At 44.6% G+C, this 56,669-nt stretch carries 62 protein-coding genes and 1 pseudogene (1 of these 63 running past the window's edge); 20 read left to right on the top strand and 43 right to left on the bottom strand.

The features are described from left to right. A protein-coding gene (locus C6H00_RS08080; RefSeq protein WP_104750474.1) for a tetratricopeptide repeat protein crosses the window boundary here: on the top strand, positions 1-193 show its end. The gene continues 1,097 nt to the left of window position 1, outside the view; only the last 193 of its 1,290 coding nucleotides appear in the window; its start codon lies off the left edge, out of view; its stop codon occupies positions 191-193. After that, positions 165-836, top strand: coding sequence for a beta/alpha barrel domain-containing protein (locus C6H00_RS08075; protein ID WP_199769222.1), 672 nt, complete (start codon positions 165-167; stop codon positions 834-836). The genes C6H00_RS08080 and C6H00_RS08075 overlap by 29 nt, the downstream gene beginning before the upstream one ends. On the opposite strand, the gene mqnE is transcribed toward C6H00_RS08075, so the two are convergent. Both mqnE and moaA read right to left on the bottom strand, forming a co-directional pair. Then, positions 823-1,899, bottom strand: a complete 1,077-nt coding sequence (mqnE, locus tag C6H00_RS08070; protein WP_104750473.1) for an aminofutalosine synthase MqnE — start codon at positions 1,897-1,899, stop codon at positions 823-825. The two genes, C6H00_RS08075 and mqnE, sit on opposite strands and share 14 nt — an antisense overlap. Then, the gene (gene moaA, locus C6H00_RS08065; protein WP_104750472.1) at positions 1,900-2,862 is read right to left on the bottom strand and encodes a GTP 3',8-cyclase MoaA; all 963 of its coding nucleotides are present in this window, start codon (positions 2,860-2,862) and stop codon (positions 1,900-1,902) included. A gap of 89 nt (positions 2,863-2,951) precedes the next feature. Between moaA and C6H00_RS08060 the strand changes: the two genes are divergently transcribed. From C6H00_RS08060 to flhB, 3 genes are read left to right on the top strand one after another with little or no spacing between them, the layout of a single operon-like run. After that, positions 2,952-4,121, top strand: a complete 1,170-nt coding sequence (locus C6H00_RS08060) for a glycosyltransferase family 4 protein (protein WP_104750471.1) — start codon at positions 2,952-2,954, stop codon at positions 4,119-4,121. A 3-nt stretch (positions 4,122-4,124) separates the two neighbouring features. Continuing rightward, entirely contained in the window at positions 4,125-4,703 is a 579-nt protein-coding gene (locus C6H00_RS08055; protein ID WP_233704499.1) for an NTP transferase domain-containing protein, read from the top strand. Next, the gene (gene flhB, locus C6H00_RS08050) at positions 4,696-5,754 is read left to right on the top strand and encodes a flagellar biosynthesis protein FlhB (protein ID WP_104750470.1); all 1,059 of its coding nucleotides are present in this window, start codon (positions 4,696-4,698) and stop codon (positions 5,752-5,754) included. Before C6H00_RS08055 ends, flhB begins: the two co-directional genes overlap by 8 nt. Before the next feature lie 74 nt (positions 5,755-5,828). Here flhB and C6H00_RS08045 read toward each other — a convergent pair whose 3' ends face one another. Then, positions 5,829-6,740 (bottom strand): alpha/beta fold hydrolase, encoded by a 912-nt coding sequence (locus C6H00_RS08045; protein WP_104750469.1) that lies wholly within the window; start codon positions 6,738-6,740, stop codon positions 5,829-5,831. Beyond that, positions 6,740-7,588 carry a menaquinone biosynthesis family protein gene (locus C6H00_RS08040; RefSeq protein WP_104750468.1) on the bottom strand — a complete coding sequence of 283 codons (849 nt, stop codon included), beginning with the start codon at positions 7,586-7,588 and terminating at the stop codon, positions 6,740-6,742. The genes C6H00_RS08045 and C6H00_RS08040 overlap by 1 nt, the downstream gene beginning before the upstream one ends. A gap of 172 nt (positions 7,589-7,760) precedes the next feature. On the opposite strand from C6H00_RS08040, the gene C6H00_RS08035 reads away from it, so the two are divergent. The 7 genes and pseudogenes from C6H00_RS08035 to C6H00_RS08015 all read left to right on the top strand — a co-directional run bounded on the left by C6H00_RS08035 (position 7,761) and on the right by C6H00_RS08015 (position 13,207). Next, on the top strand, positions 7,761-8,954 hold the full coding sequence (locus C6H00_RS08035; RefSeq protein WP_104750467.1) for a protein kinase: 1,194 nt from the start codon (positions 7,761-7,763) through the stop codon (positions 8,952-8,954). Positions 8,955-8,978: 24 nt separating this feature from the next. Next, positions 8,979-9,113, top strand: coding sequence for a hypothetical protein (locus C6H00_RS09025; RefSeq protein ID WP_267892014.1), 135 nt, complete (start codon positions 8,979-8,981; stop codon positions 9,111-9,113). Between the two features lie 25 nt (positions 9,114-9,138). After that, complete coding sequence (locus C6H00_RS08030; RefSeq protein ID WP_104750466.1) at positions 9,139-10,317, top strand: DNA-methyltransferase; 1,179 nt, start codon at positions 9,139-9,141, stop codon at positions 10,315-10,317. Further along, positions 10,304-11,169: pseudogene (locus tag C6H00_RS08025) on the top strand (CfrBI family restriction endonuclease). Before C6H00_RS08030 ends, C6H00_RS08025 begins: the two are co-directional and overlap by 14 nt. Before the next feature lie 109 nt (positions 11,170-11,278). After that, positions 11,279-11,983: a protein phosphatase 2C domain-containing protein gene (locus tag C6H00_RS08020; protein WP_233704498.1), complete on the top strand. Its 705-nt coding sequence runs from the start codon at positions 11,279-11,281 to the stop codon at positions 11,981-11,983. Beyond that, entirely contained in the window at positions 11,952-12,197 is a 246-nt protein-coding gene (locus tag C6H00_RS08905) for a hypothetical protein (protein ID WP_233704497.1), read from the top strand. Before C6H00_RS08020 ends, C6H00_RS08905 begins: the two co-directional genes overlap by 32 nt. A gap of 77 nt (positions 12,198-12,274) precedes the next feature. Further along, a complete protein-coding gene (locus C6H00_RS08015) occupies positions 12,275-13,207 on the top strand; it encodes an aliphatic amidase (protein ID WP_104750465.1) in 933 nt (310 codons plus the stop codon). 10 nt (positions 13,208-13,217) lie between these two features. On the opposite strand, the gene C6H00_RS08010 is transcribed toward C6H00_RS08015, so the two are convergent. Beyond that, a complete protein-coding gene (locus C6H00_RS08010) occupies positions 13,218-14,093 on the bottom strand; it encodes a pirin family protein (protein ID WP_104750464.1) in 876 nt (291 codons plus the stop codon). 60 nt (positions 14,094-14,153) lie between these two features. Then, positions 14,154-15,497, bottom strand: a complete 1,344-nt coding sequence (locus C6H00_RS08005) for a short-chain fatty acid transporter (protein WP_104750544.1) — start codon at positions 15,495-15,497, stop codon at positions 14,154-14,156. A gap of 186 nt (positions 15,498-15,683) precedes the next feature. Between C6H00_RS08005 and C6H00_RS08900 the strand changes: the two genes are divergently transcribed. Both C6H00_RS08900 and C6H00_RS08000 read left to right on the top strand, forming a co-directional pair. Continuing rightward, entirely contained in the window at positions 15,684-15,833 is a 150-nt protein-coding gene (locus tag C6H00_RS08900) for a hypothetical protein (RefSeq protein ID WP_233704496.1), read from the top strand. Next, entirely contained in the window at positions 15,797-16,579 is a 783-nt protein-coding gene (locus C6H00_RS08000; protein ID WP_324728795.1) for a glycosyltransferase family 25 protein, read from the top strand. Before C6H00_RS08900 ends, C6H00_RS08000 begins: the two co-directional genes overlap by 37 nt. Here C6H00_RS08000 and C6H00_RS07995 read toward each other — a convergent pair. Further along, positions 16,572-17,837, bottom strand: coding sequence for a glycosyltransferase family protein (locus C6H00_RS07995; protein ID WP_104750463.1), 1,266 nt, complete (start codon positions 17,835-17,837; stop codon positions 16,572-16,574). The two genes, C6H00_RS08000 and C6H00_RS07995, sit on opposite strands and share 8 nt — an antisense overlap. 165 nt (positions 17,838-18,002) lie before the next feature. On the opposite strand from C6H00_RS07995, the gene prmC reads away from it, so the two are divergent. Continuing rightward, the gene (prmC, locus tag C6H00_RS07990) at positions 18,003-18,836 is read left to right on the top strand and encodes a peptide chain release factor N(5)-glutamine methyltransferase (protein ID WP_104750462.1); all 834 of its coding nucleotides are present in this window, start codon (positions 18,003-18,005) and stop codon (positions 18,834-18,836) included. On the opposite strand, the gene nspC is transcribed toward prmC, so the two are convergent. Genes nspC through C6H00_RS07940 form a run of 10 tightly spaced genes read right to left on the bottom strand, consistent with a single transcriptional unit; the run spans position 18,833 to position 27,291 of the window. Further along, complete coding sequence (gene nspC, locus C6H00_RS07985) at positions 18,833-20,032, bottom strand: carboxynorspermidine decarboxylase (protein ID WP_104750461.1); 1,200 nt, start codon at positions 20,030-20,032, stop codon at positions 18,833-18,835. The genes prmC and nspC overlap by 4 nt on opposite strands. Next, complete coding sequence (locus tag C6H00_RS07980) at positions 20,032-21,003, bottom strand: chemotaxis protein (RefSeq protein WP_104750460.1); 972 nt, start codon at positions 21,001-21,003, stop codon at positions 20,032-20,034. The genes nspC and C6H00_RS07980 overlap by 1 nt, the downstream gene beginning before the upstream one ends. A gap of 37 nt (positions 21,004-21,040) precedes the next feature. Further along, entirely contained in the window at positions 21,041-22,141 is a 1,101-nt protein-coding gene (gene ychF, locus C6H00_RS07975; protein ID WP_104750459.1) for a redox-regulated ATPase YchF, read from the bottom strand. Beyond that, positions 22,141-23,619 carry a leucyl aminopeptidase gene (locus C6H00_RS07970; RefSeq protein ID WP_104750458.1) on the bottom strand — a complete coding sequence of 493 codons (1,479 nt, stop codon included), beginning with the start codon at positions 23,617-23,619 and terminating at the stop codon, positions 22,141-22,143. Before C6H00_RS07970 ends, ychF begins: the two co-directional genes overlap by 1 nt. After that, entirely contained in the window at positions 23,619-24,245 is a 627-nt protein-coding gene (locus tag C6H00_RS07965) for a DedA family protein (RefSeq protein ID WP_104750457.1), read from the bottom strand. Before C6H00_RS07965 ends, C6H00_RS07970 begins: the two co-directional genes overlap by 1 nt. Before the next feature lie 19 nt (positions 24,246-24,264). Beyond that, entirely contained in the window at positions 24,265-24,810 is a 546-nt protein-coding gene (apt, locus tag C6H00_RS07960) for an adenine phosphoribosyltransferase (protein ID WP_104750456.1), read from the bottom strand. A 9-nt stretch (positions 24,811-24,819) separates the two neighbouring features. After that, a complete protein-coding gene (locus C6H00_RS07955; protein WP_104750455.1) occupies positions 24,820-25,152 on the bottom strand; it encodes a coiled-coil domain-containing protein in 333 nt (110 codons plus the stop codon). Next, positions 25,146-25,598, bottom strand: a complete 453-nt coding sequence (rpiB, locus tag C6H00_RS07950; RefSeq protein ID WP_104750454.1) for a ribose 5-phosphate isomerase B — start codon at positions 25,596-25,598, stop codon at positions 25,146-25,148. Before rpiB ends, C6H00_RS07955 begins: the two co-directional genes overlap by 7 nt. Beyond that, a complete protein-coding gene (gene lepB / locus C6H00_RS07945) occupies positions 25,595-26,449 on the bottom strand; it encodes a signal peptidase I (protein WP_104750453.1) in 855 nt (284 codons plus the stop codon). The genes rpiB and lepB overlap by 4 nt, the downstream gene beginning before the upstream one ends. Beyond that, entirely contained in the window at positions 26,443-27,291 is an 849-nt protein-coding gene (locus C6H00_RS07940; RefSeq protein ID WP_104750452.1) for a bifunctional 5,10-methylenetetrahydrofolate dehydrogenase/5,10-methenyltetrahydrofolate cyclohydrolase, read from the bottom strand. The genes lepB and C6H00_RS07940 overlap by 7 nt, the downstream gene beginning before the upstream one ends. Positions 27,292-27,348: 57 nt before the next feature. Here C6H00_RS07940 and C6H00_RS07935 point away from each other — a divergent pair, with 57 nt between their 5' ends. Next, positions 27,349-27,720, top strand: coding sequence for a c-type cytochrome (locus C6H00_RS07935; protein ID WP_199769221.1), 372 nt, complete (start codon positions 27,349-27,351; stop codon positions 27,718-27,720). Here C6H00_RS07935 and thiC read toward each other — a convergent pair. After that, a complete protein-coding gene (gene thiC, locus C6H00_RS07930) occupies positions 27,717-29,054 on the bottom strand; it encodes a phosphomethylpyrimidine synthase ThiC (RefSeq protein WP_104750451.1) in 1,338 nt (445 codons plus the stop codon). The two genes, C6H00_RS07935 and thiC, sit on opposite strands and share 4 nt — an antisense overlap. A 204-nt stretch (positions 29,055-29,258) precedes the next feature. On the opposite strand from thiC, the gene ispF reads away from it, so the two are divergent. Next, complete coding sequence (ispF, locus tag C6H00_RS07925; RefSeq protein WP_104750542.1) at positions 29,259-30,428, top strand: 2-C-methyl-D-erythritol 2,4-cyclodiphosphate synthase; 1,170 nt, start codon at positions 29,259-29,261, stop codon at positions 30,426-30,428. Beyond that, positions 30,415-31,302 (top strand): response regulator, encoded by an 888-nt coding sequence (locus C6H00_RS07920; RefSeq protein WP_104750450.1) that lies wholly within the window; start codon positions 30,415-30,417, stop codon positions 31,300-31,302. The genes ispF and C6H00_RS07920 overlap by 14 nt, the downstream gene beginning before the upstream one ends. On the opposite strand, the gene C6H00_RS07915 is transcribed toward C6H00_RS07920, so the two are convergent. The 14 genes from C6H00_RS07915 to trpA are packed head-to-tail and all read right to left on the bottom strand — an operon-like array spanning position 31,289 to position 43,826. Next, positions 31,289-31,873, bottom strand: coding sequence for a ComF family protein (locus C6H00_RS07915; protein ID WP_104750449.1), 585 nt, complete (start codon positions 31,871-31,873; stop codon positions 31,289-31,291). The two genes, C6H00_RS07920 and C6H00_RS07915, sit on opposite strands and share 14 nt — an antisense overlap. Further along, positions 31,854-32,426 carry a dTMP kinase gene (gene tmk, locus C6H00_RS07910; protein WP_104750448.1) on the bottom strand — a complete coding sequence of 191 codons (573 nt, stop codon included), beginning with the start codon at positions 32,424-32,426 and terminating at the stop codon, positions 31,854-31,856. Before tmk ends, C6H00_RS07915 begins: the two co-directional genes overlap by 20 nt. After that, positions 32,410-32,916: a pantetheine-phosphate adenylyltransferase gene (gene coaD, locus C6H00_RS07905; protein ID WP_199769225.1), complete on the bottom strand. Its 507-nt coding sequence runs from the start codon at positions 32,914-32,916 to the stop codon at positions 32,410-32,412. The genes tmk and coaD overlap by 17 nt, the downstream gene beginning before the upstream one ends. After that, positions 32,898-33,464: a UbiX family flavin prenyltransferase gene (locus C6H00_RS07900; RefSeq protein ID WP_104750446.1), complete on the bottom strand. Its 567-nt coding sequence runs from the start codon at positions 33,462-33,464 to the stop codon at positions 32,898-32,900. Before C6H00_RS07900 ends, coaD begins: the two co-directional genes overlap by 19 nt. Then, entirely contained in the window at positions 33,461-34,132 is a 672-nt protein-coding gene (gene flgA / locus C6H00_RS07895) for a flagellar basal body P-ring formation chaperone FlgA (RefSeq protein ID WP_104750445.1), read from the bottom strand. Before flgA ends, C6H00_RS07900 begins: the two co-directional genes overlap by 4 nt. Next, positions 34,114-35,994 carry an ATP-dependent helicase gene (locus tag C6H00_RS07890; protein ID WP_104750444.1) on the bottom strand — a complete coding sequence of 627 codons (1,881 nt, stop codon included), beginning with the start codon at positions 35,992-35,994 and terminating at the stop codon, positions 34,114-34,116. The genes flgA and C6H00_RS07890 overlap by 19 nt, the downstream gene beginning before the upstream one ends. Then, positions 35,991-38,444 (bottom strand): tetratricopeptide repeat protein, encoded by a 2,454-nt coding sequence (locus C6H00_RS07885; RefSeq protein WP_104750443.1) that lies wholly within the window; start codon positions 38,442-38,444, stop codon positions 35,991-35,993. Before C6H00_RS07885 ends, C6H00_RS07890 begins: the two co-directional genes overlap by 4 nt. 1 nt (position 38,445) lies before the next feature. Beyond that, complete coding sequence (gene serS, locus C6H00_RS07880) at positions 38,446-39,705, bottom strand: serine--tRNA ligase (protein WP_104750442.1); 1,260 nt, start codon at positions 39,703-39,705, stop codon at positions 38,446-38,448. After that, positions 39,695-40,546 (bottom strand): carbon-nitrogen hydrolase family protein, encoded by an 852-nt coding sequence (locus C6H00_RS07875; protein WP_233704495.1) that lies wholly within the window; start codon positions 40,544-40,546, stop codon positions 39,695-39,697. The genes serS and C6H00_RS07875 overlap by 11 nt, the downstream gene beginning before the upstream one ends. Continuing rightward, complete coding sequence (ubiE, locus tag C6H00_RS07870; protein WP_199769219.1) at positions 40,501-41,277, bottom strand: bifunctional demethylmenaquinone methyltransferase/2-methoxy-6-polyprenyl-1,4-benzoquinol methylase UbiE; 777 nt, start codon at positions 41,275-41,277, stop codon at positions 40,501-40,503. Before ubiE ends, C6H00_RS07875 begins: the two co-directional genes overlap by 46 nt. Next, entirely contained in the window at positions 41,274-41,711 is a 438-nt protein-coding gene (hemJ, locus tag C6H00_RS07865) for a protoporphyrinogen oxidase HemJ (protein ID WP_104750439.1), read from the bottom strand. Before hemJ ends, ubiE begins: the two co-directional genes overlap by 4 nt. Next, complete coding sequence (locus C6H00_RS07860; protein WP_104750438.1) at positions 41,712-42,263, bottom strand: YigZ family protein; 552 nt, start codon at positions 42,261-42,263, stop codon at positions 41,712-41,714. After that, positions 42,263-43,009, bottom strand: coding sequence for an META domain-containing protein (locus tag C6H00_RS07855; RefSeq protein ID WP_104750437.1), 747 nt, complete (start codon positions 43,007-43,009; stop codon positions 42,263-42,265). Before C6H00_RS07855 ends, C6H00_RS07860 begins: the two co-directional genes overlap by 1 nt. Before the next feature lie 25 nt (positions 43,010-43,034). Beyond that, positions 43,035-43,826, bottom strand: a complete 792-nt coding sequence (gene trpA, locus C6H00_RS07850) for a tryptophan synthase subunit alpha (protein WP_104750436.1) — start codon at positions 43,824-43,826, stop codon at positions 43,035-43,037. A gap of 156 nt (positions 43,827-43,982) precedes the next feature. Here trpA and C6H00_RS09100 point away from each other — a divergent pair, with 156 nt between their 5' ends. Further along, complete coding sequence (locus C6H00_RS09100) at positions 43,983-44,081, top strand: hypothetical protein (RefSeq protein WP_324728790.1); 99 nt, start codon at positions 43,983-43,985, stop codon at positions 44,079-44,081. A 193-nt stretch (positions 44,082-44,274) separates the two neighbouring features. After that, on the top strand, positions 44,275-44,412 hold the full coding sequence (locus C6H00_RS08895; RefSeq protein ID WP_233704494.1) for a DNA cytosine methyltransferase: 138 nt from the start codon (positions 44,275-44,277) through the stop codon (positions 44,410-44,412). A 21-nt stretch (positions 44,413-44,433) separates the two neighbouring features. Here the strand turns inward: C6H00_RS08895 and C6H00_RS07840 are convergent, their stop codons facing one another. The 11 genes from C6H00_RS07840 to C6H00_RS07790 all read right to left on the bottom strand — a co-directional run. Then, a complete protein-coding gene (locus tag C6H00_RS07840; protein ID WP_104750435.1) occupies positions 44,434-44,883 on the bottom strand; it encodes a hypothetical protein in 450 nt (149 codons plus the stop codon). Between the two features lie 112 nt (positions 44,884-44,995). After that, the gene (locus C6H00_RS07835) at positions 44,996-45,997 is read right to left on the bottom strand and encodes a DNA adenine methylase (protein WP_104750434.1); all 1,002 of its coding nucleotides are present in this window, start codon (positions 45,995-45,997) and stop codon (positions 44,996-44,998) included. A gap of 27 nt (positions 45,998-46,024) precedes the next feature. Next, positions 46,025-47,407, bottom strand: a complete 1,383-nt coding sequence (locus C6H00_RS07830) for an outer membrane protein (RefSeq protein WP_233704493.1) — start codon at positions 47,405-47,407, stop codon at positions 46,025-46,027. A gap of 87 nt (positions 47,408-47,494) precedes the next feature. Then, positions 47,495-49,975: an FtsK/SpoIIIE domain-containing protein gene (locus C6H00_RS07825; protein ID WP_233704492.1), complete on the bottom strand. Its 2,481-nt coding sequence runs from the start codon at positions 49,973-49,975 to the stop codon at positions 47,495-47,497. An 11-nt stretch (positions 49,976-49,986) separates the two neighbouring features. Further along, complete coding sequence (locus C6H00_RS07820; RefSeq protein ID WP_104750433.1) at positions 49,987-50,214, bottom strand: hypothetical protein; 228 nt, start codon at positions 50,212-50,214, stop codon at positions 49,987-49,989. A 9-nt stretch (positions 50,215-50,223) separates the two neighbouring features. Further along, positions 50,224-50,646, bottom strand: coding sequence for an SMI1/KNR4 family protein (locus C6H00_RS07815; protein WP_104750432.1), 423 nt, complete (start codon positions 50,644-50,646; stop codon positions 50,224-50,226). Beyond that, positions 50,619-51,626 (bottom strand): HNH endonuclease, encoded by a 1,008-nt coding sequence (locus C6H00_RS07810; protein ID WP_104750431.1) that lies wholly within the window; start codon positions 51,624-51,626, stop codon positions 50,619-50,621. Before C6H00_RS07810 ends, C6H00_RS07815 begins: the two co-directional genes overlap by 28 nt. Positions 51,627-51,628: 2 nt before the next feature. Further along, complete coding sequence (locus C6H00_RS07805; protein ID WP_104750430.1) at positions 51,629-51,904, bottom strand: hypothetical protein; 276 nt, start codon at positions 51,902-51,904, stop codon at positions 51,629-51,631. A 45-nt stretch (positions 51,905-51,949) separates the two neighbouring features. Then, positions 51,950-52,534, bottom strand: a complete 585-nt coding sequence (locus C6H00_RS07800; RefSeq protein ID WP_104750429.1) for a hypothetical protein — start codon at positions 52,532-52,534, stop codon at positions 51,950-51,952. 9 nt (positions 52,535-52,543) lie between these two features. Continuing rightward, the gene (locus C6H00_RS07795) at positions 52,544-55,072 is read right to left on the bottom strand and encodes an acetate and sugar kinases/Hsc70/actin family protein (RefSeq protein WP_158655763.1); all 2,529 of its coding nucleotides are present in this window, start codon (positions 55,070-55,072) and stop codon (positions 52,544-52,546) included. Positions 55,073-55,136: 64 nt separating this feature from the next. Continuing rightward, the coding region (locus tag C6H00_RS07790; RefSeq protein ID WP_158655762.1) for a coiled-coil domain-containing protein at positions 55,137-56,669 on the bottom strand (1,533 nt) is incomplete at its 5' end.

Below are 56,669 nucleotides of genomic sequence, written 5' to 3'. Positions count from 1 at the left end.
GATTTCCTATGTCAAAACCGCCTTACAAATCGAACCTGACTCAATTTTTTATTTAGACTCTTTGGCTTGGGGTTATTACAAACTTGGTCAGTGCGCGCAAGCTAAAGAAGTGTTTGCCAAGATTGAACCTAATATCATCAACGCACAGCCCGAATTGCAAGCTCATGCCGATGCTATCACAAAATGCCATTGATTTAGACGCGCTCAAATCTTATATTTCCCTTAAAGAGCAGATGTTGCCCCTAGATGTGTTGGGGCGCACTTTGGCCTATAACCCTTATGCACCTCGATTAGACTTAGAATATCTTAAACGCCCGAAGCAAACCCCTTACACTCTTTTATCTTTAAGTGCACACACAGACTTAGAACTTCTCTTGCACCAACTAGAAAAGGCTACACACGCCCACGCCATAATGATAGATTTTACACCCCTCTATGATCAAGGCATGCCCTCTTTGGCAATGCTAGATTTATTGGGCTATTTGCGCCGTTTAAGTTCCCAACCTCTTATTCATAAAGATTTTTTTATCACGCCTTACCAACTCTTGGAGAGTGTGGTACACGGGGGCGATGGAGTGATTTTAAAGGCCTCTTTGCCCGATCTTAAAAATCTATGCCACTACGCGACCCGCTTAGGTTTGCTTGCCATTGTTGAGGTGCGCACCAAAGAGGAATTAAAGGCAAGCATTTTAGCCCGTGCGCAAGCTCTCTATTTGAGCACAAATTTTGAAGACCTGCTCAAACTCACCCCTCAAAATCTCATCATTCTTAAAGATCACGACCCCGCCTGTGCAGATAATGCCTATGGCGTGGACGCGCTTATCACCACACCCTAAGTGAGTTGTAAAGGCTATCGCGCTCTACTGGAATAAAGCGCGCGTCTTTAATTTGAGCGATCAGCTCCTCTTTAGCTAGACCCCTAGCGCTCTGTGCTCCCCCAGCTGATTGGATTTTTTCTACCCCGATCGTACCATCTAAATCATCTGCACCAAATTCTTGGGCGACTAAAGCCAAATTAAGCCCCAAAGTTGCCCAATAAGCCTTGATATGGGGGATGTTTTGCAACACAATGCGCGCGATGGCAATGGTTTTTAAAATCTCCACCGCGCTAGGACTGCGGGGCACTTTTAAGAAATTGTTATCTCTTTGGTAGAGCAGGGGGATAAAGGCGTTAAACCCTCCTTTTTTCTCTAAGGCATGTGGACTCTGCGTAGCTTTGAGGCGCAGCATGTGATCTAGGCGATCCTCTCTACTCTCAATATGTCCAAACAGCATGGTTGCATTGCTCATTTTTCCCAAAGAATGCCAATACTGGTGGATTTCTAGCCAACGCTTTGAGCTCACCTTGCCTCCACAAATGCGCCTTCTAACATTCTCAGCAAAGATTTCTGCCCCGCCCCCGGGCATGCTATCTACCCCTGCCTCTAGCATGTCTTCTAGCACCTCTTGGTAGGGCTTGTTAAACTTGGTGCTCAAAAAATGCACCTCAGCGGCCGTCATCGCCTTTAAGTGCAAATCTGGCATGCGTGCCTTAATGAGTCTAAAGAGCTCCAAATACCATTCATAGGTGTAATTAGGGTTATGCGCGCTGACTACATGCACTTCTTTAACCCCGGCACCATAGGCGTTTTCAATTTGATCTAAGATTTCCTCATGATTCATGGCATAGGGGTTGGGGTTTTTACGGCTAGCAGAAAAAGCGCAAAATTTACAACTATCTGCGCAAATATTGCTGGGGTTGAGATGGCGGTTGGTGTTAAAAAAAACCTGATCTTGGTGGTAACGCGTGCGAATCGTGTGGGCCGCCTCGCCCAAGGTATATAAGTCGTAATCATAAAGTTTAGCTAGACTTAGCGCGTCTAAGTCCTCTGAATCTAAAGCCTGTGTGAGTAAATCCATTTAGCCTCCAGTTTGATAAAATGCGCGCTCAGAAATTTGATAACTCCCGCTCCAAAGATTTTTTTCGGGTTTGTTGGCGACTGCTTGCTTGAGAACTTCTAACATGCGTGCGCTCTCAGCACTCAAAATTGCCTCTTTGGCGTTCACGCTATCTTGGTAATACAAGCAGGGAAAGAGCGTCCCATCCGCGCTTAAGCGCACGCGATTACAGCTCTTGCAAAAATCCTCTTTATGTGGGGCGATGATTCCAAATTGATAGCCATTCTCTAGGGTGTAAATTTGTGCCGGTCCTAGTTCTTTTTGAGGCGCGCCGATAATCTTATATCTAGTGTTAATTACCTCTAAAATTTGCGCTTGAGAAACTCCTTGCAAGCGCGCATGAGCATGGGTGTTTTCCATAAACTCAATATAACGGATTTGGGAATTCTTCTCTTGGGCAAAGTCTAGCAGATCTAAAATCTCTCCCTCATTAATCCCCTTGAGTACAACCATGTTGAATTTGAGCTTTAAACCCGCCTTTAAAGCGGCTTCAATACCTCTTAAAACTGCCTTCAACGCGTCTTTTTGAGAAATTTGCAACACGCGCCCAGCTTTGAGCGAATCTAAGGAGATATTCACGCGACTCAAGCCCGCATTTTTAAGGGATTGGGCATGTTTTTCTAATAAAAAGGCGTTGGTAGTGAGCACTAATAAGACCTTAGGATTGTAGGCGTGTAGCTTGGCAATAAAAGGCACTAAATCCTTACGCAGGAGGGGTTCGCCTCCAGTCAGACGGATTTTTTCAATCCCCGCATCAATGGCGATTTTAAGGAACTCTAACATGCGATCTAGGGGGATCACCTCCTCGCGGGGGTTAAAGTCTAGGGGGGTGGTGGGCATACAATAAGCGCATCTAAAATTGCATTGCTTGGTGAGTGAAACCCTCAAATAAGTAACCTGCCTCCCGAAACCATCAATGAGCATACAATCCTCTCTTAAAAATTTCCCCTAAAATAGCAAATTTGGACTGAAAATGCTGTAAGCTAGCACATAATTGATAGTTAGGATTATAAATGAAAACGATTGTTATAAATGCCTCAGTTTTATTAAGCGACTTGACTGGCATTGGATTTTACACCCTCACCTTAATCCAAACCCTAGAAAAACATTTTAAATATCGCCACGATGTAGAGCTCAAACTTGTAGTCAATGGGATTCTTTATGACAGCCTGAGTGCTTTAGGTATCCTGCAAAACCCATCTCATCTCAATCCACATGCTAAATCTCCTAGTAAATGGCTAAAGTATGCCCGGTATGTCTTAACTCCACCCCTTTATTCTTATCTCAAGTACAAATACATATTTCCTTATTTAGAAAAACGCAAATACCAACACCTGCCCCTCTTTGATCTCTATATTGAACCTAATTTTATTGCCATGCCCATCCAAGCTAAAAAGATTCTAGGTTGCATTCACGATCTGCCCCCTTGCGATAAAAAAGGATGGATGCTCTCTGAAGATGATGAGCGGTATTGGAATCTCTATATTTTGCCTAAAATGCGCCATTACGATGAGAGCATTTGTTTTTGTCAAGTGGTAAAAAAAGATATTTTAAAAACATTTGGTTGGTTAGAATCCAAGGTACATGTTATTTATCATGGTCTACGGGAATATTTAGACACACATATGGAGAGTTTACCTTCTGATTTCCCTCAAGATTTTATTTTAGTGGTTGGAGCTAAGGCTAGGCGGCGCAATGTGCATAGACTCATAGAGGCCTTTAAACTTTTGCCAACACCTATGCAAAAACGCTATAAAATTGTGCTAACAGGTGCGCACAACAATTTGACCCCTAAAGAGCAAAAAGCTTATGAAGAATCTTTTATTATCAACTTGCACTATGTGTCTGATGCCATGCTCAAAGCTCTCTATGCTCACGCCAAATTGCTATGGTGGGGAAGTTTGGCCGAGGGTTTTGGACTGCCTATGTTGGAAGCGATGCAGGCTGGTTGTGTGATCTTGGCTAGTGATGTGTCTTGCATGCCTGAGATTCTAGGCGATGTAGGGGTGTACTGCAATCCTTACAATACCCAAGACATCGCTCAAGCTCTAAAACAAGCATTGAGCGATGAAAGTCTACGCCAAATCTGCATTACAAGAGGATTTCAACGAATCAAAAGCTTTAATTTTGAAGCGAGTATGCAAGAGCATATAAAAGTTGTTGAGCAGATGTTAAGGAGTTAAATCATGCTATCCTCAGACACTTTGTTAAATATCCCCTGCGTGATCTTGACTGGGGGTAGAAGCGCGCGGATGCGTGTGGGGGTAGAACAACGCGATAAGGCGTTGCTAGAATTTGGCAATTATCCCACCTTGTTAGCCTACCAACATGCCAAAATGAGCGCGCTTTTTGAGCGAGTTTATATCAGTGCTAAAAGACCTTACCCCCTGCATGCGCGCTATATTTTGGATACCAAGCCCCTTTTTAGCCCACTGCTGGGTATTGTTAGCGCGCTTAAAACTCTGCAAGAGAGCGTTTTTATTATCCCAATAGACATGCCTTTGGTGCGCGCACAGACGATTTTAAAACTTTGTGAATGCGCCTTCAGCGCGGGGGTGGTTTATGCGAAGTCTGAGCGTTTTTATCTGCTGGGCTGTTTTCAAATGAGTATGCTGGAGAGCTTAGAGCGCGCTCTGCGCTCCAATGGCTCAATCGCCCAGATTTTGCAAGAAGGCTTAGGCATTGAGTTAGAGCCAAGTGCAGAGTTTAGCAACTGCAACACCTATGCAGAATACCAGGAGGCTTTAAGGAGCTGGCATGGCTGAAGAAGAAAAAACTGAACTCCCCTCAGCCAAGAAGATCGAAAAGGCGCGTGAAGAGGGGAATGTCGCCAAGAGTTTAGAGGTGGTGGGATTTCTGGGGTTAGCGGGGGGTTTTGGCGGGCTATTTGCCTTTTTTAGGGCATGGTTGGATCATTTTGAAAGCATCTTTAGGCAGAGTTTACACTGGATTAATCTAGACTTCACGCCTAATAATCTCCACTTACTCACCATGCAACTGCTCAAAGACATCGCCTGGGTGTTATTGCCCTTTTTATTTTTGATGTTTGTACTGGCCTTTGTGGGCAATGTGTTGCAATTTGGCCTGCTCTTTAGCCCTAAGGCGATTGTGCCCAAGTTCTCTAAGATCAATCCCATCAACGGGCTTAAAAATCTCTTTTCTATGAAGCGGCTTTTAGACGGCTTGCTCATCACTGCAAAGGTGTGCATCGCCTTTGTATTGGGCTTTGTGGTGGTGAGCTTGTTTATTGGGGAATTGGCCAAGATCGCGCGCATTGACATTAAAAACCAAGCTCTATGGTTTAGTCAAAAAGCTCTCATTCTCATCGCAACTTTGCTTTTTCTATTTCTTGTAACCTCACTTTTAGATTTTCTGCTCAAACGCCGTCAGTATATTAATTCGCTCAAAATGACTAAGCAGGAAGTCAAGGACGAATACAAGCAGCAAGAGGGTAATCCTGAGATCAAGGCTAAAATCAAGCAGTTAATGCTGAAAAATTCCATGAGCAAGATGATGGCCGCCATTCCAAGCGCGAATGTGGTCGTTACTAACCCCACGCATTATGCGGTCGCGCTCCGCTTTGAAGAAAAGGATGTCGCCCCTGTGGTGGTGGCTAAGGGGATCGAACATTTGGCCATCCGTATCAAGGCGATCGCCAGAGAGCATGACATTGAGATCATTGAAAACCCCAAATTAGCGCGCGAGCTGTATAAAGAAGTGGATGTAGATGAGGTGATCCCTAAAATGCTTTTTGAGGCGGTGGCGATCGTCTTTGCCCAAGTCGCCCATATTGAGCAGATGAAAAACAAGCGCTAGGGTTTGCCATCTCATAATGAGGATTTTATAGAGTTTGAGTATTTGGAATTTTCTCCAAAAAAGGGGGGTTGGGGTTAAAGGTTGTGCTGGTGTAGCCAATCAAGGAGGATTTTAAGGTTTTCCTCTTGTTGGGGTACATCAAAGATTTTATGCCGTTCTTTTTCTAAGAGTCTTAAGCTAACATTTTTAAAGCCCTGCGCGCCTAAAATATGATAGGCTTTGATCACCCCTGCTCCAAAGCCCCCACACACATCTTCTAAACCGCTTAAGAGTAAAATGGGCAGATTTTTATCCCCATAGGCATGCGCGTTAAAGACCAAATGCGCTCCCTCCAACAAAGAGGCAAAACTATTGGTGCTAAAAGCAAAGCGGCTTGCCCTATCGTTGACATAGAGTTTAAGAGACTTAGGGTCTTTGCACAGCCATGCTCCTCTGAACTCAAAACGGCGCACCTTAGGGTGCAGGCTAAAAAACACATTGATATTCCACCTTAAAGGGCAATGCAGAACCGCTAGGAGTTTTAAAATGCGCGCACACAAACCCCACGCCTTAAAGGGGCTGGGCGTGCCCGTGAGCACGAGCGCGTCTAGGGGGGTGTAGTGGTGTTGGATGAGACGGCGCGCTAGCAAAGAACCCATGCTATTGCCTAGTAATACGACTTTATGCCCCTTGCACACTACGCGCGCCACACGCACAAACTTGACTAAGTCTAACACGGCGCGCTCAAAGCCTTCTTCCCCCATCTCCCCCCAAGCGATTTCTGCGCTCCCTTCTAGGACACTCTGTCCATGCCCGCGGTGATCCAGCACAAATGCGTCATAGCCATGCGCGCAGAGACTAGAAGCCAGTTGTACATAGTGTTTGCGGTGTTCGATCATACCCGTAGCAATCAACACCGCCACGCGTTTAGAGTGGGAGGGCACATAGTGATCGTAATGCAAATCTAGGTAGCTAGGGTGATCGGAGCTAAAGCACGCGCTGTACATTAAGAAAATCTAAGGCTCTGGTAGCGCGTGGGGATGAGCTGATGTGATGCGCGCAAGGGAGCGGGGTAAAGCCCATGTTTAAAGCCTAGAGCAAAGAGGGTATTAAGTCCCTCTATTTGCTCAGGACTTAGCGTGCTGGCATTAGCATAGAGTTTTAAATAGGTACTTAGTTTTTGCGCATCTACGCGCACTAAGCCTCGTTCTAAGAGCATGGTAGAGAGTAGGGGGGAGTACTCTAGGGCTAGGTCAATGGCTTGGGTGAGCTTTTTTTCTAGGCTGATGGCTTGGATGAGCGGGATAGAGCGGCGCAATACCATCCCACCTAAGGGCAGAGGCAACTCTGAGCTAGAGAGCTCACACCACACCTCCCAAAGTTCTTTTTCTACTACCAAATCGGGGTGAAAATCTAAAATGCTTTCATGGATGAGCACCCCCGCATCGACCTCTCCACGCAACACCGCCCCCTCGATCTCTAAGAAGTTTTGATACACCACGCGCGCGTGAGGGTAGTAGAGCCTAAAAAGGAGGGCGTTAGTGGTGTAACGACCGCTTAAAGCTACTTTGAAGTTTTTTTTCAGCTTTGTAGAGACTTTACGGATGAGTTTAGGCCCATACCCTTGCCCAAAACTAGCAGCACAGCGTAGGAGGGCATATTGTTCAGCAATGAGCGGATAAAGAGCAAAGGAAATCGCACTAATATCGTGCACGCCTTGCAAGGCTTGGGTGTTGAGGGTTTCAATGTCTAGGGCGTGGTGGCTAAAGGCTTTGGGCAAATCCACCCAACCAAAGGCGATCGCATAGAACATAAAAATATCATCTGCATCCGGACTATGAGCAATACTGAGCATACAACTCCTAGAGTTTTTGAGCATTGTAGCTTTTTTAGATAAAGGTTTAGGTGTTTACGATTTTTTTAAATAATATGCGTAGGTGTGGCTATTTATTTACTTTTTTGTGTTACATTCACCCATTCACCGGGGCGGGAGCGGATAGGGGCGGGGTTTAGGAGTTTGGTTGCCAATGAAACAAAAGCCTGACCTGTTAGCCTTAGTAAAAAACCATGACACGCTTTTGATTGATGAGAGCGCGCTAGTGGAGGGTGTTTTTTGGAAAATTTACAACGACATCCTTAAAGAGGTTTTACAAAAAACCCAAAGGAAAATCGGTGTTCCTGAAGATGTCTTAGAGCGCATCAACGAGCAACGCCAAAGCGATGCACACTATCAAAAAGCGTATAAAAGGTATCTCTCTATTCAAAGGGAGATTGTCAGTGTGCCGGACGCACTCACCAAAATCATCAAATCCAAAAAAAGCTTACTTTTCACTAGAAACAAAGCCTTAGCCCAAATCGCCACCCGTTCTAAAAAAAGCACCATTCTTTTTCTCTCTGTCTCCAAAAAGTGCTTTGAGTTTTTTAATGCCCAAGTTAAAGAGGACATCAGCAAACCCAAGCACCACAAACCTCATATTTCTACGGGCAAGTTGCAATTAAGTTCTGTGCCCCAAGAGGGGGAAGAGGTATTTTTTGATCACAGCGGCAAGCAACACAGCACTAGCTTAGTTCAGATGTTAAGTCAGGGGGGTGAGGGGATTATTTACACCACCAACACGCCCATGCTGGCTAAGATTTATGGGCACAAGCATAAGAGCGTGCAGACTGGGGGCGTGCCCGACTACACCCCCAAAAAGCTCGCTCTGCTGGTTAAAACTAAAGTTAGTAAGCAGGTGTGCATGCCTTCATGCCTGCTTAAAAACCAGCAGGGCGAATGTGTGGGTTATTTAATGTTCTTTATTGATTGTGATAGCTACCAAGTGGATAAATACCCCTGCCCGGTGGCTGATCCTGCCTACCTTGTGCCCGAACACTTAGGCAAACACATGACTGAAGTGATGCGCTCTAAGAGCGATGAATACTTTGCGATCGCCTGCTTGTTATTTGTGATCCTCACTCTAGGCGTGCATCCTTATAACCACAGAGATTTAGGGCGGGATGATGCGATGAAACAGGGCGCATTTGCCTACCCCTTAAGTGGGGGCGACATGTCCTTAGTGCCTCAGGGGAGGGCTAGGGATAGCTGGACGCGCTTAAATCCTCAATTACAAGAATATTTTCATGAGAGTTTTCAAAAAGGGGGCAAGTTTTATAGTGTCAAGAAACGCCTCTCCCCGCCTAAATGGTTAAATGCTCTTAATAAATTCTACCAGCAATTATAAACCCATCACAACAAAGGAGTAGCAATGAGTGATTTAGATACAGAGTATGACAACGAGTTAGCCAAAAGTCTACTGAAAGAATGCCTCTACAATAAATCCGTCCCTAGTTTTTCTCTTTACATGGTCTCCTTAAGTCCATTGAAAAATTCAGGCACATAATAGATGAAACCAACTAAACTAGGGCATGCATATAACTAAAACCAAACCTAACCATCTTTTCACCCCCACAATCCCTAGCATTGCCTCTATTAAAAAACTTGGGGCGCAAAAATCTAATGCCAATTTAAACACCTTGCTAGAGTTGTTTAACCAAGATTTGGCCATTGATCTTAAGCGCGAGATTGTCTCTTCCATTGGACGACAACAAGATAATGATCGCATTTTGGTTTTTTTAAGCCAAGAAGCCTTTAAAGGGCATTTCATGGAGATCATCTACCAAATGTTGCGCACTTGCCTCTACAAAGCTAGGATAGATCGTCGGTTTACAGATTTAGGAGATAAAATATTAAGGCACTATGATAATGAAGTGATGTGGAAAATGCTTGAATACCATCAATACAGACAGAGTCATACAAGCCACCAAAAACCCACTTCCCAAATCACAAGGTCTAGTCTGCTCGTGGGGGATAATCGCCTAACCTTGCAAAAAATCCATGAACGACAAGTCCAACTCATTTTTACTTCACCCCCCTACTATAATGCTAGAGTGTATAGCGACTATGTCAATTACAAAGAATACTTAAGGCATATGCAAGAGACCCTAGAGCAATGCTTCAGAATCTTAGAAGATGGGCGTTTTATCATCATTAATGTTTCTCCCGTAATCATCAAAAGAGCAGGGCGCGAATTTGAGAGCATTCGCTACCCAATCCATTTTGATTTTCACACGATTTTGAGCCAAAGTGGGTTTTATTTCATTGATGAGATTATTTGGATCAAGCCTGAATACTCTGTGCCTAACCGCGTTGCTGGCTATCTGCAAACCAAAAAACCCTTAATCTACAAACCAAATTGCATTACTGAGAGCTTATTGGTCTATCGCAAAAATGCGCCCTTTTTGTTAGACAAGAATCTTCAAAAATACGATAAATCCCTCAAAAACGAGGGGGACATAGATAGCACAAATTGTTGGTATATCGCCCCCAAATCTAGCAAGGATCACCCCGCCGTATTCCCTGAAGAGCTGTGTGCCAGGGTGTTGAAATACTATTCTTTTCAAGGCGATATTGTGTGCGACCCCTTTGCTGGGAGTGGAACTTTTGGCAGAGTGGCGCAAAGAATGGGGCGCATCCCACTTTTATGCGAGCAAAATAAAGAATACGCCACACGCCTACAAAAGGAAGGGTTTTTTGAACTTAAATAAGGTGTTGTTGGATCGGATTTTGGACAAACTTTTAAAAGGGTTAGATTATAGAACAGAAATAATTAACGCTATCAATACAGAGTTTTTAGACTTTGCTTTGAGTTTCTTTAGGCAAATTTTAGAGGCTAAAATACAGGATCAAGAGCTCAATTTAGAGTGGTACAAAAAACATTTTATTGCTAATGCAAGTTTAGATTCCAAAGAAGTGGCGATTTATGCAGGTATTAACCAAAAGACCATCGGCAATATTTATGGAAGCACAACAAGAGAAATTGTTTTAGAAGTAGCACAAGGCAACATTGGTTACCTTGAGGGTTTGCTAGATGCCCTAGGAGAGAGCACGGATATTGGTCTTTGCCTTAAAATCACCTATAAAAATATCAGTGTAGAGCTCAACCTAAACGAGTCTTTATTGATCATCAACGCGCTAGCCACAAAAAAATTGCCCTGCGTGGGAGTGCGTGGAGCAGTGTAGGCAAGAAAATAGAAAAGCCTTTAATGGTGGCCCTGTGTCAAAAATGCAGGGTAAATCAAGAGTTTTACAATGCCCAAACTTTCCATAAGGATAAGAATTTAGTCTACGATCGCGAGGTAGATTTTAAACTCTACAATGCCGATAAAAGCAAGGAATACAGGGTAGAGGTTAAACTTATGGGTAAGGGCAACCCGGAATCTGCGGACGCTGCGATGGCTAGGGAGTCGCATATTTTCATTGCCGATACTTTGAGCGATCAAAATAAAAACCAGCTAAGAGCTTGGGGGGTTGAGTTTTTAGAACTTAAAGGTAATGAAGATTGTATTGGAGACTTTAAGAAAATTCTAAAAAAATTGTCGATTCCATATAAGAGTTAAGGATTTGTACCAATAAATGCGTTGTAGCGAGTGTGCCCAAAAAATCAAGAACTCAAGAGCTTAGAAGTCCCTACACTCTCGCTACCCTAGCCCACCCCGTAGTGCTTGCTTGTGCCTAAAATATGATGGATTTTTAGATCACATCAAAACCTTAGAAACACAGGCGCACGATTTTCAGAGTATGCAGGAACGCCAAAAACGGCTAGAAGCTTTTCAAAGTGAAGTTGCAACCCTAGAGAAAACGCTAAAACAACGCTTAGATTCTTTGGGGGGTTGCTGTGCTGATTTGCAAGCGTGTGTCCAACAGCTCCAAGAGCAAACTTCTTGGCGCATCCAAGATTTACGCGCCCTCAATGCCCTCCCCCTTGATTCTTGTATTAATGACCTAGAAAAGGGCTTTGAGGCGGAAAAAGTGCTCGTAGAACGCTTCAAAAAAGAGTTTCAAGAATCTAGCCCCTCTGTTCCGCGCTTTAAATTTACACTGCAGAATAACTGCCAAAGACTCCAACAGGCGATCCAAAATAAAGTCTGCGATTTGCACGATCTTGCCTCTACTTTGCTTGTCGTGGCCATCAAGGGCGATGCATTTTTATTATTGCACTTGGGCGATGGAATATGTGGGATGCTAAAGGATCGCACTTTGGTTGTGGCAAGCCACCCGGACAATGGCGAATTTGGGAATGAAACCACTTTCACCACTTCTAAGGATGCCCCCCTAAGTGCGAGAGTGTTTAAGGGCAAATTGAGCGATAAGAATTTTACGGGCTTTGTGCTGATGTCTGATGGGGCGGGCGAATCCTTTTTATCGCAATAAAGAACGCACTTTAGTAACTACATTGCAAGATTACATGAATGTCGCGCGTGCATCGGGCATGCGCGATAAAGTGCAAGCTTCCTTAGAAACTCTGTTAGAAAAAAAGGTTAAGGAAAAGACCTTTGATGATTGCAGTGTCGTGGCTTTAGTAAGAGAAAGCACAGAATCTTTAAATGAATCTGAGCAGAAGTTGCAAGATAAATTAGGGGAGTAAGTTTCTACTGCTCAACTCGATATAGTAGCGAGTTTTTGCATTTTTATTAACATGTTTAACAATACACTAAAGCACAGGTGCTAGAAAATTGCCACAACATCGCTAAGGTGATCCATGGGGTCAAACAAGGCTTGCCCGGGCTAGACCTGATTATTTTCCCCGAATACAGCACACATGGAATTATGTACGACAAACAAGAGATGTTTGATACGGCATCCAGTGTTCCGGGTAAAGAGAGCGCTATTTTTTCTGAGGCCTGTAAGAAAAATAAAGTTTGGGGCGTGTTTTCTTTAACGGGAGAAAAGCATGAAGATCCTAAGAAAAACCCTTATAACACTTTGATTCTCATCAATGACAAGGGCGAGATCGTGCAAAAATACCGCAAGATTTTGCCTTGGTGTCCCATTGAATGTTGGTATCCGGGGGATAAAACCTATGTGGTGGAAGGGCCTAAGGGTTTGAAAGTTTCTTTGATTATCTGTGATGATGGGAATTACCCTGAGATTTGGCGCGATTGTGCGATGAGAGGAGCCGAGCTCATCGTGCGCTGTCAAGGTTATATGTATCCTGCCAAAGAACAGCAGATCACAATGGTAAAAGCGATGGCGTGGGCTAATCAGTGTTATGTGGCTGTGGCGAATGCAACCGGCTTTGATGGGGTGTATTCCTATTTTGGACACTCTAGTATCATCGGTTTTGATGGGCGCACTTTGGGCGAATGCGGAGAAGAGGAAAATGGACTCCAATACGCCCAGCTCTCCGTGCACCAAATCCGCGATGCTAGAAAATACGATCAAAGTCAAAACCAGCTTTTTAAACTCTTGCACCGCGGTTATAGCGGAGTTTTTGCTAGTGGCGATGGGGATAAGGGCGTGGTAGAATGCCCCTTTGAGTTTTATAAAACTTGGGTCAATGATCCCAAAAAGGCTCAAGAAAATGTAGAGAAGTTCACCCGTTCAAGTGTAGGCGTGGCCACTTGTCCGGTCTATGACCTCCCCCATAAAGACTAGCTCTAAAGGTCTAGGGATTATCAGAAAGCGCGCCGAAGTGTCCGTTTTGATAATCCCGTAGAGCCTGAGCGATCTCCTCTTGGGTGTTCATCACAAAGGGGCCATAACCCGCAACTGGCTCTGCAAGCGGCTCACCTGAGAGTAAGAGAAATTTTGCGGGTTTTAGGGCTTGGATGTGCAGATTTTGCCCTTCTTTTTGGAAGCTCGCCAATTCCCCTTCTTGTATGATCTCTTGATCATTAAGGTGTAATTGCCCTTCTAAAACAAGTAGCAAGCAATGATGATTTTTTGGGAGGTTAACATGAAAGATAGCTTCAGAAGATAGGGTGGTGTCCCAAAGATTGATTGGGCTAAAGGTGTGCGCAGGGCCTTTAGTCCCTTGAAAATTCCCAGCAATCACTCTTAAATGACCACATTTTTCTGCAATGGGCATACTAGGGATGTCTTTTGCACTGATCGCTTGGTAATTTGGTGGGGTTTTTTTATGAGCCTTAGGAAGGTTTACCCAAAGTTGTACAACCTGAAAAACTCCTCCAGTTTGACTAAATTCTTTAGAATGGAACTCTTCATGTAAAATCCCCGCTCCAGCACTCATCCATTGCACATCGCCCGCTTTAATCACCCCCCCACCTCCATGCGAATCGCGATGCGCCACTTCTCCTTGATAAACGATAGTAACGGTTTCAAAACCTCGATGAGGGTGTGCGCCCACGCCTCTGGGTTGCCCTGATCGGGGTTCGAAGTAATGAGGGGGGTTATAATCTAGTAAGAGAAATGGATCTATCAGTCTATGTGTGTCCCTATAACTAAACATGGAGCTGACATAAAAACCATCTCCAACCCAGTGTTTAGCTGGGGCTTTAGAAATTTGTTCTATTTGCTTCATCAAAAACTCCTTGTAAAATTTTTTCAATAGTTTTCCATAAAAACATTAAAGTTTAGATGGTTAGGCAATCAATAAAAATCCCATTCCAATCACAAATCCTGTAAAAATTAGCGTGATCACACAATAGCCCATGATGTCCTTAGCCCCCAATCCGGCGATAGCCAAAGCTGGCAATGCCCAAAAGGGTTGGATCATATTTGTCCAAGCGTCTCCCCAAGCGATAGCCATAGCCGTAATAGCTGGTTTAACCCCCAGTTCTAAACCTGCAGGAATCATGATAGGGGCTTGTACCGCCCATTGCCCACCCCCCGAAGGCACAAAAATATTCACCAGTCCCGCGCTCCAAAAAGTAAAGAGTGCGAAAGTATGGGGCGTAGCGATATTAATGAAAAACTTAGAAAGCAAGCCAGCTAAACTCACTCCACCTTCAGCACTCCCTACCATCATTCCCATAATTCCCGCATAAAAGGGAAATTGGATCAAAATTCCTGCAGTATTTTTGGCGGCCTCATTAGTGGCGCGGATGTAGGCGATGGGGGTTTTGTGTAGCAAAATCCCAGCAAAAAGAAAAATCATATTGAGAATATTTAAACTCAAACCCCCACTCCGCACAAAATGCGCCACAATGTAGACAAAACCTAATAGAGCAAGCAAAATGCTCAAGAGTTTGCTTTGTTCTAAATGGCTAGCTAGAGTGGAGGGGGTTGTGGGAGCAGTGCGCGCGTGCTCTAAAAGTTTGGGGTCAACCTCTATAACATCTTGAGCTTTGGGGTGGATAGAAGCCAGCAAAAAAGGCAAGCTACAGAAAATGACCCCTACAATGATCAAATTAAAGGGGGCAAAAATGGTAGAAGTGGTGGGGATACTTGTTTGTAAAATACCCGCCGTACTCTTGCTTAAGGCTTCTCCACCACTAGCCAAAGTTAGAGGGATTGATCCAGAAAGGCCACCATGCCACACCACAAAGCCTGAATAAGCAGTCGCAATCAAGAGGCGATAATCCACACCCCGCACCTTTTTGGCGATCTCTTTGGCAAAAATGGCTGAAACCACCAATCCAAAACCCCAATTGATCAAGCTTGCCAACATTCCTAATACGCTTACCAAAATAATGGCACAAAAAGGGTTTTTAGGGATTTGCGCCAATTTTTGTAGACCCCAAGAGATCACTTTTGCCTGCGCTAGTACCTGCCCTAAAACAAGCACTAAGGCCATTTGCATAGAAAAGGCAAGCAATTTCCACGCCCCATTACCCCAATTTTGTATAATTTGAAGTGTGGATTGATCTGTAAAAATCCACACGGCAACAAACACCATAAAAGTTAAAATAGCCACTAAAACAAAGGAATCGGGCAACCAGCGCGAGGCTAAAGATACACAAAGACGCGTAAAAGCCCGTAACATATTCTCACTCCCTGACATTTTCTCTATTCTATTCTAACCCATAAGTCGGATTTATAACCCTATGCTTTGGATTTAAAACTTGCACTCTTTGTTGGTTGGGTAAAATCGTGTAGTATGCACATCACGCTATTACCTTTTTTTGACAATCCAACCATGCTATACTCACACATTCATATAAGGACCGACATGGAAATTTTCAATATACATATCATTTCTCTAAAAAATAGCCCACGCCGTGTCTCATGTCAGGCGATGGTGGATAATCCACCCCCCCCCCCCCTCATAAAAAAAAAGATTCAATTCCGCAGTTTAGATTCCATCTTTTTGATGCAATAGACAAGCACAGCCACTATTTCAGCAAGGAGTTAGGTTATAGCTCACTGATGGAGCACTCCTATACTCGTGAGCATTTGAAAAGGAGTGATTGGTTTCAAGGTTTTGATGGACGCGAGATGTTTGCTGAGGAGTTGGGTTGCTATGCCAGTCATTATATGTTATGGCTTGAATGTATTAAATCCAACCAACCTATTGTGATCCTAGAAGACGATTTTGAATTACAACCTCACTTTTATCAAAGTATTTTAGATTGTTTGCATAGTCCCTTTGAGATTGTACGGCTTTGGGTGGGTTTTGAGATCACCTTTCCTTCCCATTCTGTAGTGGGGGCTAATCATGGCTTAATGGTGTTACCCACAAATGTCAACCGCGAAGTCATTTTTAAAGAACATTTTTATATGACCCTGCGCGATGTTTACGGGGCTTCAGCTTATTACATCACTCCTAAAGCAGCTAAGATTTTGGTCAGTCACAGTCTACATTTTAGCGAGCCTGCCGATCAGTTTTTAAATATCGTGCGTATTCACAAGCTTCCTAGTATTGTCTATATTCCCTTGAGTGTGCGTTTTAATACGCATAATACCAAGTCTACCATTTTTACGGAAGAAAATGCCCGTCTGAGTACCATAGACCCCCTCTACAAGAAGCGAAACAAGCAGCAGCCCCTCAAACGCTGGATTTCAGAAATGCGTAGGCACTATTACTACCACTATTTTTTAAGAAAATACGCCTCTTTAATTAGCTGATAAGCTTTTGGGCAATCTTAGTGTGGGTGCATTGTGTAGCTATACTAAGTAACTCTTGAGACATCGTGTTGTAGTAGCTAGGAATCCCTAAAAGGCTATCGATGGCTAAGCTCATCTCTTCATTGCTGGTAACTACAAGGCTTGGAGGGCAATTAAGCGCATAAGAGTCCCTGTTATTCACTACAAAAGGCACACCATATGATCCGCTTTCTAAAAGCAATGCAGGACAGATTTTATATGAGTTAGAGGAACTCATGCACAAAAATAGAGTTGCCCCTTCAAGCAGACTAGAAGCTTCGCTTGCTTGCACGCCACAGAGAAAATACACTTCTCTAAAACCATACAAAACATCAAATTTATGCATCTTTGTGCTCCACAATAACTGCAAGACATAGCCTGAATTGTATTGACCTGCAAAGACAAGAGGGATGCGTGTTTGACTGGTGTAGTAGGCCTCTAAAATCATTTTTTGTTCGTTGTCTGAATAGTAATTGGCGAGGTTTAAAAGATAAGGGCGACCCTCCAGGAGAGAGCTAGCATCTTTAAAAGTGTGTGCCGTGTGTGCTTGTTTCTGTAGAGGAAATTCTGCATCAAGCAAAGATTTTTCCAAGCATTTGGGACTCTTAATCTTAGAAACACTATAGGGGAGATAATCTATATTTTGCGAATGTGGTGCAAACACTTCATCCCAATGGTAGCGTTTTTGCAAAGGAAAGAAGACCTTATCGTACTGTTTGATTTGGTCGATATAACGGGCTTCTAGATTTTGTGTTTGGTTGATCTTGTTCTTAAGTGCAGTACCATAAAAGAGAGATTTGAAGCACTCATAAAGGTAAGTTTTCCACTTTCTATCAAAAATGGGTAGCCAAACATGCTCTTCTGAAACTTTCAAGATTTTTCTTTGTGCCTTGAGAGTGGGCAGAAACTCTAAGAGGAGACTGGCACTCCAATTCAGCATTGAGGACACAATGAGTGCGTCGCATTCAAAAGCTTGGACAAATTCTTGATATTCTTTGACTTCACCAGCGTAGTCTTGGTAGGAATTTTTGAGCGTAATAGCAAACTCTATGGCAAATAAATTAGGCTCTAACTCTATGGCTTCTTTGGTGATAGTGCCACTTGTAATAGTCTGCGCAAAAACTTGAGTTTGCAGATGTGCATCTGTGAGTACAAAAACAGTATGCCCTTCAGAGGCGAGAGCTTCAGCTAGATTATAATCATTAGGTGAAAGCTTATCGATGCAAAATAGGATACGCACAAAACAACCTTTCTGTACATTCTAACATCATTTTTATATGGAATAGAGAAGAAACTCTACTCAAGGACTCTTAATACGCATTAAACCCCTACAACAAGGGGTATTTTAAAAGGTTTTTTAGTGTAGAATGGAGTTTTTGCCAATCCAAAATTTAAGTTGTGATTAATGGAAACAAATATCTCCAAGGCACTTTATGAGGCTAAGAAATTGCTTAGAGACAAGGGCATACGGACAGCCCTAGAATCGGAGATTCTTTTAGCCCATCTTTTAGGCGTGGATCGTGTTTATTTGCACATGCATGCCCAAGAAGAATTAGAAGATTTTGCCTTAGAACGCTTTATGCGCATGGTTAAAGCCCGTGCGCGTGGCAAGCCTATTGAATACATCACTCACGAAGTGAGTTTTTATAGTCGCCTATTTTTTGTGGATGAACGGGTTTTAATCCCTAGGCCAGAAACGGAACTATTGGTACACCAAGCTTCTGAACTCATCCAAGAATATGGCATTAAAAATGTGATTGAGGTTGGAATTGGGAGCGGTGTGGTTGCTATCAGTTTGGCCTTACAACATCCTAAAATTAGCATAATGGGCACAGATATTTCTATGGATGCCCTAGAGGTTGCTAGTATTAATATCACTACTTTTAGTTTGCAATCTCGTATCTCTTTGATGCACACCTCTTTGTTGCAGGGTGTAGATATTCCTGCGCGCACTCTTGTAGTGAGCAACCCCCCCTACATTCCCCTAGATTACCCCCTAGAGGAATCGGTGCGCTATGAACCAGAAATTGCCCTGTATGGAGGCGAAGAGGGGGATGAGATTTTAAAAGCTCTCATTGATGAGGCGGCTAGCAAGCGGGTGAAATTCCTCATTTGTGAAATGGGAGACAATCAAAAGGCATCTTTGAGCGAATATTTGGAAATCAGAGGCTATCGAGGAGTGTTTTATAACGATTACGCTAAGCTTAATCGAGGCTTCGTAGCCACGCTTAGAAATTAGTTACGCCCCTTATAGTGGGTATACTCAAAGGATTTAAGTAATTCAAACTCTCCATTAGCCACCAAACCCAAAGAGGGCAGAGCGACTCCATTAAAAGTGTTATTTTTAACGATCGTATAATGAAGCATGTCTTGAAAAATAATTTGATCACCCACCTCTAGGGGTTGGGCAAAATAATAAGGCCCAATAAAATCTCCAGCTAGGCAACTCACTCCGCCCAAATAGTAGGGCAGACCTCCCTCTAACTCGGGTTGTGCTTCTCCATTTTTGTCTATATGCAAAATTTCAGGTCTATAAGGCATTTCCAAACAATCAGGCATGTGATTAGCAATGCTAATATCTAGAATTGCAATCTGTCCCTCATTCTCCACAACATCCACCACACTAGAGAGCAAAAAACCCACTTGCCAGCCCACTGCCTCGCCCGGCTCTAAAAAAATATCGTGGATATTGGGATAATGCGCCCGAAAGTCCCGCACCGCTTGACTCAAGATTTCCAAAGAATACCCTTCTTTGGTGATATGTTGTCCACCCCCAAAATTCATCCACTCCATTTGTGCGATGAACTCCCCAAAATGCGCACTGACATGTTCTAAAGTTTCGGCTAATGCAGGGGAATCCTGCTCGCAATGGGTGTGGAAATGCAACCCACTAATGCCCTCTAATCCAAACTCCTCTACCCCCTGCTTAAAGGCATGAGGTGTGATGCCCAAACGGCTATGGGGCGCGCAAGGGTTGTAAATAAGAGGACTTACACGGCTAAAAAGGGGGTTGACACGTAAGCCGACCTTAATAGGAGAGAGCCCCAACTTGGCTAACTTTTTATTTTTGGCCACTATGGAGTCTTGATAGGCGTGGTATTGAGCGAAAGAATTAAAGACAATATGTGTGGCGATGGGCAGAAGTTGAGCGATCTCATCGGGTTTATAACCCGGGCTAAAGACGCAAATTTCTTTACCGCTCTCTCTAGAGCCAAATTCTTCATAGGCAAGCAAGGCTTCATGTACCCCACTTGCACAACAACCATATAAACTAGAACGCACCCACTCAAAGCTACGCCAAAAGGCAAAGCCCTTGAGAGCAAGCAGGATTTTGACCTGAGCTTGGGTTTGGGCGCGCTCTAAGATCGCTAAATTGCGTTGTAACTTGGCCAACTCAAGCACATAGCAAGGTGAGGGGATAGCCTTATAATCCATTAAACTGGGCGTGCATGTAAAAATTGTTTAACAATGCGCTCTACATCTAAAGGATTAGATTTAGATATGAAGTCATCGGCATGCAAAGACTTAGCCATCTCTTCATTACTGCTACCACTCATAGATGAGTTAACTACAATGGGAATTTTGAGTGTGTTAGGATCAAGTTTGACACGCCGAATCACTTCAAACCCGCTCGCTTCTGGCATTTCAAGGTCAGTAATGATGAGTCCAATGTCTTCAATCACGGTTTCAGGATCGAAAAGATAATCTAGGAGTTGTTGCCCATTGATAAAATCAATATGTTTAATACCCAATTTGTCCAAAATGGTTTGCATGGTCTTAAGCACACTGGGGGAATCGTCTGCAAAGAGCACGATTTTATCGCTATAGAGCTGGGAGAGGCGGTTGAGCTCCTCTTGACTCTCCTGTTCAATCCAAGGGAAGACATCCGTAAGCATTTTTTCAATGTCCACCACTTGCACCAAGCGACCATCAAAATAACGCGTACGGCTCACTAACTTAGAATTGCCACTATTGCCTCCCACGCCTGCGCTCTGTTCGATCTCTGTCCAACGTTTGTTTAAAATCCGATCCGCTTCATAAATGCGTACCCCGATTGTCCAGCGGGAAAACTCGCAGATCATAATAATGTCGTCCTCTTTAGGGTCTTTTTCAATCCTAAAGGGGCGTAGATCTTTTTGCTTGTTATTGCTATCATAATAGAACCACTTTTTCATGTCAATGAGGGGGATTGTGAGTTCTCGAATGATAATAAGCCCTTCAACCAAAGAATTAGGCTCATGACTAATCATGGTCAAACTGCCATTATACTTCACCACCTCGCGGATTTTAAACACATTCACCGCATAGAGGTCTTTATTCTTACCCAGCCTAAAACATAAAAGCTGCAATTCATTATTGCGGTGGAGATTGGTTACCTGATCAACATGGGCAAGATTATTCGCCATCTGCACTCCTCAAGAATAAAAGCACATTATAACATAGCTACACATGGAATCTAAAATGCATCACATCCCCATCTTGGACAATGTAATCTTTGCCCTCAATGCGCAATGCCCCCTTTTCTTTGGCACCCTGCTCGCCCCCATAGGCGATAAAATCCGCGTAGGCAATGGTTTCTGCACGGATGAAACCCTTTTCAAAGTCCTTATGGATCACCCCGGCCGCCTCTGGGGCTTTAGAACCACGCTCAATGGTCCATGCGCGCACTTCTTTGACCCCAGCGGTGAAATAACTCATCAAACCTAACACTTCAAAGCCTAAACGAATCACTTGATCCAATCCGCTTTGTGCGATGCCCAAACTAGCTAAAAACTCTCTAGCCTCGCCCTCTTCCATGCCCCCTAGCTCTTCCTCCAATTTGGCACTCAGGTGCACAAAATGCGCTCCCCTTTGCATGGCGCGCTCTTGCACCTTGAGGGCATGCCCTTGCAATGAGCCCACCTCTTCCTCACCCACATTGGCTACATAAATCACTTTTTTTGCGCTCAAAAAGCGCAATTCTTGATTGAGTTCTGCAAAGAGGGGATGATCTTTTTGTGCAAAGGAGTCCGCGCTCTTGAGCTCGTTTAAATGCGCCAAAAGCGCGCGTGCGAACTCTAATTGTGTATGGGCTGGCTTAGAGCTCTTAGCCAGTTTTTCTAAGCGCTCAAGGCGTTTTTGCAAGCTTTGAATATCTGCTAAAATCAGCTCGATCTCAATCACTTCCATATCCGCTAAGGGGTCTACTTGAGAGCTCACGTGGACTACATTGCTATCCTCAAAACAGCGCACCACATGCAAGATCACCGCACATTCACGCACATGGGCCAAAAACTGGTTACCCAAGCCCTCGCCCTGACTTGCTCCCTTGATAAGTCCAGCAATGTCCACAAACTCCACGCTGGAATGTTGGATGCGCTCAGGTTTGACAATGCGCGCTAGAGCCTGCAGGCGTGTATCGGGCACATCTACGATCGCCTTATTAGGATCGATGGTGCAAAAGGGGTAATTCGCGCTCTGGGCTTGCGCGCTGCGTGTGAGCGCGTTAAAAAGGCTGGACTTGCCCACATTAGGCAAGCCCACAATTCCAATAGAGAGTCCCACTACTTCAAGCTTTCTAGCACAAATTCCACACACATGCGCACACCTGCCCCGCTAGCTCCCGGGGTATTTACATCCCAATCTTTTTCAATATAGACAGGGCCGGCAATGTCAATATGTAGCCATTTGTCCTTATACTCTTCGCGGATAAATTCATTCAAAAAGAGTCCAGCAGTAACCGCGCCTCCATAGCGCACGGGGGTGATATTGGCAATATCCGCCATTTTGGAGTCTAAGAGTTTGCGCAAATGGCGGTTAAAGGGCAATTTGGCGACCAATTCTCCGCTCTTGAGTGCGGCATGTTCAAAGCGGGTTTTGAGCTCTTCATTATTGCCCATGATCCCACTGGTGTACTGCCCTAAGCCCACCACGCAAGCTCCAGTTAGGGTAGCAAAATCCACTAAAATATCGGGTTCTAAGTCTTGGGCAAAGCTCAAACAATCGGCGAGTACCAAACGCCCTTCTGCGTCCGTGTTGCGCACTTCAATGGTTTTTCCTTCTTTGGAGATGAGAATGTCATCGGGGCGATAAGAGTTGCCAGAAATCATATTTTCTGCCAAACCTAACACGGCATGCACCTCTGCATCTACTTTCAAATGAGCTAGGGCATTAATGGTAGCCAGCACCGCGCACGCCCCGCCCTTGTCCGCTTTCATGGTGATCATGTATTCAGCGGTTTTAATGCTCAGGCCACCGCAGTCATAGGTTAAGCCCTTGCCCACCAGTACGATTTTTTTCTTAGCGTTTTTAGGTTTGTAGACAACATGCACTAGTCTTGGAGGGTTGGCAGAGGCGCGATTGACCGCTAAATAGGCGTTCATGCCCTTCTCTTTAAGGTAATCCTCGCCATGTACAAAACATTCCAGCCCGTTTTTCTCAGCCAAATCTTGGGCTTTTTTGGCGATATAGGGCGCGTTGGCCACATCTGGAGGGGTGTTGACTAGATCGCGCGCCAAATTCACATGTTCGACCAACACATGGGCTTTGTGTAAGAGTTTTTCTAAATTGCGTTCTAAGGTTTTGACCTCATGTTCAAACTGGGAGGCTTCGCCTAGCGCAACATGCACTTCTTTAAGGTGGATGGGCTCTTTTTTGCTCTTATAGGCTTCGTATTGATAAAGCCCAAATTGTAATCCGGTGAGGATGGCAAGCATGGTCTGACCTAGTGGACATTCTCCCTCTGTAGCGTTTTTAGCCGCATAGAGCCCGACTTTAAGGCTTTTGAAATGGTATTTTTTTAGAGCCTTGAGTGCCAAACATGCGGCTTCTCTAAAGAGGTGGACATCATTATGTGCCACGCCCACATAGAGGCGTTTATGAGCCTGATCAAAAAACACCCCTTCGCCTTCATAGCCAAAGGTTTCTAGCACTTCCTTGTGGTGCACCCAAGCATGATTGAGGTTTTTCTCCACGACAAAAACAACTGCCACATCGGCCTTAACATGCTCAAAAGAGGCATGATCTAACTTGAACTGCAACATTACGATCCTTTCTTAAGTTTTAAGTCTTTTTGGACTTTTTGAATTTTTTTGTCTATCTTCTTCGTGTGGGTTTGGAAATACCAAAACACAACACCTAACACACAGACTAATAGTAATATAATAAGGTAAGGATAACGCTTAAGTACACCAAAGGCTTGGAAAATTTGTTCCCCAAAGAACCACGCCAGCACAATGGTAATGGATGCCCACACAAAGGCACTAATTAAATTAATCAAGGCGAATTTGAGTGCGCTATAGCGGGTGAGTCCAATACTAATGGGAATGATGGTACGCATACCATACATGTAGCGTTGGATGAAGATCACAAACCAGCCGTATTTTTGCAAGAGTAAATGGGCTAGGGCGAGTTTGCGCCGCTGTTTCTCTAGCTTTTTGGTAATATACGCCTTGCTGGTGCGCCCAATGTAAAAATAAATTTGATCCCCGCTAAACCCCCCCAAGCCTGCCACCAAGATCGCCAACAGCAAGTGCATGTGCCCTGAATAGCAGGCAATGCCTGCTAGAATTAAACCAATTTCCCCCTCTAAAATGCTCCAAAAAAAGAGGATCACATAGCCCCAAGTGGGGGCGTATTGATCCCATAATTCAATAATATAAGCTTCCATTAATACCCATTCTGCACCATTAAGAGTACTCCAAAATACTAAAGGTATTCACTTTTTCTGACATTTTTTCCAACCCCCCCAATTCCTTTAAATTAATCAAAAAGCAGGCTTCAAGACACTTAGCCTGCAATCTCTCAATGAGTTCCAAGCTGGCTAAAGCCGTACCCCCTGTGGCGATCAAATCATCCACCAGCAAGACATGCGCGTCCTTGATCTCTTTAAACGCGTCTGTGTGCATTTCTACACTACCTGCGCCATATTCTAGCTGATAGGAGACCTCAAGGGTCTTAAAAGGTAATTTGCCTTTTTTGCGCACGGGCACAAAACCCACACCTAGCGCGTATGCTAGTGCTGCGCCAAGAATGAAGCCGCGCGCTTCAATGCCCACCACAAAATCAATGCTATGGTGTTGATAGCGCACCTTGAGGGTGTCTATCAACTTGGAGAAAAGTGCGGGATGGTTGATAAGGGGGGTAATGTCCCTAAATAAAACGCCCGCCTTGGGATAATCGGGCACTTCTCTAATCGCCTCGTGAAGTTGGGCTTTGAGTTTTTGGCTAAACATCGATCTTCCTTACAATAACGCTTCAATTTTTTGTTCTAATTCGCGGATACGGGCTTTATATTTGTCGGTTTCTAGGCGGTATTGTGCATTGCGCTGTTTGAGTACTTTCACTTCATCCTTGAGCGCGTTCATCTCATGGGTTAAAATATCAATATTGCCCAAAGAACGTTGGAGTTGTAATTGGTGTTTTTGAATCAATACTTCAGCCTCTTGCAAAGTGAGCTTCATAGAAGCAGAGTATTTTTCTTGGCGTTTAGCCACAGAGCGGTAAAAAAACGCACGAATGGCCATGTAAGCCACAAAAAGCACAACAAGAGTGACGATCATCCATTGGGCTAACATGTGTTCATCCTCTCTAATTTTTGTACACGGATCGCATGTCTTCCCCCCTCAAACTTTGTTTGCAAAAAGGCTTCTACAATGCTCTGAGCTACCCCAAAACCCACGACATTTTGTCCCAAACAAAGTACATTGGCATCATTATGCAAACGCGCCATTTTGGCCATGTATGCGTCTGTGCACAAAGCAGCACGCACTCCGGGAATTTTATTACAAGCGATGCTCATGCCAATCCCACTGCCACAAACTAAAATTCCGCGTGTATCTTTGGGCATGGACGAAGCTAACAATTTGTTACAAACTTCTTTAGCGTAATCAGGGTAATCTACCCGTGTACCTGTTGGGGGCTTGCAAAAAGTGAGACGGGTTTGATCGGAGGATAAGAGGCTTTGGATAAATTCCCCTAGAGTTAGCCCTGCGTGATCACAACCTAGTATAATCTCTTTCATTTTGACTCTCCGGCAATGGCTTCAAGCCCACTCAAACTCTTAAACATGCGCTTCCAGCGCACCTTGAAAATATCTTTAGGGTCGTTTGTGCCCTCACTATTGGTGAGATTAAGACTAAAATAAACAAACCAAGGTGTGCCCACAATGTGGCTATAGGGTACACTCCCCCAAAAACGTGAATCGCTACTATCGTCCCGATTATCTCCAATCATAAAGAAGTGATCAGGTTCAATCTTTGTATAAAAAAGCGTTTCACCTTCCAGTTCTATGAGAGGCATAGAAACACTCACTCCTTTGATCTCAACTTGATGGGTTGCTAGAGCTTGCATCACCTCAAAAGTGCGGTTGTTTTGAGCATAAAAAATTCCCTTATGCGCAGAAGCATAGGGGGCAAAGACAAAATCTTTGCCTAGAAACTGCTTGATCTGGTGGTGAGGGAAGTGCTTTCTAATGTACTGCGAATCACCATCACTCTCTTTGGGATGCAAATAAAATCCCTCTTGATTAAAAATGACCTCATCTCCCCCCACTGCAAAGAGTCGTTTCACATAATAGCCCTTATTAGTAGGTGGAATAAAGACCACCACCTCGCCCCGCTGAGGGCGTTTGCCCTCAATCAAATGCCCATTGCCCTTGAAATCGGGCAAGAGGGGAATGTCCAGCCATGGAAGTCTAGGAATGGGGATTCCATAGCTAAATTTTTTCACAAAGAGCATGTCGCCCTCATAGAGCGTGCCCACCATCGAGCGCGAGGGGATGATGAAAGCTTGGGCGATGAAAAAAATCGCCAAGAGCACTAAAATAAGACTTCCTGTCCAGCTGGAAATAAAGCGGTTGATTTTCTTTAACATGAGGACTCCAGAGAGGTTTTAGCGGCTAGAAGTGTGTTTTCTAAAAGTGCGCTAATAGTCATAGGTCCTACCCCTTTGGGCACAGGAGTGATATAGCTAACTTTGTCCTTCAATGCCTCAAAATCGGCATCTCCTACCACTCTGTCCCCCTCTTTATTAATTCCAATATCCACTATAACAGCCCCCTCTTTAACCATTTCCGATCTGATTAGTCTAGGTTTGCCCACGCCCACACATATAATATCCGCTCTTTGGGTATACATGCTCAAATCTTTAGTTAAAATATGACAAATGCTCACACTCGCTCCTGCATTGAGCATTAAAGAGGCTAAGGGTTTTCCAATGATATTGCTCGCTCCTACAATGACCACATCTTGCCCTTTAATGGGAATGTCATAATGTTCTAAAAGTTCCATCACTCCCATTGCCGTAGCGGGCAAAAACCCCTTAAGTAGGCTATTAGAATACACTCGCCCCACATTGAGCGGATGGAAGCCATCTACATCCTTACAGGGCGCGATCGCTTCTAAAATCTCGCGTGTGTCCAAATGCTTAGGTAGGGGGAGTTGGACTAAAATCCCATGCACACGCGGATCGTTGTTAAGATTGTGCAAAATCTCTAGTAGGGCTTGTTGGGAAAGCTCACTTTTAAGGCTTTGTACTTGACAATCAATGCCCACGCGCATGCACGCTTTAGCCTTCATTTGGACATAGAGCTGACTGGCAGGATTCTCGCCTACCAAGATCACAACCAATATGGGCGTAACCCCCAAGCGCGCCACTTCTTGACTTAACGCCACTTCCCGCTCTTTTGCTAAGGTCCACCCATCTAACAACGCCATATCCATCCTAAGAAATTTTTGCGCTATTATAATCAAAAATCTTTGAAAAGGGCTAGCATGCGTGGGTTGGTGGTTGTGTGGCTGTTTTTAGGGTTATTAAGCGCGCAAACCTTATTAAAAGGTAAAGTCAAGGACGATAGCTTCATCACCATTCTTGAATATGGCAAAGAGCTGTATAAAAACCCACGCGATATTAGTTGTGCTCGTTGCCATGCTCCTTTGGGTGAGCAAAGAATCATCACCCACTACAGGCAACATGGCAAGGAACGCATTTTCAAAGCCCCACCCATTTACAACTTGCCCTTTGAACGCTTCAAAAACGCCCTAGAGCGAGGCAGGTCTATTATGCCTCGTTACAACTTGACACTTGATGAAATCAAGGCCATCTATTACTATATCACCTCCGTCAGAGACAATAAACAGAACTAAGCCCCCTTGTAGTTCCTAAAGATGTCTTGACTCACCTTATAGCTACAGAATTTAGGTCCGCACATAGAGCAAAATTCCGCTTCTTTAAAGACCTCTTGAGGCAGGGCTTCATCGTGATATTCTTTGGCGCGATCGGGATCAAGGGCAAGCTCAAATTGTTTATTCCACTCAAAGGCGTAGCGCGCATCACTCATTAAATCATCACGCACACGCGCATTCACCCGCCCGCGCGCAATATCAGCGGCATGGGCGGCAATCTTATAGGCCAAAATACCTTCTCGGACATCTTTAGCGTTAGGCAAACCTAAATGTTCTTTAGGGGTAACATAGCAGAGCATGGCTACCCCTTTCCATGCCGCCACACATGCCCCAATGGCACTAGCGATATGATCATAACCAGCAGCAATGTCAGTTACCAAAGGCCCTAACACATAAAAAGGAGCTTGGTTGCACAGCTCTTGTTGGAGTTTGACATTACGCTCAATTTGGTTTAAGGGCACATGTCCGGGGCCTTCAATCATCACTTGTACATCTTTTTCATAGGCGCGCGCGGCCAATTCACCCAAAACCTTGAGCTCGGCAAATTGGGCGGTGTCGCTTGCATCCGCCAAACAACCCGGTCGCAAAGAATCCCCCAAACTCAAACTGACATCATATTGCTGGCAAATGGCTAGAATGTCATCAAAGGCTTCATAAAAGGGGTTTTGTTTGTGATAGTGCATCATCCAGGAGGCCATCAAACTCCCGCCTCGACTAACAATGCCCATTTTGCGCTGGCTCACAAAAGGCATGTGCTCGAGCAAAAAGCCACAATGAATCGTAAAATAACTCACCCCTTGCTGGGCTTGTTTTTCCAGTACCTTTAACATAGTGTCTATGTCTAATTTCATGACATCATTATTCACATCGTGCAAAATCTGGTACATAGGCACGGTGCCAATGGGTACGCTGGAAGCTTTAATGATTTCTGCACGAATCGCGTCCAAATCCCCTCCTGTGGAGAGATCCATCACCGTGTCCGCGCCGTATTTGATAGCCACGCGCAACTTTTCTACTTCCTCCTCAGTGGAGTGGATGATTGCCGAACTGCCAATATTAGCATTAATCTTGGTCTTAAGGGCGATTCCAATCCCCATGGGCTCTAAGTTGCGGTGCTTAATATTAGCGGGGATGATCAAACGCCCACGCGCTACCTCCGCGCGCACGCTTTCAGGACTCACCTCTTCCACATTGGCAATATAGGCCATCTCTTCAGTAATCATGCCCTTTTTGGCATAATGCAATTGGGTTTTAATGGGATCATTGCTTCGTTGGTCGCAATATGTGCGTGCCATGACTATCTCCTTAGTGTCTAAAATGCCTTAACATAGCGCAGCGCAGCTTAAAACCCAAGACACGATTATTATGTTGCTATTGGTAAGCTTTTTGGATATTTTGAATTATTGAAGGTGGAATATTAGCCTATATTAAGTCAAAATGCGATAGAATAAAGAGTCATGCCAAAGTCAAGAGAAATAGATTTTAGTGTTTTTAAAGCTATGGGAATCTCGCTAATCCTAGCGGCTGCAGGAGAGGGTAGGCGTTTTGCAGAAGGTTTAGTTGGGCTAGAGAGACTTAAAAAGCAGTGGATTTTAGTGCATGGCATGCCTTTATGGCAGAGAGTGTATGAACAATTTGTCCGTTTGGGTTGCTTTGAGCGCATTATTGTGGTGGTGAGCAACTCTATAGAGCAAGTCTTTGTACAACAACGCCTCCCTGATGCTTGTGTGGTGGTGGGAGGACAGAGTCGCCAAGAGAGCGTACAAAATGCCTTAGAGCATGTAAGTAGCCGCTTTGTGGTGGTGAGTGATGTGGCGCGCTTTGGACTAGATTTATGTGTGCTGGCTCATCTTTTTGAAACTATGCAAAAACAAAGCCTGGATGGCGTTGCTCCGGCTGTGTCTCCCAATGATACACTTGTTTATGGAACACCACCATGGACGCTAAATAGACAAGAGGTCCGCTGTGTGCAAACCCCTCAAATTTGCTTGACTTCCAGCCTTAAACGAGCCTATGCTTTGGGGCATTTTACCGATGAGAGTAGTGCTTTGCTACATTTGGGCGCGCAAGTGGAATTTATAGAGGGAAGCACACGCCTACATAAACTTACCCATCGCTGGGACTTAGCCATGTTAGCCCCTCTAATCGATCCGCCCACCCAACATATGGGGCTAGGTTTTGATGTACACGCTTTTGAAGCGCATAAACCCCTCAAGCTAGGCGGGGTGCTCATTGATCCTGCAGATTGCTCCCATTTAGGACTTAGAGCCCATAGCGATGGGGATGTGCTCTTGCACGCGCTCAGCGATGCGCTCTTAGGGGCGATCAAGGGGGGGGATATTGGAATGTATTATAGCGATCAAGACCCTCGCTTTAAGAATATGGACTCTGTAATAATGCTCCAAGAGATTTACGCCCTCTTGCAAAACATGGGCTATATCGTGCAAAATGTCGATCTCAATCTCTTGGCTGAGATTCCAAAAATTGCCCCCTATAGAGGGCGCATTTGCCAAAATATCGCCCGCTTGTTACACGCACAACCCCACCAAGTTAACCTCAAAGCCACCACTTTAGAAGGCTTAGGATTCATAGGGAGAAAGGAAGGCATGGGCGCGCAAGCTGTGGTGCAAATCACAACCCGCCCTATCGATCTGCATGAAAAAAGTTGAAACTGCCCTGATTATTGAGGATGAAGTCCACTTAGCCCAAAGCATTGCCAACGCACTCACAAGCATAGGTTACCATTGTCAGGTCGTTTCAAGTATCTTCCATAATTTTAAGGAAGACTACGATGTGGTTTTAATATCTGCCAAAGTGTGCGTAGATCGTTGCGCGCATTTTGTACGCAAAAATTCCGACTCGATTACAATCATGATGACCAATTTTATTAGTGAGGATAGTGTTAATCGTCCTCTACAGGCTGGAGCTAAGGACTACATTTTAAAGCCTTTTAAGATGGAAGACCTCATCCGCAGAATCACCTACCACAAGGCCTATAAAGAAATCTTAAATCGTGTGCGCCTCTATGATAAATATCTAGATGCCATGATCACACAACGCAACTTCAACCCCCATATGGAATATGTCCTGCCCCTTGTTGTTCGCAGCCATGCTCAAAATAATGCGGATATTTTTGCCTTGCATTATGCGCGCACCCATCATTTGGATTTAGAATTTATCTCTTTGAGAGACATATCCTTAGAAAATGCGCGGGGTGTTGTTTACGCTACACACCTAGAAACTCTAAAACCTTCTGAAAGAGACAGATGTCTTAAAACCCTTAGCAAACGCAACGCCATCATTTCCTTTGTGGGGGTAGGCTCACTAGACTTTGAAAATGTGATCGATTTAGACGATCAGCAAGAGGTAGGCATGCCCTTAGAGCTACTCTCCATTCAAGATTATGAAAAGCACGCCATTGTGCAGTTTAGCCCCTCATACACAGATACAGAGTTGGCTAAACATTTAGGCATCAGTCGTAAATCCCTTTGGGAAAAGCGTCGCCGTTATAATCTTCCACGCAAACCCTCTAGTGCGCAGTGAGTGCAAGCACCACGCCAAAGTGCACCCTAGCTCCCGCCTTTTTTAGCGTCTTGATAGCTTGTTGCATGGTGCTCCCTGTGGTTAAAATATCATCTACTAAAAAATAATCTCCCATTTTGCCCTTAAAAATGAAGTCTTTGGGATGGCTTTGGCGAAAATCATGACTTTTTCCCGCATAAGTGATGTTTCTGGTAGCTCTAAGTTGGTTATAGAGAGCAGGCCATTTGTTTTCTTGACAAAATCTCCTAAGTATCACCGCGCTATGAGCATAGGCTTTTTTGACTCTATCATCAATGGCAATGCCTTGCAGACTAGCAGGGAATTGCCAAGAATATCTTTTTTCTTCTTTAAAAACTTGTCCAACCTTGCGCGCCAAAATATTTAAAAGACGACTACCAATATCGTAGTATTTGCTCTTGAGCAAGATTTCTATTTCATCATAGATGTAAAAGCCATAGATAGGCACATCTGCTAGAGTGCGCACCATCATTTGGGGTTCTAAATGGCGATCGCAGCGCGCACACACCAGAGTAAAAGGGGCAATCCAACGCTCACAGAGCAGACAGCGCATGCAAATGCTCTAAGATTTGGGAGTGGATAGCCTGCTCACTCTGCCCCGCTTCTAAAATATAAGGCTCTATGTCCAGTAGAGCACACGCCTCTAACATGCGCGCTTGAGTGTGCAGGAGAAAATCCACCCCTTGAGATTCGATGCAATCTGTGCTTTTAGCACGCAGGCGTTGGATGAGTTCTGCTCTTTTTAAAGACAAGAAAAACACCGCATCAGGCACATAATCTAGCTGGTGGGTGCGGTGTAACTCTAAGCTCTCTTGCAAGCTATAGGGCGCATAAGCTAGCCCTGAAATTAAACAGCGATCGCTAAAAATGAGCTTATGTGCGTTGGGTTTGATCACCTCTTCTAAATGCAACGCCCGATCGGCTAAAAAGAGTAAAAAGCGCGCGCTAGGACTTAGCGCGCTATGCAGAGCGCTATGACGCAAAGTAACGCCAAGAGGCGTGCCCCCGGGCTCTTGGGTGTAAATCGCCTCTTTAAAGACGCGCTGGAGCAAAGCTATTTGAGTGCTCTTCCCGCTGGTGTCCACCCCCTCAAGCGCGATCCACATCGCCCCTCTTTTGGATGAATTCCACCACACTGGGGGGCACAAGGTGGTTAATTTGTCCCTTATGGGCTAAGATCGAGCGCACCACAGAGGCACTAATGAAGGTATTTTGCAACGCGGGCATGAAATAGAGGGTTTCTAGCTGGGGGTTGAGGGATTTATTAGCATACCCCATTTGAAATTCAAATTCAAAATCGCTGAGTGCCCTTAGCCCGCGAATGATATAGCGCGTGCCTTTTTGCTGGGCTAAGTCTACTAAGAGTCCCTCAAAGCCCACGCATTCCACGCGCGCCAAATGTGCGGTACTCAAGCGCATCATCTCTAAACGCTCCTCTAGGGAAAACATAGGAGATTTAGCCTTAGATTTGGCGATTGCCACAATCAAATGCCCAAAAAGCGCGCTGGCGCGCTCAATAATGTCCAAATGCCCATTGGTGATGGGATCAAAAGTTCCCGGATAGATTGCGCCATGTTCTAGCATGGTTGTCCCCAGCGGGTGTAAAGCTGGTTATCAATGCCTAGCGCGTCAAACCACTTGCCCACTAAAAAAAGTTCCATGCTCTCCAAGTCTTGGGGCTTGGTATAATAGGTGAGCATGGGCGGGGCGATAATTGCCCCTACTTGGGCTAAACTAAGCAGGTTTTGCAGGGCTAGAGCGTGCAGGGGCAACTCCCTAGGGGCGATCAAGAGTTTTTTTTGCTCTTTGAGCATGACAGCAGCGGCGCGACTCATCAAGTCCTCACAAAGCCCATGCGCGATCTTAGCCACAATGTTTAAGCTAGCAGGAATGATCGCCATCGCGTCCGCTCTAAAGCTTCCTGAGGCAATGGGCGCATCAATTTGATAGTCTTCAAAGATTTCTAAGGGGCGGGAGCTTTGTTTTAATGCGCCCTTGAGCTGGAGCGCATTTTCTGCATGTGCTACTTTCTTACTATGTTTACTGAGCACTACAAAAAGCTGGTGTTCTATAGGGAGGTGCTCTATGAATTTTAAAGCCAAATTGATCCCACTTGCCCCACTAATGCCCAAGATCAATTTCATAACACTTCTCCTTTGAGCAAACCGGTAATTTTGACCTGTACGCGCTTTTTGCTCTGCAGATTCAACGCTTCAATCACTTGGTTTAAACTTCCATTTTGCAAGGCTTGCAAAGAGGTTTCCAAAGAGATCGCTCCGCTAGTGAGCGTGGCACTAAACATTTCGTTCTTATAAACCAAAATCTTGGGCGCGACCTTGTCCACACTAAGCAGAATATGCGCGCCTAAAAAGCTCTTGGTACTGCTATTGTTGATATAAGAAGAATCAATAGGCATGGTGTTGAACTGCTCAAAGGGGATCATCTGGGAGTAAGTATTTTGGCTGTCTAAGTTAATGTCTTTTTTAAGCGCGCTCTTGGTTTTATAAATTTGGATGTCTGCGATGACTTGGTATTTGAGTAACGCGCTCCCCACGCGCACCCACCCATCGGAGCGCAAAAATTGTTGGGGGCGCAGGGTGATGGGCATGAGACTTTTTTGTTCATAGGGTTTGAGGAAGGCATCTAACTTATCTAAATCTCCACTTGTCAAATGCACCTGTACACTGCGGATTTGGAATGTATAGGCATGGTAAAAGTCTGTGTAGACTTTTTGCAAACATTGGCTTAAAAAAGTGAGCGGATCGGCCAACAGAATGTGCATGCAAAACAGACTTAGGGTGAGGGCACGCATCGCTTCTTCCCTATTAAAAGTCTTGCCTCTTCCAAAAAAGACGAGGGTTTTAATCCCTGTTGCAGACCATTAAAATAAAATCTTTGAGTTGCGCTACATAAATAGAGCTCCTCTTTAGCCCGCGTGATCGCCACATAGCACAGACGGCGTTCTTCTTCTAAATCCGCCTTATAGTAGGGAAAAAAGCCCTCTTCAAAGCCCACCACAAAGACTACTCTAAATTCTAATCCTTTGGCTGAGTGTACGCTCATGCAAGAAAGTGTGTCTGCAGTCTTTATTCTAGGCTCTTCTAAGATACTTTGTTCTAAAAACTCGCCTAAACTGGCTTCTTGATCCTCAAAGTGATCTTCAAGCATTATCCTCAAGCTTTCTATGCAAGCAAGTTCATCCTCATTGCAGCTTGAATCAATAGGAAAGATTTGCAAGAGCGCGTCCAACACTCCAGCCCCTTTGTAGGATTGCAACTTTTGCAAAGAATCAAAGAGTGTTTTTAATCCCTTGCGACCTCTTGAATCTAAAATAACATCTAACAGACCTTGTCTATAAAGCTGATAAATACAAAGTCCTTTTTCTTGAGACAGCTCTATGATTTTTTCTATACGATGAGTTCCTAAGCCACGAGGGGGCTTATTGATAATTCTTAACAACTTCTCATCATCACAACGATCACATATGACACGCAAATACGCTAAGAGGTCTTTGATGATACTGCGTTCAAAAAAACCCACACTACCTACAATCTTATAGGGAATCTGTGCACGGCGCAAACTTTCCTCTACGCCCTTAGAAAGCGTGTTAAAGCGGTATAAAATGGCCATCTCATGGTAGGCGATTCCGCATTTAACTCGTTCTAAAATTGTGTGCGCTAAGAATCTACCTTCTTCTTGGGAGTTATCAAAATGCTTACAGATAAGGCGTTGGTCTTGGTGGCTGGGCTTGTGGCTGAAGAGGCGTTTATGGTGGCGTTGAGTATTGTGCGTAATAAGGGCGTTGGCGCACTTGACAATTTCTTGTGAGGAGCGGTAGTTTTGCTCTAGCTTGATTACCTTAGTTTGGGGGAACTGATCCTGAAATTCCAAGATATTGGTAATATCTGCGCCCCTAAAACCATAAATGCTCTGATCATCATCCCCCACCACGCAAAGGTTTTGATGTGCAGTACAAAGCTTTTGTAAAAGCTTAAATTGTAGGGGGTTGGTGTCTTGGTATTCATCTACCATGATAAAACGATAGCGTTGGCTGGTATGCATGGCCAAATCGGGCAGACAATCAAGCAGAGCATAGGGGATAGCTAACAAGTCGTCTAAATCAATTTTATTTTCTTTAAGTAAAATTTCTTGATAAAGGGCGTAAGCTTTTTGAATATCTGGATAGCAATCTTTTAGGGCAATTTGATGATTTTTGATCATAGAGATGGTTTTGAGCGCGTGCCCTAAGTACACATCTGCATTTATAAAACTAGGCCTAAGATTAAGAATAGCTGTTTTGCTAAGTGTCTTGGCTTCCTCAGGAGAGATCAACTTGAATTTTTTTTGTTCCAGTAACGAGGCGTACTCCTTGAGAAAAGCAAAACCAAATTTATGAAAAGTGCTTAGTCGTGGAGATTGTGTGTGCGCATGTCCACAGAGGCGCAGAAGTACTCTAGCCCGCTCTTGCATCTCTTTAGCAGCTTTGTTGGTAAAAGTGAGGGTAAGAGTGTTTTGAGGAGGCACACCCTCATGGGCGATCAAATAGGCTAGACGGGTAGTCAAAGTTTTGGTTTTCCCACTACCTGCCCCGGCCAAGATGAGCAGAGGACCTTTTGTATGTGTACAAGCCTCTCTTTGGGGAACATTGAGATCGGCTAAAAGAAGCTCTTTCATGGGAAATCTTTTTGAGCTGTGGGGGGCTGGATGGCAAAGTCAAGGTAGGCAGATTGAAAATCCGAATCCTTGATCGCGCCAAAGTGGTTTACGCTGGCTTCAAAATTGCCCATGCGTTGGTAGAGTAACCCCAAACCATAGCGTACATCGTAGTTGCCGGGCAATTTAGTTTTAGCAAACTCTAAAAGCAAGGCCGCATCGCCATAACGCTTAAGAGCAATATAGGCCAAACTAGCAAGAAGCAAAGGTTCTGCGCTGATTTCCTTGCGTTTGTCAATAAGGAAAGTAAATATTCCTATGGCCTTTTCATATTTTTTCTGGAAAATACTTAAAAGACCTAGCATGCGCATTAAATCAGTGCTAAGGTCTTCATCCCGCGTAACGCTTAGGCGTGTGGTCAATTCCTGTTCTTGTTGATTCAAAAGCCCGGTTACAAAGCCTAAGTAAATGTACATCTTACGCGCGAGCAATGGCCCATGCACAAGCTCTTCAATATTCATGTTCTTGTTGGTCAAAAGTGCATAAGCCTCTAGCATTTGCTTAATATCTGCGCGGTATTTGAGCATCATTTGATAGAAAAGATTAGTGAGCATATTATCAGGCTGCATGACTTGGAGAGCTCTAAAGCTCTGAATTAAGCGGTTCTTATCATGGGTCTTATTAGCATAGGCGATATTGAGGGCGTAATAGATTTTTAAGGGTCTTTTTACACTATTTAGCCATGTTAGGTCGTCATTACTAGCGTCATTGAGGTAGGCAATAAAAGAGTTTAAAAAAGCCCGTTCTGTTTTGTCAGAGAAATCCATCGCCTGAAAATCTATGGTGAGATTTTTTAAAAAGGTGCTCATGTCCTCATAATTGAGTCGTCCAGCGACCACAGCAAAGATTCCAGCAAGGATATTGCGACTATCCAAATGATAGGATTTTCTAAAATGGAAGCTTGCGTCATTAAAATCATCTAATTGGGCGTAGACGAGCCCAAGATTATAATGACTTACTGCATTATTAGGATTAGCTTGCAGGGCGCGTTTGAGCTGATGTACCGCGCTACGCAAATGTGAACGACCGATTTCTTTGAGAGCTATAAGAGTGTATTGATCGGACATGCTCATGTTCTTACCATTTTCTAGAGATTTAAGAGCCCCATCAAAATCCTTGCTCCCACTTGTATCCACAAAAAACACCCCCTCTTGAATTGCTTCTAAACCTTTCTTGGCATCAATGAGTTTGAAAGGGGCGTAATAAAAGAAAATGCGATAAATAGGTAGGCCAATACTCCGTCTAAAATTGTTGTTCCAAAAATCGCGCCGCACGCTGTCAATATCAAAAAAGCGGGCGTTGACGATGGGTGCGATGGGATAGGTGTCGCCAAGAATCTTAAGTTTGTTGGCATCGTTCTTGGTTTGTTGTTGTAAAAAATTCAGTACCCCACTTGCTTGGGGAAAATTCCCCATTTTTAGATGAATCAGCTCCATAGCCATATAAACGCTCAAATCTTGAGGAAAATGATCGGCATAGCGTTCCAAATGTCTCAAAGCCTCTTGATAGTGGCCTAAGCGGGCATAGAGTAAGCCTAGTGCTTTATCATCTTTGGGAGTTGCCACCTCGCCTAAATTATCTAAGGCATTTTGCGCATCTCCAAAAAGAAGGTAAATCTTAGCAGCTAGGCGTTGGCGCGCAGGTTTAAAGATGATTGAATTGGAGTGGTTGAGGGTGGAGAGGGTTTCAAAATAATGCCCTCCGTAGTACAGCCCTAGAGAATAGGCATAGGCGTAAATGGGTTGGTTGGCAATTTCTGGGAGACTTTGCATGGTCAGGCGCAAATAGCGCGTGTAAAGGTCCATATTGTTCAAATAGAATGAAGCCACCATCGCGTTAATGGCGTTCACCGAAGTGTTTTGTTTGGAAGCGATGGCTTGATTAAAGGCTTGCAGAGCACCGGTGTAGTCATGCTCATGCATTTTAATAACACCTAAATTGTGGTTGGCAATGCTAGAGGACATGTGAGAAATATCGCTAAAGACTTTAAGAGCTTCTTGGCGTTGTCCTTGTTGGTAAAGCAAATCGGCTTTTGCAATCAAGGCATTGATCTCTTCTTCATTGCTCAGAGGAATCGCACTCTCTTCTTTGAGGGTGGGTAAGTTGGCAAAATCTTCATTTGCATTAGAAGTAACCTTGTCTCGTTGTTTTTGCAACTGCGTTTCTGCCTCGATCATTTCTTGGTGGTTACTTTGTGTTTTGTAATGCACAAGAAGGGAGAGTGCGCCAATTAGCAGTAAAAACGCCAAAATCCCCCCACCCACGCCATAAAGTAACTTTGGGCGACTTTTGAGCTCACTCCAATTATTTTGGAATTTGCCCCAAGTGGCTTGACTAAAAAGTCCCTTGAGTGCTTGGAGTAAAGAGGGGAAGAGGGATTTTTTAGGGTTATTTTGGGGTTCTTCTGTCATTTCACACCCAAGATTTCAAATAGGGTTCTAGGACTTTGGGGATGGAGATTTCCCCATTGGCTTTTTGGTGGTTTTCCATCAGCGCAACTAAAGTGCGCCCCACCGCCAAAGATGAGCCATTGAGAGTGTGCACTAGCGCATTTTTCTTACCCTCTTTGAAGCGGATTTTAGCCCGGCGGGCTTGAAAATCGCGCGTATTAGACACAGAGCTAATCTCGCGGTAGCACTTTTGTCCGGGTAACCACACTTCAATATCTATCGTATTGCTCGCGCTAAAGCCTAGATCTCCACTGCACAGCTGGACAAAACGATGTGGGAGCTCTAGAGCGCATAAAATCGCACTGGCGGCCTCTAACATTTGCTCTTGCATACGAGTGCTCTCATCAGGGTGGGTGAGCGCGACTAATTCTACCTTGTCAAATTGATGTTGGCGGATGATCCCATGCGTGTCCTTAGAGGCACTCCCGGATTCTTTGCGAAAACAGGGGGTATAAGCGGTGAGCTTGATAGGGAGTTGCTCACAGGGTAAAATCTCATTGGCATAAAAATTGGTCAAACTCACTTCAGAGGTGGGGATAAGATAGAGCTCTTCCCCCTCAATTTTAAAAAGATCTTCTTGAAACTTGGGAAGTTGCCCTGTGCCAAAGAGGCTAGTAGCGTTCACAACAACCGGCGGACTGACAATTTCAAACCCGTGCTTGGCATTAGAATCGAGCATAAAATTAGCTAAGGCGCGGTGCACTAAAGCCCCTTGTGCGCGCAGAGCGTTAAAACGACTCTTAGAAATTTTGACTGCGCGCTCAAAGTCAATCCAGCCATTTTTTTGGGCTAAAATGTGGTGCTCTTGAGGGGCAAAATCAAAACTCTTGGGACTCAATACCTTTTTGATCTCCACATTATCGTTTTCATCCTTGCCAAAGGGAGTTGCAGAGTCTAGCAAATTAGGCAAGCCAGCTAAAAGGGTGTCTAACTCTTCTTCTAGGGTGTTGACTTGGGCTTGTAGCTGGGCGATCTTGGTTTTATTTTCCTCTAAGGAGGTTTTTAAATCGTTGGCTTGGGGGGTGTTTTGGCGTTGGGCTTGAAAAAAATCCTTAGAAATCTTGTTCTGAAAAGCTTGGGCTTCCTCTAATTGGAATTTTTGCGCCTTGAATTCTAGTAAAACCTCTTTTAAGTGGTGCAAGATTTGAGGGTCTACAAAGCGTTTTTGCAGATTTTCCACCACCCCCTCAAAATCTTTAAGTAGTAATTTCTTATCTATCATGGTTTTCTCCTACACATTTTCTAGGCTCTCTAAAGCCCCATTCGCGCGCCCATGCGTCCAAATACTCTTTATGCACTTCTAGGTGCAACACTCCCTCTTGTCCCTGCAGGCTGTCGTTAATTTGTCCATTGGGCAGGGCGATAAAACTATCCCCATAAAAGCGCCAAGGCAGATTGTGTTTGACCCCTTGATAGTATTCTTGGCGCACCATGCCGATGCGATTAGCCCGTGCGACCAACATGGAGTTACAAAAAGCGCGCGCGCTGCACACCGCCCGCCAACGCTCATAAGACTCAAAAGTGCTCGCACAGCTCAATAACACCATGTCTACCCCCTCCTCCTGTATTTTTAGCCAAAGCGCGTCAAAATGCACCTCATAACCAAAGAGCGCGGCAATTTTAATCCCTTCTAAGTAGAACATAAGAGGGGTTTTAAACGCCTGCTTAGGGTTGGCAAAAAAGGCAGCTTCATCCCAATGATCAAAGGCGATGAGGCGTTGCTGGGGAAAAAACTGGCTGTGTTGGGGGCTAATCCAGGCCATTTCTTTTAGCAAACCTTGTCCATGCGCACTCAAAGTGGGAATGATCAAATGCACCCCACGCTGGGCAGCAAGCTCTTGTAGCTGGGCTTGATGGGTCTGCACTTGATCTAGCAGGCGTGATGGTTCTGCTTGGAGCAGTTCTAAAAAAAAAGGGCTTAGAATGTACTCAGGAAAAAGGCAGAGCGCGCCCTCTGGAATTTGGGCTAAATTGCTCTTGATAAAATCTAAATCAAAGCGCGCTATTTGAAAAAGGGCTAGGTGCATGGAGTCTCCGGGGCATTTTTCACCGCCAAGATACAAGATACACTTTTGTACAAATAGTGCTTTTTTTCCACCACTTCCAAGCCTAAGGTATTGAGTTCGTCCTCTAATTCGTCTACGCTGATAAAACTCTCAATGGAAGCGGGCAAATAGGCATATGCGCTGTAGTTACGGCTTAAAAGCATGCCAAAAATGGGCAAAATTTTAGAAGTGTAAAAATGCGCCAAAGTGCCCAAAATCCCGCGTTGATCACAGCGCATAAACTCTAGCACCAAGAGTACGCCCCCTTTTTTAAGGGTGCGGCTAAATTCCTTAAGTGCCTCTTTCCACTCTAGCACATTGCGCAACCCATAGGCAATGCTAATGAGGTCTAGGCTCTCTGCAGAGAGCGCGCTTAACTGCGTGGCTTCCAAACACTCTAATTGAGTGGGGGCTAGCGGGGCGTGTTGAGCAATCTTATCTTGCGCTAAAAGCAACATTTCTTTAGAAGGGTCAATCCCATAAATGCGCTCCAAACTCCCCTTTTGCTCCAGCGCACGCACAATGTGCAAGAGCATGTCTGCTGTACCACAGGCAATATCGCCCACGCGCAAATGTTGCAAATCTCCCTTAAAGGCATACACCCAACGCAGAGCGCGCGCGATCGCGTCTTTGCGCCATTTTTCATCTTGCTTAAAGCTTAGAACGCGGTTAGTGGTGTCATAAGTTTTAGCGATGGCATCAAACATGCCAATGATCTTTTTTTGTTCCTCTTGACGCTCTGATCTCAAAAGAATTTCCCTACCGCGCAAAAGACGATCACGATCATGCAGATTGTGGGCACTTCATTTATCCAGCGAAAAAATCTCCCGCTTTTATGCTGCCCATTCTGCCCTAAGACGCGTATAAACTTCCCACACATGAAATGATAATGCAGTAAAATCAGCACACAGAGCAGTTTGAGGTGCAACCAACCATGTTTAAAGACTTCCGTGCCCAAAATATAGAGCAAGGCTAAACCGCTGATCACAACCAAAATCATCGCAGGCATGGCGATGTATTGATACAGCTTTTGCTCTTGAATGCACACAATGGCGACAAATTCGGGCTTATCGTGATGTTCGCGGTGGTAGACAAAGAGGCGGGGCAGGTAAAAGAGTGCGGCCATCCACGAGATAACTCCAATGACATGTGCGATCTTGATCCATAAATACCAATTTTCCATTTATTGTATCTCTCCTAATAGAGTGGATGCATGCGCGCCCTTTAAGCGCACCCACACCCCTTCAGGTTCTAGACATTGCTTTTCTAAGCGCACAGCGCATTTTTTTGCCCGCGCGCTAAGGGCATCTAGTTTAGCATAGGGAATAAAACACACAAGGGGTTCTTGAAATTCTTCAAAGGCATCTTGTGCGCGCATGTTCTGAATACAGAGCTGCACACTGGTACTATAAGCCTTCATTAAGCCCCCCACGCCCAAGAGCACACCTCCAAAATAGCGCACTACAATCACCGCGCTTTGGCAAAGCTGTTCATGGCGTAAAATCTCTAAGAGTCCTTGCGCGCTGTGTTTGGGCTCTCTATCCTCATGCAAGGCTTCCTCTAGGCGGGCGCAGCGCATGCATCTATAGGCATAGACGATATGACGGGCTTTGTGGTGTTCTTTACGCAGGCGTTCTAAACAGGCTTCAAACTCCCCGCTAGGCATTAAAAAGCCTAGAAAAATCGAGCCCTTGATTTTATGCTTAGAGGTGAGCAGGCGATTAACTTGAAACATTAATGTTGGAGGTAAATTTGCATTTTTTGATTGTCTAAGACCAGAGTTGTTTTACCCCGCGTGATCGTGAAGAGCCCTTGCAAATTTTCATAAAAAGCCAGTTCAAAGGCCATCAGCTTTTCGTTCTTGCACACACGGCGTGAAATACCCTTATCCTCAATGCGTAAATGGTCGTCATCGCGGAAAGCGTAGCTAATAAAATACTTATTGCAATAGATCAGCCCATAAGCCCGTAATTGTTTTTGGTCAAACTCCACGCGCCCCATCGGACTATTGAGCACATTTGGAGGAAGTTTTTTAATGTGGTTGCGAGCGATATCGCTTTGGAGCTGCTTCATGTCTGTTTTAATCATGGAATTATCTGGAGGAAGACTTTGTGCATTCAGGTCTTTAATCTTAGCATCTAACTCGGCTTTTAATAAGTCAAGTTTACTTTTGGGAGATTGAGCGGGGGAAGGGGTCGGAGCAGGGGGCTTTTGAGGCAAAGTCATATCGGCTGTAGGAGTATTTGGAGCATTGGTATCTTGGTCTGGATTGAGTTCTTGGGCTTCTAAGATAATGTCTTTAAAATCAAAGGCATGCCCACCCATAACAACTTTAGTAATACGGTAACGATTGTAATTAAAGTTTTTGCTAAAGAAGCGCACTAAAAAACAACCCCCCAATAAAAAAGCGCACAGAAAAACCCCTATCCACAAGCTTAAATTTCTCTTTATCCCACCAAAAACACCTTTAAAGCCTCGCACTCCACCCCTTTAGACATTTAGAGCCCTAATTATAGCACAACCCCATGCGCATCTTCTCTGCAAAAATGCGCAAATTTTCCAATACCAAAGAAGAATCCTCTAGCTCCTCCTCTATGATCTTAACAATGGCTGAACCACAAATCACCCCATCCGCGCCCAAATCTAAGGCTTCTTGCACATGGATAGGTTTAGAGATACCAAAACCCAACAAACAAGGTAGAGGCGTAAGTTCTTTAAGATGGGCGATGACTTCCTTAGCTTCTTGGCCTAAAGTTTGGCTAGCTCCAGTTACCCCCCTGCGGGCCAACACATAAATATAAGCCAAACTTTGCTTGGCAACCTGTTCTAAATACGCTTGGTTTGTGTGTGGAGCAACGATGAAAATAGGGGCAATCTGGTGCTTTTGTGCGCTGTGCACAAAGGGCGCGCTCTCACAAAGAGGTACATCGGCAATCAAAACGCTATCTACTCCGCTCTGTGCGCAGGCATGATAAAAGTCATCTAATCCAAAGCGGTGTACCAAATTAGCATAGAGCAAGAGCCCGATAGGAATATGTGGAGCATAGGCGCGCACCCTTTCCAAAAGGACAAAATTAGCGCGCATGCTGGTAGAATGTTGCAACGCCCTTAAATGGCTCGCTTGGATAATCGGACCATCCGCCATCGGGTCTGAAAAAGCAAAACCCAACTCTAAGGCATCCACCCCTGCATCTACAAGAGTTTTAATGATCTCAAAACTCATCTCATAACTTGGATCGCCCAACATCACAAAGGGCACAAACACGCCCCTTTTTTCAAAAATTTTTGCGTATCTCATAGCCTCTACATCGGCACATGAGATAAAATCTCAATGAGGCACTAAAATACACTTATGCTAACTTTTATCGTTACATTTGCTGGAATTGGAAGCATTAGACTAACCTTTGAGCAAGTCCGGGCGCGCTGTGTGTTTTCTAGTGACTAGAAAACTTATATAGCTAATTTTAAGCCCACCCCCGCTGGAGACATCACCCAAGTAAAAGCCCAAGACATTCCCCTCTTTGGTATTTTATGTGCGGGTTTCTCCTGTTAAGCTTTTAGCATTATGGGGGCTCAAGGGGGTTTAGAAGACCCACGAGGTGCACTATTTTTTGAATTGGCATGAAAATAAGAGCGAGAATGTGAGTATTTTAGATCACACCTGCACGCTCGGAGCTAACGCCTCATATAGCTAACAGCTGGTCAATGGCACGCGCCACTTCACCCCTAAAAAATTACTGAATTTAATGGGTTTTCCTAAAGACTTTAAAATTGTGGTGAGCCCTGGCCACCTGTGTACTCGGCGTGGCAACTCTGTTTGTGTGCCTGTAATTCGCGCGCTAGTTCAGCGTTTAGTGGGTTTGTTTGCCCCTAAGGGCTCTTGAGCAAATTAAGCTTTTATTTTGCTAATCAGCATACTCGGTGGAACACCAATTATTACCCCCCAAAGTGTGTTCAGCTAATCTTTTTAGAGTGTTATTCCAAACATTTTCTCCGCCCTCAAAATTTCCACTCAAACATCCACTGACAAAGTTGAAATCATTGTACATAATGGATTCATACTCTTTGCGTGTCCCTACCATACTAAGCGCGCGATCACAAACCTCTTGAGAGCCCACACATGAATTACCCAAACAACAAACTTCAAATTTTGCTCTCATATTGCGCTTGCCATTTTTACGATCCTTAGTAGAGGTGATCCACTCGCTCACGCTGATTTTAACCACCACACCATCAGGAATAAACTCTACAAATTCGTTATTCCCTACATAAATCGCTGCTCTGTCTGTAAAAGTCCCATCTTGAATATACGCCACCGTTCCCTTTTTTAACACATTGTCCAAATTTGTTGCCATGCAATCCCTTTTGCAAATTTGCCCCATTCCCTGAACCCTCTAACCCCAACCTAAAAAAGTGTTAACTATAGGTTAATTGCAAGGCGCAGGTATGCCTTAAAGTTCAAAATTTTTACTTTTGAAGCACATGTAAATATTCGATTGTGCTCTCTTTGGTTTGCACACGCTTAGAATCAGCCTTAAAGCGGGTGTAGGCATGGCTTTTAAGGCTGTAGTGCCCGTATTGGCTAAAGAGGGTTGCGATTTCCTCCAAACTTAGTAGCCCCTCATCGTTGTAGCTTAAAAAAATAAAACGCGCGCGGGTGTGCTTAATTACATACTCTAAACTCTCATACGCTGAGGATTTTTTGCACCAAGCAGATTTTTCATAATTTCTTAGTCCCGTTTTGCCTTGTGGAGTGAAGTCATCATAAAGCGCAATGCTGTTTAAGAGGTGGTAATTGGCTCCGTATTCTCGCTGATTATAGGGAGGGTCTAAATATAAAATATCGGTGTGTAGGCGCGCGATGAGTTCTTTTGCATCTTTATTGTAGGCATAATGGGAGTTTTGGCTTAACTCTAAGGGTGCTGGAATTAATATTAATTCTTGTTGCGCGCTTTTTTTGAGGCGTTTTAAAAACGCTCCATAGACAGAAGCGGTGTTAGCCACTCTATCAGCTGCTTCTAAAAGCGAAGTGAGCAAAAAGTAAAACTCGGCTTGACTGATGGTATTATCTGCCTGCCATGTAGCAATTTGAGCGCGTATACTATCAATCTTGCCTGCATTGTGATTACTGAAATACTGCCGCCCTTCCCCGCCCCCTAGCGCGTAATGCTGATAGATTTTGCCCTCTGTTGGGGGGAGGGCATTAAGTTCATCTACAAGGACTTGGGTGCGCTCTAAGGGCTGGGTGTTTTGGATATAGTGTTTGGCTAGCACGAAGCTATAAAACTCTTTATCATTACTAATGACCTGTCTAACATGGTTTTTAAATAGCCGTCCTACAGCCGCTGTGCCTGAAAAAAGGTCGGTAAAAACACAATCGCAGAGAGAAACCCCACAATTTAGCACCACCTCTTGAATATTGCTAAATAGAAAATTAGAGAGTTTGCGCTTAGAACCAATATAGTTCATGGATTAGTGGGTGTTTTCACCTCCCCATCAAAAATTAAAGACATAGTTAAAATACACCGAAGCGTTGCGTTTAAAACCTATTTGTTGCTTGTAAGTCCCCCATACTCCATAGCTTGTAGCCATAGAAGCGTAGTAATAAGGCATGGGCAATAGAGGAATGCGCGTACCAATCTCAAAGCCATTATGTGCGCCAATATTAGCCCTAAAATCAAAGGTCAAAGGCAATTGAAAATAACTAGATCGCATTTGCGGTGTGCAAGCACGATCATTTTTACATGCATCAAGAGTTGTCCTTAAGGCTATGTTGTTGTTTACCCATGTGCTCCCCACAAACATTAAGCCTAAAAAGACTCCACTAGTAAGATTATGATCTTTGCTCTCAAAGAAGTTAAACAAACCATCTACACCTGCTCCATAGATTACGCTGTCAATGCCATGGCCTGTTTTAGAACCCTCTCCCCAGTTGTAACTAAAACTGCCATAGTAGCGCAACCCCCAACGCTTCGAACTCCCAAAGAATTGTTTGTATCCCGCTTGCACATTCACTCCATAGAGATTAGAATTGCTGTAGCGGTGTTGCATGGCAGGAGAAATTCCATAGCGTTCTTTTAAAACTTTCTGAAGAGCTTGAGCAAGTACAGAAACTTGACTATACTGGTCTTGAATAGCTGTTGCCAGTTTTTCCCTTTGATTAACATCGGATACAACGGGTTTTTGACTGGATGCGTCAGTGAGTGCATTGAGCAGTGCAGCATTCAAAGTATCGGCTGCATTCCCCAAATCAGAAACTTGGGTCTGTAATGCAGAAATTGTTGCACTACCTTGAAGACCTAAAAAAAATATATCATTCACTCCTAGAGCCTTGGCTACTTGCTGACTGGTTGCTTCAAACGCTTTAAAAGCTGGTTCGAGCTGGGGGACTTGAGGTGTATTTTTTGCCTGCGCGTTCATAGCTGTCAACTCGCCCAGCACACCAAGAATATTCCCCACAACACTATTGGGCGCATTAGGCGCGTCTTCTCGATCCTTTTCAATAGTGTAAGCTATCCAAGCAGACATTAATTGTTCTGCATTTTGCTGATAGCTCGCTTTGAGTGCATCAATATCAATATTGGGTTTTCCTTCCCAATTGACCAAGTCTTGTAAATATTGCTTGCTTTTTTCATATGGATTATTCTGTTTGTCTTCAAAGGGTATTGTGTTTGGAGATGGTGCTGTCCAATGATGTGGGGGGAATGCCTTTTCAAAATTAACCCTTGTTTGTAAGGCTTGTTTGAAGGTCTGAATGTCTGTTTTGCTTGCCGCGCTATCTTGTGTGGCATTAGAGTATTGGAACCCTACCTGTGCGTAAAACCCACTGCTTTCTGCGCTCAAACCCACCGCTAACACCACCAACAAAACCGGCCGCATAAACACTTCCACTATTGTATTTTCAAAAACCTCTAGTCTATTTCACAAGTGCTTGTTTTAATCTTAGAGTCAAATCTTTTTAGCTCCTCACTCCCTCAAACTATAGGGTCTAAAGTCTTGGTATTCATCTGTGGCCGTGTTATAAAAACGGGCGTTGAGGGGGTGGAGTGCGTCTCTGATGTCTGTAGAGGTGGCGCGTGCTAAGTCAATGGCATTGCTTTTAAAGACAATGCGATACTGGCATTCACCCACCACAAAATCCGTTTCACGCGCGATACTGGACAACCTTTTTAGGTTATTGACAAAAATAATGAAATGTTGGTCATTGTCAATGGCAAGTTCTAAAAAAGCCTTAAACTGCTTGAGTTGCCCTTCGCGCTCGCTGTGTAGATCGCTGGCATCATCAAGCGAATCGATGAGAATCAAGCTTCCGGGCTCTAAATTCTCTACAAACATCTGTGCGCTGGTGTGGGTGGGGGCGATACCATAATCTTGTAGAGCGGGCATGTGTGTGCTTAAAGATCTGTTAGCATGGTAGCAGTAAAGCTTTTTGCCCAAAGCTTGGGCGTTCTTGCCAATGATCTTAAACCAGTTGAGTTGGGCTTGCAAGTCCGCGCCCACGATGAGCAAATGCGCGCCCCGATTTGCCCCAAAACAGAGCACAAAGTCTTTTTGCTCGTAATCCACGCCCACGCCTAGCTGTAGACTTGTGCCTTGCAACTCAAGCACTTCAGGCATGTAAATGGACTCTTCGCCATTGTAGAGTTTGTGGGGGACTTCTGCTAAAGCGCGCGCTCTAGCTTCCCTATTAGTTTTAAGAATGAGTTCAGGGAGTTTTTCATTAGCGGCATAGGGAATCACCATGTGCGTGTGCGAGTCAGGAAAACCACCATTGTTATTATAAATTGCCTCCGGGCTTCCCTTGGGCAAACTCGCTTGCATGGTATAAGGAATGGTTAAAATCCGATCCACATCATCCGCATCCATCGCCAAAGCCATGCGGTTGCCAATTTGGAGTCTCAAAGGATCTGGAATGTTCGAGCGCAAAGTTTGAGTAGAAAAAACGAGGTGGATGCCATAACTGCGCCCTTTTTTGAGCAAGGCGGTTAAGAGTTGCTCAACCTCGCTCGCCTCTTTACTCACTCCATCTGTAAATAAAACTTGAAATTCATCAATGATCACCACCATTCTAGGCATGATCTCTTGAATCCGTGTGCGGTATTCCTTGAAGTCTTTGACGCGGTTGGATTTAAAGACATCTGAGCGGCGCGTCATCTCTGCATTGAGCCATTCTAAAAAGGTGATCCCATAAGACACCGAACTTTGCACGCTCACTAGCATAGCATGCTCTAAAGTGGGATTAGCGTAAGCGTTAAACTCCACCCCCTCTTTGTAATCTAGCAAGAATAAGCGCAATTCATCGGGGGAATAATAAAAAGCCAAGTTTTGGATCAAGACATTTAAAAAGTTAGACTTCCCACTCCCGCTACGCCCACAGACTAAAGTATGGTGTTGGGTTTGATCGCCTCCGATCTCAAATAACACCTCTCTATGGTCCTTGTCCCAACCAATGGGCACGCTCACAATATGCGTGCTATTCTTGCTCCAAAATTCCTCTGCTTGTTGTAACGCGCTCACCTCGCGCTTGATTTGCTTACGCTCGCTGTAATAATGCGCCACTTCTTTAGCAAAGGCGTTTAAATGCTCTTGAGAAGTGCTTGAATCGTGTAACACTTTGAGATTGAGGTGTTTCAAATCTATGGGTGGGACTTCAAAGCATTGTCCATATTGTTCTAAAATTTTATTTAAAGAGAGGTCCTCTTTGGAGCACTCCTCTTTTTCGCTGTGGTTGTAAATAAAACACAGCACCCCATTAGCCGCACCAAAACGCACTAGGTGTTGCAAATACACCCGACTTTGCGAATCTAGGGCATCTACCCCACTTAAAAACAAAGCGCGCACTTCTAGGCGGTCGGCATTGTGGCGGTTGTAATCCATAAAATCTCTATAGCCCGCTAATTTCTCTTGTAAATTCGTTTTCAGGTATTCATAAAGGTCTTTCAAGGCTTGCTTGATCTCATCGCTCTCGGTTAAAATTTTTTGCCCATAGATGAAATCGTGATCTTTTTTTAAAAGCCGGCGTGCGAGCGCGAACACTCCGCCTAATTGCAACGCATCCACCAAGACCACTTGTAAATGGGTGAGGGGGATGGTAGAAACTAGACGCAAAAAAGCTTCGCGCAAGAATCTAGGCGTGTTTGGACTATTGCCATAGAGGGCGGGCGGAGGGAAGGAATAGGTTTTAGGGACAAAGAATTTTTCAAAGCTCTCCTCTAAGCCTTGTGGGGTGTTTTCTGCTACTTCTAGCACACCTAGAGCTAGAAACTCAGGATAGCTTTGACTCTCATTAATGGCAAGTTTTCCGCCTAACTGGGGTTGGTTAGCACGAATTGTATCCCTAGCCCGACTCACTTCCTTATAACTTTCTTCAATTTTAAATAGGGGGCTATTCTCAAAGCGCACCTGAGCCACAGCGCGATCTAAACCTTGTAAAGCGGTGTTCAACATATTTAATCCTTTTATCCAGCTTGAGAGACCAAGGATCGCGCTTGAGCCAAGCGGCTTTCAATCGCACTCGTGCGACGATTAGCCTCAAATTCGCATTCCTCTAAGCGGTGGCATAACTTGAGCATGGGCTCAAACACTTCTGCGCTCAATCTGTGCCCCAACACATCATCCATCGCCTCTAATAACGCACTTTGAATTTGTTTGCACTCGTGGGTGCTACCATCATAAAATTTATACATCCAACACTCCTAAAGACTCTCTAGCTTTTTTAAAAACATGGCAAAATCAATTAAGGGGGTTTTATCGCCCGTGTCGCTGTCTAAAAAATGCACTTTGTTTGTGGCTGTGTCGAGCAAAAAATACCCCCCATAACCATCGCTCCCAAAGACAATTTGACCAGTTCCTAGGTGTTCTTTTAAAGTTTCCATGAAAAACACAAAGAGACATTTACCCTCTGTGTTGAAATTGAGCACATTTTTAAATTGATAGCTGCGCGCGCCAATGCTAAAACTGCGCTTGTGTGGGATGGCATTGTTTGCCCGCCTTAAAAATTCTACAAACTCAGGGCTAAACTCTACGTGGGCGTAAGTTTGTGCCGTCTCTAGCCCGGAGTCTTCTAAGGGCAGCACAAATTCCCAATCACTTACGCTTGTGTTTTGTATTGTTGCCATAGGGGGTATCCTTTCGTGTGGGGGACTCTGAGTAAAACTTCTTCGCGCACCAATTGCAAATTGCCCAAAGGCGGGTTGCCATCAAAATGCCACAAATAGCCCTTAGGGGTTAGCCCCTTGTGGATTTGCAATCTTTCCTCCTCATCAAAGAGTTCTTGCAAGTCTGGTTGTTCCTCTAGGGCTTTTTGTAGGGCTTTGATCCCATAGAAGTGGTGCACAGATTTATCCGCATCCAAGTCCTTAAGCGCGATGGTGGTCGCAAAGACGGCTGGAAAAATGGGCAAATGATACTCGCTAAAGGGCACGCCCATGTCATTGTTTTCGCCCCGTATGAATTCCTCTTTACGCGCTTCTAAAAGCTCTTGATAGCGGGCGTTGGCTTGCTCTATGTCAATTTGTGCGTTGGCTTGTTCTAGCTGGCTTTGTAAATCTGCCACTTGTTGCATGAGTTGTTGAAACTCTGGGGGTGGGATGCTGTAGCGTTCCTCAACAAGCTCTGTTGCCATTTCTAAGCGTTGGCATAGCGCGTTGTGCTCCTCATCATAGGCGATGAGTAATTGCTTGGTTTCCTCCCAAGTTTCCTGTAAGAGGCTTTCAAGGTTTTTTACCTCCTCTTGGAAGATCTGTACTGCTTGTTCTAAGAGTTGGACCTTTCTCTCGCACTCCTCCCTATGAGCAGTCGCTAAACTAAGAGCCGCCCTAGCTGCTGCAATGGCAGCCCAACGCCAAGGTCCGGGGATACAAAATGCTGCTGTTAAAGCCACCTTAGCAGCCATTTCAGCCGCTCTAGCTGCGCTCAACGCGCTACGCGCTTGGCTTAATTTGCTCTGTGCGTTTTGGTACTCCTGACAAACCTTGTTGTAGTGCTCTTGCATGGCTTGCCCAAGTGCCTTTGTCTTCTCTTGCAAACCATCGCGAAATAATCTAATGGTGTGGACAACTTGGCGCACCTGCTCGGTGTTGACATTCGCGGTTAGCATGGTTAGCGGTTGCGTTTGTTGGCATACTCTTCAAGGATATTAGCTTCCTCATGAAGCCAGCGTGCCTGCTCATCCGCTTCAGCGTTAAAACGCTTCAAAAACACCTCTAAATCCTTCAAGGTATTCTCAAAACTCCGTGTTTGATCGTCATCCCATGTGTCGCACAACTTGTGAAACTCTCCATTTAAAGCCCTGACATTATCGCCAAGATCGCTGGTAAAACGCTGTAAATAGTACGCAAAATCCCTAATTTCCCGATAATCCGCATGTGCTTGCATGTGCACTCCTTAAAAAAATTTTTTCCCACCCCACCGCCCTTAAAATTAGTGGTTGGGTTCTTCGTCCTTTTTAGGCGCACCTTCACCTCCACCTGTCTTGAGTTTAAAGGAAGTGTCGCGCGCTTGGGGGGTGGTTTCTTTTTGGGGCTCTTTGCCCTCATAGGTTCTAGTTAACTCCTCTTGATCTCTTTGCCATACTGACTTGTCTTTACTAGAGGTTGTGGGATTCATGGTTCTTTTGATCTCTTGTAATTCCAAATACGCGTTGGTGTGCAAATGCAAATCTCCCCCCTCCAATACCCGCCCTATGGAGTCCTTTAAGCTCGCGCGTAATTGGTGCTGGCGATCCAAAATATCTAGTAGATCGCGCATGTGTTGGCGATTCCAAAGGCTTCTTTGATCTAATTGTGGCTGGAAGTGGGGGTTATCTAGCAAACTAGGGCCTTTGTTATCCCACACAAAGGCAAAGTCTTTGGCTTTATTTGCCTCAATGTTGTAACGCTCTATAAAATCCTCCCAAAAGTCCGCTTTGAGCGCCTCCAAACACACAAAGAGCAATTTTGTCCCCGTGTGTTTGAAAACACAGACTTGGTTTTTAAACAACACAAACGCATAGGCATAGCTATTCATGACCGCTCCCTAGTCTAAATGGATTTCTTCGCTCTCATACAAATTCGCCCCCTCTTGGTCAAAAATCCCCACTTTGATTGTGTCGGTATTCACGCTCACCACTTTCAGCAACGCGTCGCTGTACTCTTCATCCAAGTGGATAGTGCGCCGACTGCTCTCATGGATTGCCATCTGGTTAGAAGTGGCTTTAGGTTTGTCGGTGTAGAAAATCTCCACGCTATCCCCCTCAAATTCCTCAAACAATTCCACCCATGTGCCCACTTGCATCTCGCGCTTGTTAATCAGTAATTGGAAATGGCGTTTTTTCTCATAGCCCAAGTGGAATTTAAATTGAGGTCCGGTGTCTGCGCACACTTCAGAGCAAATGCGAATCCCCCCTCTGGGGCGATCGCGGCTATCTAACAAGCCAAAGACCACCCCCGTTTTACAGGTAACCTTGCGATGGGGCGCGCTTTCTGGCTCATGCCCGGTGAGCCCTTTAATCTTGGCATCGGCCTCAGGTGTGCCTAGTGGGGGGTAAAGCTCAAAGACAATGTCTTCAGGCTCTTTATTGCTAATTTGTTGGCTTTGGCGGTGTTTAAAGGCGGCTCTTTCCTTCTCCCCTTCTTTTAAAAAAAGCTCTTTAACTAAGGGCGAGCGACTCGCATTGCCGGCCAAGAAAATATGCACGGTGGTGGCGTTTTTCATCTTTTCAGAAGCGACTCTAAGGGCGTGGAAGAAGTTTTCTACCCCTAAACCAATTTCTTTTTTCAGGGTTTCTAGCAGGGCTTCATAATTGATTTTCAGCTCGGCGTTGTCTTCCTGCCCATCAATTTGAAAGAGCGAGAGATCGCGCATTTCCTCCTTTAGTTCCTCATGTTCGCTATCTAAATTCTCCACAAAGGGGCGTAATTCGTGGGCAATGGTTTGTAAATTGCGCCGTCCTTCCCTAGAATTGCTGAGCAAATTCCGCAATTGTTGTGTGTCCATGCGGCTAGGATCGTAATTGGGCGCGGCGATCACAAATTTTTTAGCGCGCATGCCCTCTAAATTCTCTTGAAAAACTTGCAGGGCTAGCAATTCTAAGAGATTTTCCCCACCCAAATAGCGCATTCCCTCCGCTCCAAAATGGTGCAACTCAAAGGCGTATTTGGACTCCTCGCTCTCCTGCCACACCCCAAAGTCAAAGTCTGTTGTGCCCCCGCCAAAATCAAAGACTCCGTAATTGATTCTATCGCTCGCGCCAATTTGATCAAAGCCAAAGGCGTATAACGCACTGATAGCATAAGCAGCTGGCTCGCTCACGCGCAATTCTACGCGTAACTTCTCCTGCTTTTCCTCTCCTCTTTTATTTTTGTATTTGTCAAAAATCCCATGAGGCAAGGATTTTCTAATCCCGCGCTCAAAGCTACTACGGATGCGCTCGGCTTGATCTTTTTCATACTTGACCGGGTAGGATAAGAAGTAAGTTAGATACACCCCGCCCGTGTCAAGCATATTATTGATGTAACGCCCCAAAATATAGGCGTAAATTTCAATGGGGTTGGGTTTACCCGCGCCATAATCTGACAAATCGCCCAAATCCCAAGGCTGTTTGTCTAGATCCATCACCTTAAATTCATTGCCCGAAGTCCCCGCCCATTGTTTGAGTTTGTAAAAGTAGCGGTAGTAATCATTGCCCCGGGCACCCTTAAATTTTTCAAACGCCCCGTGTGCAATATCCAGGTCGTCAATGTCTGTAAAGGGGCGGTGTTGAAGCGCGCTATATTCTTGGCAAAATTTCTTATAGTGCCTAAACTCCATAAAGGTTGGGTTTTCATAGTCGCGATCTAGGGCTTCTCCGGTGGTGTCCTTTGTGCCAATGGAGATCAGATTTTTATATCCCTGTTGGTCTAAGTAGGCTGCTGTGGTGCTCTTTGTCCCAAAGTCGATCGCTACCTCGACTTTTTTAATGTCGCCCTTTGAGAGGGGGTGGCGGGCTTGTAGGGGGGTGTCAAATTCAAAGGTAGTAACTTGGGGGTTGATGGTGGTTTTTTTGGGGTTATCTTCAGTAACACTTGGATAAATGTCCCAATGTCCAGAGTTGGGGTCTTCTAAGAGGGTGGGGTTATAGGCATCCACGCCAATGGCAATATTATCTACCTCTAGTAACCACTTTTTAAACTCCTCAAAGGCGTCTTTTTCAATCTTGATTCGTTGGGCTTTAAAAGAAGCCTTCACCCGATTTAACTGCTCCTCTGTTACAAAGCGGATATCGCCCTCTCGCCAAGTTTTTAACTCCTCCATGATATTTAAAATCTCTGCGGAAGGATACTCAGGGCGGGCGTTAATAATGGTCTCTAGCATCTCATAAAAGCGTTTTTTAGACTCATCATTGATACCTGTTTTAAAATTGTCCTTGGCCTCATTGTAGGTGATTTTGAGTTTTCTTTGCAACTCTTGAAAACTCTCTTTAAATGCTTTGCCTTCCTTGCTCAACGCGCGTAACTTTTGGGCTAGAGGGTGTTGCGCGCTCAAGCTCAAAGAATTTAGGGTTAATTTAGTGTCTTTTAAATCCAAAACATTTCCTTTCTTGGGGGTTTTTTGTTTGAAACAACGAAAAAAGCGACACAGCCACAGACGCTTAGCGCACATCTACGAGGCTTTTGTGCTTGATCTTGCCCTCTTCCTTGTAACCTTGAAAGAGGATTTTCACCACACTGCCACGCGTGCTCTGACTCGTGTCGCGCATTTCGCACATTTGTGGGTCAAATTTGTCACCCTCTTGGACTTGCAAGCGTTCTAAACGCCCGGGCAAGGGCATAGCAAAGAGGGTTTCAAAGAAATCGATCAAAACGCCCTGATCTGCCGGGCTCTTGGCAATTTCTTTAGCGATCACTTCGAGGATAAAGAGGGGGTTTTTAAAGAGTTTGGAGAAAAAGAAGTCTTGCAGATTAGAATCGGTGCTAATCTCCAAACGCTTGGCGATTGTGGGCGATTGGTGCGCCCAAGCCTGCAAATTTAAAAGGGGGTCAAGAGGGCTGTAGCGTTGCTGTAATGCTTGTAATTTTGCCTCTACCTCTTGTTTTTGCTTTGTTTGTGCTTCTACATTAGTTTTTAGCTCTGCGTTTTGGGTGTTTAAATCCCTGATCTGTCTCTCTTTTTGGCTCACTTGTCCTTTAAGAGTGCTGATTTCTGCGCTATCTCTTTGTGCCTGCCCTTTAAGCCCTACAATTTCGTTTTCTTTATCTCGTAGTGCCGTGCTGAGGCTTGCGTGCTCTTTTTCTAAATTTGCTTTCTCGTCTTTTGTCGTTTGGAGTTGTGTCTCAAGTTCTCCTTTTTGGGTGCTTAGGTTGTTTTTCTCTGCCTCTAGGTTTTGGATTTTTTCCATTTGCCTTTTAAGCATACCCTCTTTAGCACTTAGCTGTTGAGCCAGCTCTTGTTTTTCTTTATCGTGCGTATTTTTGGCATTTTGGAGTTGTTTCCCTAAATCCTCTTTGGCGTCTTTAAGCTCCCCTTCTAACTTTTCTATCTCCTCTTTGCGTTTTTTGACTTTCTTTTTTAACGCCTTGATTTTTGCTTGTCTTTTGCTCATTTGTAGTTCTAGCTCCTCTAAGAGTAGTTGGGGCTTGGTATTCAGTGCCTCTAATTCGTGTGGTTCTAAAAGTGCCCGCTCTTCCTCATCAAGTTCTGCTTCCAAATCTTGAGCTTCGATGATTGTTTTGAGTTGTTTTTCTAGTTCGTTGAGTTGGGCTTCAGGGTCGCTAGAATCGGTTTTAGACGGGCGAAAAATTCCTAAAATTTTATCCCCAAAACTCTTGTTTTTCTTCCGCTCTGTTTCTAAAGCCCTTTGCAAAGCTTGGTAAAGTTCGCTCTTTAAAATGTCATCGCCCGGTTTAGGGTCTTGGGATATGGTAGCAAAGTTGATAATGGCTTGAATGACGCGATCGATTTTTTCTTGTTGTTGCTTGAGGCTCAAGCCTTGCACGCTTGGACCTAAAACCTTTTGGGCAAGCTCTTCTACAAAAATCTCGTGTTTTTGTAGAATCTTGTCTGTGTCGGAGGCTTGAGGAAAAGCCTCTTTAGTGTCTGTAGATGTTGTAAAAGAATGTGTGTTTGTGAGTGTGCTGGCTAGGGCGTCTAGATTTTGGCTAGAAGTTACCCCCCCCCCCCCCCC

Origin of the sequence: Helicobacter cynogastricus, assembly GCF_900197855.1 — a bacterium.
Classification (GTDB): Bacteria; Campylobacterota; Campylobacteria; order Campylobacterales; family Helicobacteraceae; genus Helicobacter; species Helicobacter cynogastricus.
The sequence above is the reverse complement of the archived record's forward strand: the minus strand, read 5'-3'. Positions and strand labels throughout refer to the sequence as shown.

Bases quoted from the DNA above. Each gene is read 5' to 3' on its own strand.
- ispF (WP_104750542.1), top strand. From the start codon at position 29,259: ATGGGAATCTCGCTAATCCTAGCGGCTGCAGGAGAGGGTAGGCGTTTT.
- C6H00_RS07970 (WP_104750458.1), bottom strand. From the start codon at position 23,619: ATGTTGCAGTTCAAGTTAGATCATGCCTCTTTTGAGCATGTTAAGGCC.
- C6H00_RS07900 (WP_104750446.1), bottom strand. From the start codon at position 33,464: ATGAAATTGATCTTGGGCATTAGTGGGGCAAGTGGGATCAATTTGGCT.
- C6H00_RS08895 (WP_233704494.1), top strand. From the start codon at position 44,275: ATGGGTTTTCCTAAAGACTTTAAAATTGTGGTGAGCCCTGGCCACCTG.
- C6H00_RS07815 (WP_104750432.1), bottom strand. From the start codon at position 50,646: ATGGCAACAATACAAAACACAAGCGTAAGTGATTGGGAATTTGTGCTG.
- C6H00_RS08075 (WP_199769222.1), top strand. From the start codon at position 165: ATGCCGATGCTATCACAAAATGCCATTGATTTAGACGCGCTCAAATCT.
- C6H00_RS08060 (WP_104750471.1), top strand. From the start codon at position 2,952: ATGAAAACGATTGTTATAAATGCCTCAGTTTTATTAAGCGACTTGACT.
- C6H00_RS07820 (WP_104750433.1), bottom strand. From the start codon at position 50,214: ATGTATAAATTTTATGATGGTAGCACCCACGAGTGCAAACAAATTCAA.
- rpiB (WP_104750454.1), bottom strand. From the start codon at position 25,598: ATGAAAGAGATTATACTAGGTTGTGATCACGCAGGGCTAACTCTAGGG.
- C6H00_RS07980 (WP_104750460.1), bottom strand. From the start codon at position 21,003: ATGGCGAATAATCTTGCCCATGTTGATCAGGTAACCAATCTCCACCGC.
- tmk (WP_104750448.1), bottom strand. From the start codon at position 32,426: ATGTGGATCGCGCTTGAGGGGGTGGACACCAGCGGGAAGAGCACTCAA.
- C6H00_RS07940 (WP_104750452.1), bottom strand. From the start codon at position 27,291: ATGGCGTTGTTAGATGGGTGGACCTTAGCAAAAGAGCGGGAAGTGGCG.
- C6H00_RS07955 (WP_104750455.1), bottom strand. From the start codon at position 25,152: ATGTTAGCCCAATGGATGATCGTCACTCTTGTTGTGCTTTTTGTGGCT.
- C6H00_RS07800 (WP_104750429.1), bottom strand. From the start codon at position 52,534: ATGAATAGCTATGCCTATGCGTTTGTGTTGTTTAAAAACCAAGTCTGT.
- C6H00_RS07825 (WP_233704492.1), bottom strand. From the start codon at position 49,975: ATGTTGAACACCGCTTTACAAGGTTTAGATCGCGCTGTGGCTCAGGTG.
- C6H00_RS07830 (WP_233704493.1), bottom strand. From the start codon at position 47,407: ATGCGGCCGGTTTTGTTGGTGGTGTTAGCGGTGGGTTTGAGCGCAGAA.
- C6H00_RS08055 (WP_233704499.1), top strand. From the start codon at position 4,125: ATGCTATCCTCAGACACTTTGTTAAATATCCCCTGCGTGATCTTGACT.
- C6H00_RS07920 (WP_104750450.1), top strand. From the start codon at position 30,415: ATGAAAAAAGTTGAAACTGCCCTGATTATTGAGGATGAAGTCCACTTA.
- C6H00_RS07965 (WP_104750457.1), bottom strand. From the start codon at position 24,245: ATGGAAGCTTATATTATTGAATTATGGGATCAATACGCCCCCACTTGG.
- C6H00_RS08900 (WP_233704496.1), top strand. From the start codon at position 15,684: ATGGAAATTTTCAATATACATATCATTTCTCTAAAAAATAGCCCACGC.
- serS (WP_104750442.1), bottom strand. From the start codon at position 39,705: ATGATAGATAAGAAATTACTACTTAAAGATTTTGAGGGGGTGGTGGAA.
- C6H00_RS08005 (WP_104750544.1), bottom strand. From the start codon at position 15,497: ATGTTACGGGCTTTTACGCGTCTTTGTGTATCTTTAGCCTCGCGCTGG.
- C6H00_RS08010 (WP_104750464.1), bottom strand. From the start codon at position 14,093: ATGAAGCAAATAGAACAAATTTCTAAAGCCCCAGCTAAACACTGGGTT.
- C6H00_RS08045 (WP_104750469.1), bottom strand. From the start codon at position 6,740: ATGTACAGCGCGTGCTTTAGCTCCGATCACCCTAGCTACCTAGATTTG.
- C6H00_RS07805 (WP_104750430.1), bottom strand. From the start codon at position 51,904: ATGCAAGCACATGCGGATTATCGGGAAATTAGGGATTTTGCGTACTAT.
- C6H00_RS08905 (WP_233704497.1), top strand. From the start codon at position 11,952: ATGGGGCGGGCGAATCCTTTTTATCGCAATAAAGAACGCACTTTAGTA.
- nspC (WP_104750461.1), bottom strand. From the start codon at position 20,032: ATGGATTATAAGGCTATCCCCTCACCTTGCTATGTGCTTGAGTTGGCC.
- C6H00_RS07835 (WP_104750434.1), bottom strand. From the start codon at position 45,997: ATGAACTATATTGGTTCTAAGCGCAAACTCTCTAATTTTCTATTTAGC.
- mqnE (WP_104750473.1), bottom strand. From the start codon at position 1,899: ATGGATTTACTCACACAGGCTTTAGATTCAGAGGACTTAGACGCGCTA.
- apt (WP_104750456.1), bottom strand. From the start codon at position 24,810: ATGTTTAGCCAAAAACTCAAAGCCCAACTTCACGAGGCGATTAGAGAA.
- C6H00_RS07885 (WP_104750443.1), bottom strand. From the start codon at position 38,444: ATGACAGAAGAACCCCAAAATAACCCTAAAAAATCCCTCTTCCCCTCT.
- moaA (WP_104750472.1), bottom strand. From the start codon at position 2,862: ATGCTCATTGATGGTTTCGGGAGGCAGGTTACTTATTTGAGGGTTTCA.
- C6H00_RS08040 (WP_104750468.1), bottom strand. From the start codon at position 7,588: ATGCTCAGTATTGCTCATAGTCCGGATGCAGATGATATTTTTATGTTC.
- hemJ (WP_104750439.1), bottom strand. From the start codon at position 41,711: ATGGAAAATTGGTATTTATGGATCAAGATCGCACATGTCATTGGAGTT.
- C6H00_RS08030 (WP_104750466.1), top strand. From the start codon at position 9,139: ATGCATATAACTAAAACCAAACCTAACCATCTTTTCACCCCCACAATC.
- C6H00_RS07840 (WP_104750435.1), bottom strand. From the start codon at position 44,883: ATGGCAACAAATTTGGACAATGTGTTAAAAAAGGGAACGGTGGCGTAT.
- C6H00_RS07935 (WP_199769221.1), top strand. From the start codon at position 27,349: ATGCGTGGGTTGGTGGTTGTGTGGCTGTTTTTAGGGTTATTAAGCGCG.
- C6H00_RS07890 (WP_104750444.1), bottom strand. From the start codon at position 35,994: ATGAAAGAGCTTCTTTTAGCCGATCTCAATGTTCCCCAAAGAGAGGCT.
- C6H00_RS07860 (WP_104750438.1), bottom strand. From the start codon at position 42,263: ATGTTTCAAGTTAATCGCCTGCTCACCTCTAAGCATAAAATCAAGGGC.
- flgA (WP_104750445.1), bottom strand. From the start codon at position 34,132: ATGCGTGCCCTCACCCTAAGTCTGTTTTGCATGCACATTCTGTTGGCC.
- C6H00_RS08035 (WP_104750467.1), top strand. From the start codon at position 7,761: ATGAAACAAAAGCCTGACCTGTTAGCCTTAGTAAAAAACCATGACACG.
- flhB (WP_104750470.1), top strand. From the start codon at position 4,696: ATGGCTGAAGAAGAAAAAACTGAACTCCCCTCAGCCAAGAAGATCGAA.
- lepB (WP_104750453.1), bottom strand. From the start codon at position 26,449: ATGTTAAAGAAAATCAACCGCTTTATTTCCAGCTGGACAGGAAGTCTT.
- trpA (WP_104750436.1), bottom strand. From the start codon at position 43,826: ATGAGATACGCAAAAATTTTTGAAAAAAGGGGCGTGTTTGTGCCCTTT.
- C6H00_RS09025 (WP_267892014.1), top strand. From the start codon at position 8,979: ATGAGTGATTTAGATACAGAGTATGACAACGAGTTAGCCAAAAGTCTA.
- prmC (WP_104750462.1), top strand. From the start codon at position 18,003: ATGGAAACAAATATCTCCAAGGCACTTTATGAGGCTAAGAAATTGCTT.
- C6H00_RS07810 (WP_104750431.1), bottom strand. From the start codon at position 51,626: ATGCTAACCGCGAATGTCAACACCGAGCAGGTGCGCCAAGTTGTCCAC.
- thiC (WP_104750451.1), bottom strand. From the start codon at position 29,054: ATGGCACGCACATATTGCGACCAACGAAGCAATGATCCCATTAAAACC.
- C6H00_RS07915 (WP_104750449.1), bottom strand. From the start codon at position 31,873: ATGCGCTGTCTGCTCTGTGAGCGTTGGATTGCCCCTTTTACTCTGGTG.